The organism is Thermus sp. LT1-2-5 (assembly GCF_040363165.1).
GTDB lineage: Bacteria > Deinococcota > Deinococci > Deinococcales > Thermaceae > Thermus.
In genome coordinates this window covers 1-55482 of record NZ_BSRG01000001.1, presented here as the reverse complement: position 1 = coordinate 55482, position 55482 = coordinate 1, and the positions used below count along the sequence as shown (strand labels likewise).

The 55482-nt window shown below is 66.7% G+C and carries 53 protein-coding genes, 2 tRNA genes and 1 riboswitch (1 of these 56 only partly in view); of the genes, 22 read left to right on the top strand and 33 right to left on the bottom strand.

All coding sequences use genetic code 11. The annotated features are described in order from the left end of the window. Positions 1–885, top strand: the final stretch of a protein-coding gene (gene acnA / locus ABXG85_RS00275) for an aconitate hydratase AcnA (RefSeq protein ID WP_353511738.1). The gene continues 1821 nt to the left of window position 1, outside the view; the window shows 885 of its 2706 coding nt (coding positions 1822–2706); the start codon falls outside the window, past its left edge; the stop codon is at positions 883–885. 45 nt (positions 886–930) lie between these two features. Here acnA and atpD read toward each other — a convergent pair whose 3' ends face one another. From atpD to ABXG85_RS00230, 9 genes are read right to left on the bottom strand one after another with little or no spacing between them, the layout of a single operon-like run. Then, positions 931–1602: a V-type ATP synthase subunit D gene (gene atpD / locus ABXG85_RS00270; protein WP_353511737.1), complete on the bottom strand. Its 672-nt coding sequence runs from the start codon at positions 1600–1602 to the stop codon at positions 931–933. A 9-nt stretch (positions 1603–1611) separates the two neighbouring features. Further along, positions 1612–3048 (bottom strand): V-type ATP synthase subunit B, encoded by a 1437-nt coding sequence (locus ABXG85_RS00265; RefSeq protein WP_039459007.1) that lies wholly within the window; start codon positions 3046–3048, stop codon positions 1612–1614. Positions 3049–3057: 9 nt separating this feature from the next. After that, positions 3058–4794: a V-type ATP synthase subunit A gene (locus ABXG85_RS00260; protein WP_353511736.1), complete on the bottom strand. Its 1737-nt coding sequence runs from the start codon at positions 4792–4794 to the stop codon at positions 3058–3060. Between the two features lie 12 nt (positions 4795–4806). Next, entirely contained in the window at positions 4807–5121 is a 315-nt protein-coding gene (gene atpF, locus ABXG85_RS00255) for a V-type ATP synthase subunit F (protein WP_353512055.1), read from the bottom strand. Positions 5122–5123: 2 nt separating this feature from the next. Continuing rightward, on the bottom strand, positions 5124–6095 hold the full coding sequence (locus ABXG85_RS00250; protein WP_353511735.1) for a V-type ATPase subunit: 972 nt from the start codon (positions 6093–6095) through the stop codon (positions 5124–5126). A 3-nt stretch (positions 6096–6098) separates the two neighbouring features. Continuing rightward, positions 6099–6665, bottom strand: coding sequence for a V-type ATP synthase subunit E (locus tag ABXG85_RS00245; protein WP_353511734.1), 567 nt, complete (start codon positions 6663–6665; stop codon positions 6099–6101). 55 nt (positions 6666–6720) lie between these two features. Next, complete coding sequence (locus tag ABXG85_RS00240; RefSeq protein WP_003046223.1) at positions 6721–7020, bottom strand: F0F1 ATP synthase subunit C; 300 nt, start codon at positions 7018–7020, stop codon at positions 6721–6723. Between the two features lie 14 nt (positions 7021–7034). After that, positions 7035–8993 carry a V-type ATP synthase subunit I gene (locus ABXG85_RS00235; RefSeq protein ID WP_353511733.1) on the bottom strand — a complete coding sequence of 653 codons (1959 nt, stop codon included), beginning with the start codon at positions 8991–8993 and terminating at the stop codon, positions 7035–7037. After that, a complete protein-coding gene (locus tag ABXG85_RS00230) occupies positions 8990–9304 on the bottom strand; it encodes a V-type ATPase subunit subunit G family protein (RefSeq protein WP_353511732.1) in 315 nt (104 codons plus the stop codon). Before ABXG85_RS00230 ends, ABXG85_RS00235 begins: the two co-directional genes overlap by 4 nt. Before the next feature lie 101 nt (positions 9305–9405). Between ABXG85_RS00230 and ABXG85_RS00225 the strand changes: the two genes are divergently transcribed. Next, positions 9406–10551 (top strand): 23S rRNA (cytosine(1962)-C(5))-methyltransferase, encoded by a 1146-nt coding sequence (locus ABXG85_RS00225; protein ID WP_353511731.1) that lies wholly within the window; start codon positions 9406–9408, stop codon positions 10549–10551. Here the strand turns inward: ABXG85_RS00225 and ABXG85_RS00220 are convergent. Further along, on the bottom strand, positions 10499–10918 hold the full coding sequence (locus ABXG85_RS00220) for a hypothetical protein (protein WP_353511730.1): 420 nt from the start codon (positions 10916–10918) through the stop codon (positions 10499–10501). The genes ABXG85_RS00225 and ABXG85_RS00220 overlap by 53 nt on opposite strands. A gap of 3 nt (positions 10919–10921) precedes the next feature. After that, positions 10922–12634 carry an aldehyde ferredoxin oxidoreductase C-terminal domain-containing protein gene (locus ABXG85_RS00215; RefSeq protein ID WP_353511729.1) on the bottom strand — a complete coding sequence of 571 codons (1713 nt, stop codon included), beginning with the start codon at positions 12632–12634 and terminating at the stop codon, positions 10922–10924. Between the two features lie 113 nt (positions 12635–12747). Between ABXG85_RS00215 and ABXG85_RS00210 the strand changes: the two genes are divergently transcribed. Genes ABXG85_RS00210 through ABXG85_RS00190 form a run of 5 tightly spaced genes read left to right on the top strand, consistent with a single transcriptional unit; the run spans position 12748 to position 16736 of the window. Further along, positions 12748–12957 carry a DUF3248 domain-containing protein gene (locus tag ABXG85_RS00210; protein WP_039458978.1) on the top strand — a complete coding sequence of 70 codons (210 nt, stop codon included), beginning with the start codon at positions 12748–12750 and terminating at the stop codon, positions 12955–12957. After that, complete coding sequence (locus ABXG85_RS00205; protein WP_353511728.1) at positions 12954–13325, top strand: DUF3809 family protein; 372 nt, start codon at positions 12954–12956, stop codon at positions 13323–13325. Before ABXG85_RS00210 ends, ABXG85_RS00205 begins: the two co-directional genes overlap by 4 nt. A 21-nt stretch (positions 13326–13346) precedes the next feature. Beyond that, positions 13347–14021: a metal-dependent hydrolase gene (locus ABXG85_RS00200; protein WP_353511727.1), complete on the top strand. Its 675-nt coding sequence runs from the start codon at positions 13347–13349 to the stop codon at positions 14019–14021. Then, positions 14014–14844: a serine/threonine-protein kinase gene (locus ABXG85_RS00195; RefSeq protein ID WP_353511726.1), complete on the top strand. Its 831-nt coding sequence runs from the start codon at positions 14014–14016 to the stop codon at positions 14842–14844. The genes ABXG85_RS00200 and ABXG85_RS00195 overlap by 8 nt, the downstream gene beginning before the upstream one ends. Further along, the gene (locus ABXG85_RS00190) at positions 14844–16736 is read left to right on the top strand and encodes an AMP-binding protein (protein WP_353511725.1); all 1893 of its coding nucleotides are present in this window, start codon (positions 14844–14846) and stop codon (positions 16734–16736) included. The genes ABXG85_RS00195 and ABXG85_RS00190 overlap by 1 nt, the downstream gene beginning before the upstream one ends. On the opposite strand, the gene murJ is transcribed toward ABXG85_RS00190, so the two are convergent. The 9 genes from murJ to ABXG85_RS00145 form a co-directional block, all read right to left on the bottom strand. Next, positions 16733–18202, bottom strand: a complete 1470-nt coding sequence (gene murJ / locus ABXG85_RS00185) for a murein biosynthesis integral membrane protein MurJ (protein WP_353511724.1) — start codon at positions 18200–18202, stop codon at positions 16733–16735. The two genes, ABXG85_RS00190 and murJ, sit on opposite strands and share 4 nt — an antisense overlap. Next, positions 18192–19280 (bottom strand): hypothetical protein, encoded by a 1089-nt coding sequence (locus ABXG85_RS00180; protein WP_353511723.1) that lies wholly within the window; start codon positions 19278–19280, stop codon positions 18192–18194. The genes murJ and ABXG85_RS00180 overlap by 11 nt, the downstream gene beginning before the upstream one ends. 30 nt (positions 19281–19310) lie before the next feature. Beyond that, a tRNA-Leu gene (locus tag ABXG85_RS00175) sits at positions 19311–19398 on the bottom strand. An 18-nt stretch (positions 19399–19416) separates the two neighbouring features. Beyond that, positions 19417–20565 (bottom strand): LCP family protein, encoded by a 1149-nt coding sequence (locus ABXG85_RS00170; protein WP_353511722.1) that lies wholly within the window; start codon positions 20563–20565, stop codon positions 19417–19419. A gap of 35 nt (positions 20566–20600) precedes the next feature. Beyond that, on the bottom strand, positions 20601–21911 hold the full coding sequence (locus ABXG85_RS00165) for a S8 family peptidase (RefSeq protein ID WP_353511721.1): 1311 nt from the start codon (positions 21909–21911) through the stop codon (positions 20601–20603). Between the two features lie 35 nt (positions 21912–21946). Beyond that, the gene (locus ABXG85_RS00160) at positions 21947–22744 is read right to left on the bottom strand and encodes an ABC transporter substrate-binding protein (RefSeq protein WP_353511720.1); all 798 of its coding nucleotides are present in this window, start codon (positions 22742–22744) and stop codon (positions 21947–21949) included. Continuing rightward, a complete protein-coding gene (gene hisD, locus ABXG85_RS00155) occupies positions 22741–23979 on the bottom strand; it encodes a histidinol dehydrogenase (protein ID WP_353511719.1) in 1239 nt (412 codons plus the stop codon). Before hisD ends, ABXG85_RS00160 begins: the two co-directional genes overlap by 4 nt. 7 nt (positions 23980–23986) lie before the next feature. After that, positions 23987–24583, bottom strand: coding sequence for a hypothetical protein (locus ABXG85_RS00150; RefSeq protein ID WP_353511718.1), 597 nt, complete (start codon positions 24581–24583; stop codon positions 23987–23989). Between the two features lie 4 nt (positions 24584–24587). Further along, positions 24588–25655, bottom strand: a complete 1068-nt coding sequence (locus ABXG85_RS00145; protein WP_353511717.1) for a hypothetical protein — start codon at positions 25653–25655, stop codon at positions 24588–24590. 82 nt (positions 25656–25737) lie between these two features. Here ABXG85_RS00145 and ABXG85_RS00140 point away from each other — a divergent pair, with 82 nt between their 5' ends. The 5 genes from ABXG85_RS00140 (at position 25738) to ABXG85_RS00120 (ending at position 29385) form a co-directional block, all read left to right on the top strand. Further along, the gene (locus ABXG85_RS00140) at positions 25738–26106 is read left to right on the top strand and encodes a hypothetical protein (protein ID WP_039458950.1); all 369 of its coding nucleotides are present in this window, start codon (positions 25738–25740) and stop codon (positions 26104–26106) included. Further along, the gene (locus ABXG85_RS00135) at positions 26103–26720 is read left to right on the top strand and encodes a uracil-DNA glycosylase (RefSeq protein ID WP_353511716.1); all 618 of its coding nucleotides are present in this window, start codon (positions 26103–26105) and stop codon (positions 26718–26720) included. The genes ABXG85_RS00140 and ABXG85_RS00135 overlap by 4 nt, the downstream gene beginning before the upstream one ends. Beyond that, a riboswitch (molybdenum cofactor riboswitch) is annotated at positions 26721–26845 on the top strand. It abuts the gene before it with no gap. Then, entirely contained in the window at positions 26837–27712 is an 876-nt protein-coding gene (modA, locus tag ABXG85_RS00130) for a molybdate ABC transporter substrate-binding protein (RefSeq protein WP_353511715.1), read from the top strand. Its footprint overlaps the riboswitch before it by 9 nt. Next, complete coding sequence (gene modB / locus ABXG85_RS00125) at positions 27713–28390, top strand: molybdate ABC transporter permease subunit (protein WP_353511714.1); 678 nt, start codon at positions 27713–27715, stop codon at positions 28388–28390. Further along, the gene (locus ABXG85_RS00120) at positions 28369–29385 is read left to right on the top strand and encodes an ABC transporter ATP-binding protein (RefSeq protein WP_353511713.1); all 1017 of its coding nucleotides are present in this window, start codon (positions 28369–28371) and stop codon (positions 29383–29385) included. The genes modB and ABXG85_RS00120 overlap by 22 nt, the downstream gene beginning before the upstream one ends. 445 nt (positions 29386–29830) lie before the next feature. Here ABXG85_RS00120 and ABXG85_RS00115 read toward each other — a convergent pair whose 3' ends face one another. After that, positions 29831–30160 (bottom strand): hypothetical protein, encoded by a 330-nt coding sequence (locus ABXG85_RS00115; RefSeq protein WP_353511712.1) that lies wholly within the window; start codon positions 30158–30160, stop codon positions 29831–29833. Between the two features lie 47 nt (positions 30161–30207). Here ABXG85_RS00115 and hisS point away from each other — a divergent pair, with 47 nt between their 5' ends. The 5 genes from hisS to asnS are packed head-to-tail and all read left to right on the top strand — an operon-like array spanning position 30208 to position 36261. Next, positions 30208–31464 (top strand): histidine--tRNA ligase, encoded by a 1257-nt coding sequence (gene hisS, locus ABXG85_RS00110; protein ID WP_353511711.1) that lies wholly within the window; start codon positions 30208–30210, stop codon positions 31462–31464. Between the two features lie 24 nt (positions 31465–31488). Continuing rightward, a complete protein-coding gene (gene aspS, locus ABXG85_RS00105; protein ID WP_353511710.1) occupies positions 31489–33234 on the top strand; it encodes an aspartate--tRNA ligase in 1746 nt (581 codons plus the stop codon). Then, positions 33227–34120, top strand: a complete 894-nt coding sequence (locus ABXG85_RS00100; protein WP_353511709.1) for a PhzF family phenazine biosynthesis protein — start codon at positions 33227–33229, stop codon at positions 34118–34120. Before aspS ends, ABXG85_RS00100 begins: the two co-directional genes overlap by 8 nt. After that, a complete protein-coding gene (locus tag ABXG85_RS00095; protein ID WP_353511708.1) occupies positions 34120–34932 on the top strand; it encodes an HAD family hydrolase in 813 nt (270 codons plus the stop codon). The genes ABXG85_RS00100 and ABXG85_RS00095 overlap by 1 nt, the downstream gene beginning before the upstream one ends. 12 nt (positions 34933–34944) lie before the next feature. Next, positions 34945–36261, top strand: coding sequence for an asparagine--tRNA ligase (gene asnS, locus ABXG85_RS00090; RefSeq protein WP_353511707.1), 1317 nt, complete (start codon positions 34945–34947; stop codon positions 36259–36261). Here the strand turns inward: asnS and pdxT are convergent. The 7 genes from pdxT to fsa all read right to left on the bottom strand — a co-directional run bounded on the left by pdxT (position 36258) and on the right by fsa (position 43530). Further along, positions 36258–36836 carry a pyridoxal 5'-phosphate synthase glutaminase subunit PdxT gene (gene pdxT / locus ABXG85_RS00085; RefSeq protein WP_353511706.1) on the bottom strand — a complete coding sequence of 193 codons (579 nt, stop codon included), beginning with the start codon at positions 36834–36836 and terminating at the stop codon, positions 36258–36260. The genes asnS and pdxT overlap by 4 nt on opposite strands. Before the next feature lie 7 nt (positions 36837–36843). Further along, positions 36844–38904: a heavy metal translocating P-type ATPase gene (locus ABXG85_RS00080; protein ID WP_353511705.1), complete on the bottom strand. Its 2061-nt coding sequence runs from the start codon at positions 38902–38904 to the stop codon at positions 36844–36846. 31 nt (positions 38905–38935) lie between these two features. Then, positions 38936–39295: an ArsR/SmtB family transcription factor gene (locus ABXG85_RS00075; protein ID WP_353511704.1), complete on the bottom strand. Its 360-nt coding sequence runs from the start codon at positions 39293–39295 to the stop codon at positions 38936–38938. Between the two features lies 1 nt (position 39296). Continuing rightward, positions 39297–40178 carry a pyridoxal 5'-phosphate synthase lyase subunit PdxS gene (gene pdxS, locus ABXG85_RS00070; RefSeq protein WP_353511703.1) on the bottom strand — a complete coding sequence of 294 codons (882 nt, stop codon included), beginning with the start codon at positions 40176–40178 and terminating at the stop codon, positions 39297–39299. A gap of 94 nt (positions 40179–40272) precedes the next feature. Then, on the bottom strand, positions 40273–41421 hold the full coding sequence (locus ABXG85_RS00065) for a peptidoglycan DD-metalloendopeptidase family protein (RefSeq protein ID WP_353511702.1): 1149 nt from the start codon (positions 41419–41421) through the stop codon (positions 40273–40275). Between the two features lie 160 nt (positions 41422–41581). Further along, positions 41582–42862 (bottom strand): transcription termination factor Rho, encoded by a 1281-nt coding sequence (gene rho, locus ABXG85_RS00060; protein ID WP_353511701.1) that lies wholly within the window; start codon positions 42860–42862, stop codon positions 41582–41584. Further along, a complete protein-coding gene (gene fsa / locus ABXG85_RS00055) occupies positions 42859–43530 on the bottom strand; it encodes a fructose-6-phosphate aldolase (RefSeq protein WP_353511700.1) in 672 nt (223 codons plus the stop codon). Before fsa ends, rho begins: the two co-directional genes overlap by 4 nt. A 410-nt stretch (positions 43531–43940) precedes the next feature. Between fsa and ileS the strand changes: the two genes are divergently transcribed. From ileS to nfo, 4 genes are read left to right on the top strand one after another with little or no spacing between them, the layout of a single operon-like run. After that, positions 43941–47072, top strand: coding sequence for an isoleucine--tRNA ligase (ileS, locus tag ABXG85_RS00050; RefSeq protein ID WP_353511699.1), 3132 nt, complete (start codon positions 43941–43943; stop codon positions 47070–47072). Positions 47073–47113: 41 nt separating this feature from the next. Then, the gene (locus ABXG85_RS00045; protein ID WP_353511698.1) at positions 47114–48151 is read left to right on the top strand and encodes a M24 family metallopeptidase; all 1038 of its coding nucleotides are present in this window, start codon (positions 47114–47116) and stop codon (positions 48149–48151) included. After that, positions 48152–48640 carry a septal ring lytic transglycosylase RlpA family protein gene (locus ABXG85_RS00040; RefSeq protein ID WP_353511697.1) on the top strand — a complete coding sequence of 163 codons (489 nt, stop codon included), beginning with the start codon at positions 48152–48154 and terminating at the stop codon, positions 48638–48640. Next, a complete protein-coding gene (gene nfo, locus ABXG85_RS00035) occupies positions 48637–49464 on the top strand; it encodes an endonuclease IV (RefSeq protein ID WP_353511696.1) in 828 nt (275 codons plus the stop codon). The genes ABXG85_RS00040 and nfo overlap by 4 nt, the downstream gene beginning before the upstream one ends. On the opposite strand, the gene ABXG85_RS00030 is transcribed toward nfo, so the two are convergent. The 4 genes from ABXG85_RS00030 to ABXG85_RS00015 are packed head-to-tail and all read right to left on the bottom strand — an operon-like array spanning position 49432 to position 53379. Then, a complete protein-coding gene (locus tag ABXG85_RS00030; RefSeq protein ID WP_353511695.1) occupies positions 49432–49650 on the bottom strand; it encodes a hypothetical protein in 219 nt (72 codons plus the stop codon). The genes nfo and ABXG85_RS00030 overlap by 33 nt on opposite strands. Before the next feature lie 9 nt (positions 49651–49659). Further along, entirely contained in the window at positions 49660–50319 is a 660-nt protein-coding gene (locus tag ABXG85_RS00025) for a site-2 protease family protein (protein ID WP_353511694.1), read from the bottom strand. Then, a complete protein-coding gene (locus tag ABXG85_RS00020) occupies positions 50316–50921 on the bottom strand; it encodes a zinc metalloprotease (RefSeq protein ID WP_353511693.1) in 606 nt (201 codons plus the stop codon). Before ABXG85_RS00020 ends, ABXG85_RS00025 begins: the two co-directional genes overlap by 4 nt. Beyond that, positions 50899–53379: a CBS domain-containing protein gene (locus tag ABXG85_RS00015; RefSeq protein ID WP_353511692.1), complete on the bottom strand. Its 2481-nt coding sequence runs from the start codon at positions 53377–53379 to the stop codon at positions 50899–50901. The genes ABXG85_RS00020 and ABXG85_RS00015 overlap by 23 nt, the downstream gene beginning before the upstream one ends. 56 nt (positions 53380–53435) lie before the next feature. Here ABXG85_RS00015 and ABXG85_RS00010 point away from each other — a divergent pair. Beyond that, positions 53436–53529: transfer RNA gene (locus tag ABXG85_RS00010), tRNA-Ser, on the top strand. 830 nt (positions 53530–54359) lie between these two features. On the opposite strand, the gene ABXG85_RS00005 is transcribed toward ABXG85_RS00010, so the two are convergent. After that, complete coding sequence (locus tag ABXG85_RS00005) at positions 54360–55322, bottom strand: sugar transferase (RefSeq protein ID WP_353511691.1); 963 nt, start codon at positions 55320–55322, stop codon at positions 54360–54362. Between the last annotated feature and the right edge of the window lie 160 nt (positions 55323–55482).

Sequence of the window (55482 nt, the reverse complement as noted above, 5' to 3'; positions counted from 1 at the left end):
CTGGACCCCGAGCTCTTCAAGAAGGAGTACAGCAGGGTGTTCGAAGGGGACGAGCGCTGGCAAGCCCTCCCCGCCCCCACGGGGGAGCTCTACCGCTGGGACCCCGAGAGCACCTACATCCAAAACCCGCCCTTCTTCGAAGAGCTGGGGAAGGGGCAGGTGGGGGATATCCGGGGGGCCCGGGTCCTCCTGGTCCTGGGCGACTCCGTGACCACGGACCACATCTCCCCCGCCGGGGCCATCCCGGTGAAAAGCCCCGCCGGCCAGTACCTCATCAGCAAAGGGGTGAAGCCCGAGGACTTCAACTCCTACGGCGCCCGCCGCGGCAACCACGAGGTGATGATGCGGGGCACTTTCGCCAACATCCGCATCAAGAACCTCATGCTGGACGGGATCGAGGGGGGCTACGCCAAGAAGCTCCCCGAAGGGGATGTGGACTTCGTGTACAACGTGGCCATGCGCTACAAGGCGGAGGGCACGCCCCTTTTGGTCATCGCCGGGAAGGAGTACGGCACCGGCTCCAGCCGCGACTGGGCCGCCAAGGGCACCTACCTCCTCGGGATCAAGGCGGTGCTGGCGGAAAGCTTTGAGCGGATCCACCGCTCCAACCTGGTGGGGATGGGGGTCCTGCCCTTGGAGTTCCTCCCCGGGCAAAACCGGGAAACCCTGGGCCTCACCGGGTACGAGGTTTACGATATCCTGGGCCTCGAGGACCTCAAGCCCAGGAAGCTGGTGGAGATCGTGGCCCGCAAAGAGGATGGGAGCGAGGTCCGCTTCCAGGCCCTCGCCCGCCTGGACACCCCCGTGGAGGTGGACTACTACAGGAACGGGGGCATCCTGCAGACGGTGCTCCTCCACCTCCTTCAGGAGGCCAAGGCGGAGTAAGAAGCAAAGTACCCCGGGGGAAGCCCCCCCGGGGTTTTGCTTTGCCTAGAGGCCGGCCCCGATCTCCAGCTGAGGGTTAGGTCGGGCGCCCTCGGCCTCCGCCTCCCGGGCTTCGATCTTGCCCTTGATGCGCTTGAGGCGGAAGGTGTCCTCCCGTTCCCGTTGCTCCAGCACCTGCTGGATGAAGCGGATCTGGGAGCGGATGCCGGGGATCACCACCTGCTCCAGGGCGTTCACCCGCCGCGTGGTCTTCTTGATCTCCTCGCCGATCTTCTTCAGACGGGTTTCCGTGTTGGCCACCTGGACCAGGGCCTCGGCGTAGCGGCGGAAGGCGCGGGCGGCCTCGAGGGTGTAGGCGGGGGTGCCCACGGGGGAAAGCACCGCCTTGTCGGGGAAGGTGGCCTTGAGCCTGGGCACCTTGCTCCCCCAGACGTTTTCCACCTCCGCCTCCACCCCCTCCAGGGGTGGAACCCCGAGGCTAGCGGCGGCCACGCTCTCGGGCCCGTCAAAGGCCTGGGCCAGGAGGAGGGCGGAATAGGCCTCCTGGGCCGCCTGGTTCAGGGCCTTCCTGGCCTCCAAGGCCTCCCGCACCAGGCCGAAGAACTCCGCCACCAGGGCGTCCCGCTTCTTCTTCAGAAGGTCCACCCCCTTCTGCGCCAGGCGGAGCTGCCCCCGCCTTTGCAGAAGGTTCATCCGGGTGGGGCTGACCTGGCTCATGCCGCCTCCTTAGTCCAGGGCCTGCGGAGCGCCCCAGATTTCTTCCAGCTTCTGCCCGTAGTACTTGCCGATGTGGTCCTTGGAAATGCGCTTGAGCTCGCCCTGGGGAAGCATGGAGAGGAGAGCCCAGGCGATCTGTAGGCTCTCCTCGATGGAGCGGTTCTGCTGGCCTTGGTTGATGAAGTGCTTCTCAAAGGCGTCGGCGAACTGCAGGTAGCGGCGGTCGTTCTCCGTGAGGGCGTCCTCGCCGATGATGGCCACCAGCTTGCGGATGTCCACGCCGTTGGCGTAGGCGGAGTAGAGCTGGTCGGACACCTGCTTGTGGTCCTCCCGGGTCTTGCCCTTGCCCACCCCGTTGTTCATGAGCCGGGAGAGGGAGGGCAGGGGGTCGATGGGCGGGTAGATGCCCTTGCGGTGGAGTTCCCGGGAGAGCTGGATCTGCCCCTCGGTGATGTAGCCGGTGAGGTCGGGAATGGGGTGGGTCCGGTCGTCGTCGGGCATGGAGAGGATGGGGATCTGGGTCACGCTCCCCTTCTTCCCCACCACCACCCCGGCCCGCTCGTAGATGGTGGCCAGGTCGGTGTACATGTAACCGGGGTAGCCGCGGCGCCCGGGGATCTCCTCCCGGCTCGCCCCGATTTCCCGCAGGGCCTCGCAGTAGTTGGTCATGTCCGTGAGGATGACCAGCACGTGGTAATCGTGCTCGAAGGCCAGGTACTCCGCCACGGTGAGGGCCATGCGGGGGGTGAGGATGCGCTCGATGGTGGGGTCGTCCGCCTTGTTGAGGAAGAGGACGGAGCGGCTCAGGGCCCCGGTGCGCTCGAACTCCTGGATGAAGTAGGAGAGCTCCCGCTGGGTGATGCCCATGGCGGCGAAGACCACGGCGAAGGGTTCCTCCTTCTCCCCTTCCCCGGAGAGGTCGGGGCGCACCGTGGCCTGGCGGGCGATCTGGGCGGCGATCTCGTTGGCGGGAAGGCCCGAGCCGGAGAAGATGGGAAGCTTCTGCCCCCGCACCAGGGTGTTCATCACGTCAATGGTGGAAATCCCCGTTTGGATGAACTCCTCCGGCTTCCTGCGGGCCACGGGGTTCAGGGGAAGGCCCACGATGGGAAGCCGCTTCTCCGGGGTGATGGGGGGCAGGCCGTCGATGGGCTTGCCGATGCCGTTGAAGCGGCGGCCCAGCATCTCCTTGGAAACCCCGAGCCGGGCCACGTCCTCCACCAGGCTCACCGTGGTGGTGGCCAGGTCCAGGCCCGTGGTTTCCTCGAACACCTGGATGACGGCGTACTCCTCGGAAACCTCGATCACCTGCCCGCCCCGCACCCGGCCCGAGCCGTCCTTGATGTCCACGATGGCGCCGTAGGCCAGGTCCTTGGCGTTCTCCACGAAGAGCAAGGGCCCGGAGATATAGGTGACGCCGGTGTACTCCTTTTTCAAGAGGTCCATCTTCCCTCCCTAGGCCAGGGCCTTAAAGGCCCCTTCAATCTCCTTCATGGCTTCCTCAAAGTAGCGGGGGAACTCCTCCTCGCTCACGTAGCGGGCGCGGCCGATGCGCTCGATGACGGGAAGCCCCAGGATCTCGTCGATGCTCACGCCCCGGCGGATGGCCGCCTCGGCCTCCTTGTAGAAGGAGAGGATCATCCTCATGATGCCGTAGGCCTTCCGCATGGAGCAGTAGGCGTCCACCTCGTGGTAGGCATTTTGCTGCAGGAAGTCCTCGCGTATGATGCGCCCCACCTCGATTACCAGGCGCTCGGCGTCCTGGAGGGCATCGGGCCCCACCAGCTGGACGATCTCCTGCAGCCCCGCCTCCCGCTGCAGGAGCTCGGAGATGGCGTCGCGGAGCTCGGGGTAGTCGGGAGCCACGTTCTCCCGGTACCAGGGGTCCAGGGCCCCGGTGAAGAGGGAGTAGGAGCCGTTCCAGTTGATGGCGGGGAAGTGGCGGCGGAAGGCCAAGGAAGCGTCCAACCGCCAGAAGGCCCCCACGATGCGCAGGGTGGACTGGGTCACGGGCTCGGACATATCCCCGCCCGGCGGGGAAACCGCCCCCACGATGGTCACCGCCCCCTCCTCGCCCGCCAGGGTGATCACCTTACCCGAGCGTTCGTAGAAGGCGGCCAAGCGGGCGGCCAGGTAAGGGGGATAGCCCTCTTCCGCAGGCATCTCCTCCAACCGGCTGGAGATCTCCCGCAAGGCCTCCGCCCAGCGGCTGGTGGAGTCGGCCATGAGGGCCACAGAAAAGCCCTGGTCGCGGAAGTACTCGGCGATGGTCACCCCCACGTAAATGCTCGCCTCGCGGGCGGCCACGGGCATGTTGGAGGTGTTGGCGATGAGCACCGTGCGGTGCATGAGGGGACCCCCCGTCTTGGGGTCGGTGAGCTCGGGGAACTCCACCAAAACGTCGGTCATCTCGTTGCCCCGCTCCCCGCACCCCACGTAGACCACCACGTCGGCGTTGGACCACTTGGCTAGGGACTGCTGGGTCACGGTCTTCCCGCTACCGAAGGGCCCGGGGATGGCGGCGGTGCCCCCCATGGCCACGGGGAAGAGGACGTCCAGGATGCGCATCCCCGTGAGGAAGGGGGTGTTGGGGTCTAGCTTCCGCTGCACGGGGCGGGCCCGGCGCACCGGCCAGGTGTGGTACATCTTGAGCTCGGTGCCGTCCTCCAGGACCACCACCGGCTCCTCCACGGTGTACTCCCCGGCGGGCTTCACCTCCTTCACCCGGCCCTTCACGTCCGGGGGCACCAGGATCTTGTGGGTGAAGTTGAACTCGGGCACGGTGCCCAGGACCATGCCCCCCTTCACCTCGTCTCCGGGCTTGACCCTAGGGGTCCAGGCCCACTTCTTTTCCCGGTCCAGGGCGTGGACCACCACGCCCCGGGTGATGTAGATCCCCGTCTTCTCCTGGATGCGCTCCAGGGGGCGCTGAATGCCGTCGTAGATGCCGTTGAGCATCCCGGGGCCCAGCTCCACCGCCAAGGGAAGCCCGGTGGAAACCACGGGCTCCCCCACCTTGAGGCCCGAGGTGTCCTCGTAGACCTGGACGAAGGCGGTGTCCCCGTCCAGGCGGATGATCTCCCCCACCAGACCCTCGTTGCCCACCTTGCAGATATCGTACATGCGGGCCCCGAGCATGCCCTTGGCGATCACCGCCGGACCCGCGATCTTCTCAATCACGCCTTGGATCATCTTCCCTCCATCCTACAACTTGATGTCAAAGCCGATGGTGCGCCGCACCAGCTCCCGCATGTAGCCTTCCACGTCGGGGTTCTGGAACGCCTCCTTCAGGCCCGCCATGGGCAGGAGGACCGGGAGGTCCTTCCCCCGCATGAGGCGCTCCACCGCCTTTTCCGGTTCCGGCAAAAGGCCTTGGTCCACGGCCACCAAGGCGTAGGCCCCCTGTTGCACGAGCCTTTCCAAGAGGGCCCTGGCCTCCTCCGGGCTTTGGGCGGCGTACGCCTCGAGGCCCGCCAGCCGGAAGCCCTGAGCGGCCTCGGGGTCGGCGATCACGGCGATCCTCATGCGCAGGCCACCTCCTCCTCCACCTGGGCCCGGGGCAGGCCGAAGTAGGCCCGCCGGGCCAAGAGCCTAAGCCGCATAGCCTCCCACTCCCGCTCCTTCACGTAGGCCAGAACGAGCCCCGCCCCCAAGGGGTCGGAAGCCCCTTTCTTGGCCTCCTTGAGGAGGACGCACCTCAGGCGCTTCTCCAGCTCCTTCAGGTCCAGCACCCCGGCCAAGGGAGCGAAGGGCGTGCCGGAAAGCTCGTCCAAAACGGCATAATCCCCCTCCAGAAGGCGAGAAAAGCGCACCCGGTCCACGAAGCGCCCGCCCCGGATGAAAAGCCCCTCCGGGGATACCCCCTGCCCCTGAAGCTTGAAGGCGGTGCGCAGGTTCTCGGCGTCCACCTCCAGGGCCAGGTAGTCCCGCAAGAAGGGCGCCTCGAGGGCCTTGGCGGTCTTGGCCACGTCCTCGTAAAAGCGCTTGGCCAACAGGGCCTCCACCCGGGCCAGGTCCTGGGTTTCCCGCAGCACCGCCCGCAGGGCCCGGGCCAAGGGGTGGCCGGGGACGGAGAGGACCTGGGCCATGCCGGGAACATCCTGCGCCTCGTAGGCCTGGCGCCAAAGGGCCTCCTTCAGCGTGCCCGGCAGGAGGAGGACCTCCTCAAAGGGGCGGCCCGTGGCCTTGGCCCGCAGGAGGGCCTGCAGATTGGTGAGGTCGTTGCGCAGGAGGAGGAGGCGCACCGCCTCCCTTGCCTCCCCGGTGACCAGACCCGGCAGGTCCCCCACCAGCCGGGCCAGGGTGCGCCCCACCGCCCGGTCCACCTCGGGCAGGCCCTGCCCGGCAAGCTCCGCCCCGTAGACGCTTTCGGAAAGGAGGCGGAGGAACTCGGGGTAGGCCAGGTCCAAGGCCTCCTGGAAGAAGCTCTCCTTGAGGAGGCTTTGCCGCCTGGCCCGCACCCGGGCGTTTAGGTAGGCGAAGTCGTCCGCCATGGCCTAGCCCCAAAGCACTGCGGCCACCTTGGCGGAAAGGGCGTCCCACGCCCGCTCCAGGCGGCCTTCCAGGGTGTTTTCCACCTGGGTTTTACCCTCTTTCCCCAGGGCCCGCACCCCAAGCCGCAAGGCGGGGTCGGCCCTTAGCTCCAGGCCCCGCTCCCGGGCCAGGGGCTCCAGGTGGGGCAGGTTCTCCGGGTGGGAGGCGAGGGCCACGGGCTCGGGCAGGGCGGATAGCGCCTCCAGGGCAAGTTTCCTGAGCACCTCCGGCCACTCGGGCTTTGTCGGCAGGCCCGCCAAGGCCTCCCGCACCTTGGCCTTCACCGCCTCCAGCACCTCGCCCTTCGCCTCGGTGCGGGCGGTGGCCAACAGGAGCTCCCCGGCGCTTTCCGCTCGGCGCAGGGCGGCTTGGTATTGGGCCTCGAGGGCCCGCTTCCTAGCGGCCAAAAGGGCCTCCGCCTTGGCCTCCGCCTCCTTGCGCAGGCCTTCGGCTTTGGTCCTGGCCTCCTCCAGAAGGGTGCGGATCTCCGCCTCCACCTCCTGGCTCAAAATGGCTTCCAGTTTAGACATCTTCCCTCCTTGGGAAAAAGCCCTGCCCCCTTTGGGGCAGGGCCCAAGAAGCCCCTTAGAGCTTGCCGTTCAGGATGAAGGCGATGAGGAGACCGAAGATCACCAGGGTTTCGGGCAGGAGCAGGAAGATCAGGGCGGTACCGAAGTTGCCCCGGTCCTCGGCGATGGCCCCCACGCCGGCGGCCCCGATGCGGGCCTGGGCCACGCCCGTGCCCAAGGCGGCTAGGCCCACGGCAAGCCCCATGCCCACAGCGATGAGGCCACGGTCCAAGCCCCCGGAGGCCGCCGCCTCCTCCGCCGCCAAAGCCAATGCGCCGAACACCGCCACCAGAACCAGAACAAGAAGCTTCTTCATCTCTTTCCCTCCCTTTACTGCGTCTCGCGGACGCTTTTGAACGGCCGGTAAGGCCTGCCGTTCTCCTCGTAGAAACCGAACTTGGTGAAGAACTCCACCCAAATAAGACGGATGGGCTGGAGCATGTGCCCCAAGGTGGTGAGGAGGAGGATCAAGAGGTGCAACACCCCCGCCACCACGATGCCCAAAAGCGCCCCCACAAGGCCCATCCGCTCCGCCAGGGCAAAGCCCACATCGGTGAGGAGGCCCGCCAGGATGCCCCCCGCGGCCCCCACGGCGTAGATACGGATGTGGGAAAGGATGTGCCCCGCCTGGGTGAAGATCTCCGGGATCATGAGCCAGATGCGGCTCATGAGGACGGCCAAGAGGAAGACGCCAAAGCCCACGTACATGAGGCCCGTAAGCCACCCCGCCTGCAGGTTGCCCAGGTAGGAGGCGGCCAGGGCCAGAATGCCCACAAGCCCACCCAGATACCCCACCCCTTCCCAGAAGTGGGCCATGTGGCGGTGCTTGAAGCCCAGGTAGGCGCGGAGGATGAGCCCCCAGAAGACCATGAGCACGCCAAAGGCCACGGAGAGGAGGATGAGGAGATTGGCGGTCTTGGCGGTATCGATACGGGGGATGAGGATGGGGATGAGGCCGGGGTGCTCCGGGGTGCCGAAGACCCCCAGGTGCTCCAAGAAGGTGCCGAAGAACTCCCCGTAGACCACGCCCCAAAGGACGGTCCAGAAGACCATCCAGTTCAAGATGTAGACCAGCTTGCCGATCACCTGGGGCTTGAGCCGAAGGGCGAAGAGGTCGATGACCAAGGGCTCATTCCGCTTGACGAAGCCGGAAAGCCAGCGCCCAAGAAGGAGGAAGAGGAGGGCGTAGCCGATGTCCCCCACGATCATCCCGAACCAGAAGGGGAAGAAGATGGGGACCACGGGGGTGGGGTCAAGGGAGCCGTACTTGGGCGTGTTGAGGAAGCTCACCAAAAGCTCAAAGGGCTTTACCCAAGGGGGGTTGTCCAGGGTCACGGGAATGCGGTCCGCCTCATGGTGCTCGTCCACCGGTTCGAAGGCGTAGACCACACCCTCCTTGTGGCGGGCCAGGGCCTCCTCCACCTTGGGCTTGGCCTTCACGGGCACGTAGCCCAAGAGGGCGAAGCCAAAGCGACCCGAGGCCAACTCCTCCAGGGCCTTGAGCCGGGCTACCTCGTCCTTGGCCCGGGTCCAGAGGCTTTGCAGGGTGGAGGTGGCCTCCTTAGCCAGCTTGGCCAGGCTCTGGCGCACCTCGGAGAGCTCCCGGGGAGCCGCCTCCGCCCGCTCCTTGAGCCGCCTTGCCGCCTGGGAGAGGGGAAGCTCCCCCAAGGCCCCAGGAAGCCGCAGCTCCGCTACCCCTGCCCGGGACAAGGCCGCCTTGGCCGCCTCGAGGTCCCGGCGGTGCACCACCAAAAGGGCGGCGAGCCCCTTGGCGTAGGGCTCATGGGCCAGGAAGAAGCGGTCTTCCAAGGCCTTCTTCAAGGCCTCCTCCACCAAGGGAAGCTCCTTTTCCGTAAGGAGGAAGGGAACCACCCGGAAGAAGGGGCTTTGGTCCAGGCCCTGGGCCAAACCGGCGAGCCTTTCCAAGGGCTCCAGGTAGGCCTGGGCCAAGGAAAGCTCCTCCTCCAGCTCCTGTTTCTGCCGGGAAAGCCCCTCGGCGTGGCCCTGGATGGGGGCGAGGGCCTTCTCCGCCGCCTCGAGGCCCTCCGGGAAGGGGCGGGAAGGGGCCACCTCTTGGCCTAGGAGGGTGAGGGCGTGCTCGGCCCCCGCCGCCACCCCCTCCCAGCGCCTTAGCTCCTCCCGCTCCTCGGGGGAGAGCTTGTACTCGGCAAGCTCCGCCACCCGCAGGGTTTCCAGGTGCACCACCCCCGCCTGCTGCAGGCTATGGAGAAGCTCCTTGGCCCGGGCCTTAGGTCCGGCTAGGACCAGCTTCTCCATGGGGGCGATCACGGCAAGACCTCCTGGAGCACTAGGGCCACCGCCTCCGGCAGGCGGGCCAGACCCTTTTCCTTCACCGCCTGGGCCTCGGCCTCGGCCTGCTTGCGGTACTGGGCCAGGAGGGCTTCGGTTTCCCGGGCCTCCTTTTCCTTGAATTCCTGCTCCAGGGCCTTGGCCTTGGCCTCCGCCTCCTCCAAAAGGGCCTTGGCCTCGACCTCCGCCCGCTTAAGGAGGTCTTCCGCCTCCTTCTTGGCGGCCTCGAGGCGGGCAAGGAGCTCCCTCTCCTTCTCCGCTAGGGTCTTGATAAGTCCCAGGCCTCCCATCGCCCCTCCTTATGTGAAAACATGCGCAAAGTGCGCCCGCCGGTCATGATACCGGCCGCGGGGGCAAGCGTCAACCAACCCCGCCTAAGTATACTGAAGCGGTGAGGATTCTCGTCAACGAACGCGGGGCCGCCCGACTTCTCGCCCGTCACTTATGGGTCTTCCGCCGCGACGTGCTCGCTGGGCCCGACACGCCGGGCCTTTACCCCGTCTACTGGGGAAAGCGCTTCTTGGCCCTAGCCCTCTATAACCCGCAAAGCGACCTCACGGTGCGGGCCTACCGCTTCCGCCCGGCGGAAGACCCGGCGAAGGCCCTTTTGGACAACCTGGAAACCGCCCTGCGCCGCCGCCTGCCCCATCTGGAAAGGGAGCCTGAAGGCGGCTTCCGCCTGGCCCACGCCGAGGGGGACTTCCTCCCCGGGCTCGTGGTGGACTACTATGCCGGCCACGCCGTGCTTCAGGCCACGGCCCACGCCTGGGAAGGCCTCCTGCCCCAGGTGGCGGAAAGGCTTAGGCCCCTGGTCAAGAGCGTCCTGGCCAAAAACGACGCCAAGAGCCGGGAGCTAGAGGGCCTTCCCCTTTACGTCCGCCCCCTCCTGGGCCAGGTGCCCGAGCGGGTGATGGTGCGGGAAGGGCAGGTGCGCTACCTGGTGGACCTCCTGGAAGGGCAGAAGACCGGGGCCTACCTGGACCAGCGGGAAAACCGCATCCTCATGGAGCGCTTCCAGGGGGAACGGGCTTTGGACGTTTTCAGCTACGCCGGGGGCTTCAGCCTGCACCTGGCCTTGGGCTTCCAGGAGGTGATCAGCGTGGACAGCTCCGCGGAGGCCCTGAAGCGAGCCGAGGAAAACGCCCGCCTCAACGGCCTGAACCTCAAGACGGTGGAGGCCAACGCCTTTGACTACTTGAGAACCTTAGAAAAAGCGGGGGAGCGGTTTGACCTCATCGTCCTGGACCCCCCGGCCTTCGCCAAGGGCAAGAAGGACGTGGAACGGGCCTACCGGGCCTACAAGGAGGTGAACCTGAGGGCCATCAAGCTCCTGAAGGAGGGTGGGGTCTTGGCCACGGCAAGCTGCAGCCATCACCTCACCGAGCCCCTTTTTTACGAAATGCTCCGGGAGGCAGCCCAGGACGCTCACCGCACCCTAAGGGTCTTGGAAAAGCGGGGCCAGGGCTTTGACCACCCCGTCCTCCTCAACCACCCGGAGACCCATTACCTGAAGTTCGCTCTTTTAGAAGTACTCTAAGGTACTCCGCCAGGGGCTCGGGTTCGGGCAGGGGTAAGGGAAGCCTTTCCCCATCGGCCAAGAGGAGGAAAAGGGCCCTTCTTCCCCTTGCCAAAGGCCCAGCAGGCCAAAAGCCCACCTCCACGCCTTCCACCCGCTCCAAGGGCACGGCCCGAGCCAGGCCCAAGGGGGGCTTTAGGACGAGGCGCTCCGGGTAAAGGGAGGCCCGCCACCCCTGGCGAAGCCGCCACCAGGGGTAAAGGAAGAGCCACACCCACCCCGGGGCCTCCCCGAAAGCCCAGGCCCCGAGCAAAAGGCCCACCCCCCCGTAGAAGGCCAGGGGGGAAAGCCCGGCGAAGGCGGCTTCCCAAAGGGGCTTTTCCCCCACGGGCTAACCCTCCCCGTGAAGCCGGGCGTAGAGGGGGGAGAGGTCCTCCGGGCGGAAACGGGCCGTGTACCCCTTGGGGGGCACCGGCTCCTCGTAGAAGAAGGCGGGCAGGCGGTCGTCCTCGTGGGTAAAGCCCGCTTGGTGGTTGAAACGGTGCTCCAGACGCAAGACCCCTTCCCCAAGCACCTGCCAGAAATCCGGGCTCAAGCGGGTGCCCAAGGCGGCGTTGACGCTTTCCACGATAAAGGCCACCTGCTTGTTGGTGACGCTCCCCCCGAAGACGCAAAGCCCCAGGCTATCGTTGGCGGCGGCGTTCACCTGGGCCTGGTAGCTGGCCTCGAGGACCTCCTCGGGCTTCATGGCCCGGGTTTCCAGCCGGGGCGCATTCCCCGCGGTGTGGTCCGCCCCCTGGGCGGTGACCATCATGGTGATGCCCGTGGCCTCCACCACCCTGGGGTCGTAGGCACTGATGGCCTGGCGCTTGATCACCGGCACCCTTTGCACCCCCAAGGCCTCCCCCAGCCGGGCTGTGCCCTGGGCGAGAAGCCGCGCCTCCTCGCTCGGAGCGTAAAGGGCCTTAAGCTTAGCCTCCATGAAGGCGTAGTCCCCAAAGTCCGCCAGGCCCTTCTCCATGTAAAGGGCGAGGCTTGCTCCCGTTTCGATGGTGTCGATTCCCAGGTCGTTGGCCAGGCGGTTAAGCCGGGCGAGCTGATCCGGGTCGGAAAGGCCGCAGTTGGTGCCCAGGAGGCCGATGGTCTCGTACTCCAAGGGGGAAACCACCTCTTCCCCCTTCTCGTCCACGATGACGTTGGAGCACTGGATCACGCACCCCGGCATGCAGGCGTGGGTGTGCTTGCCCCCACGGGACCTATTCAGGGGGGCGATGTACTGCCCGCCCATGCGGAAGACCTCCGGAGGGGCCAGACGACCCTCGCGGAAGTTGCGCACGGGAAGCCCCCCAAAGGCGTTTTGGAAGTCCGCCATGCCCATGGTGCCGATGGCGTTGTAAAACTGCATGACTAAGGGGTCTTCCCGCAGGAGCTGGGCGTAACGGCGTACCCCTTCTAAGACCTTGGGCTTGTCAAACACCTCCACCTTCCCCGGCACCTCCACCACGATGGCCTTCACCCGCTTAGACCCCATCACCGCCCCCACGCCCCCCCGGGCGGCGAGGCGGGAAGGGCGGCCATCGATGTCAGAAAAGGCGATGCCGGAAAGGAGCCCCAGGTACTCCCCCACCGGCCCCAAAAGGGCAAAGGCGATCTTCCGCCCGTAAGCGGCGAAAAGCCGCCTCGCCGCCTCAAAGTTCCCAAGGCCCAAAAGCCCCTCCGCTGGGTCAAAGAAGACCTCCCCTTCCTTGGTGAGGCGCACCACCACCCACTCAGGGCTTTGGCCCTCCAGGACCAGGTGGGCCACCTTCATCTGCCCCAGGGCGTAGCCGAAGGTGCCGCCCCCGTTGGCCTCCTTGATGCCCAGGGTGAGGGGGCTACGGGTGCCCACGCTGGTGCGGTTGGCGTTGGAAAACCCCGTGCCCGCCAGGGGGCCGATGGCGAAGACCAGGGGGTTGTCCGAGGAAAGGGGGTCAACACGGTAAGCCTCCCGCTCCCAAAGAAGGTGGGCTGTGCGGTAGCGTCCGCCCCAGGCCACCTCTTCGGGTGGGATCTCTTCCCAATGGGCCCTTTTCACCGCCAAGTCAAGCCGTACAGACCGCCACATACTTGCCTCCGCCCCTAAGGGAAGTGTACAGGCAAAGCCTTTTTCCCCGCTCAAGCGCCCCCACGTTTCGGCGCCTTACACCCCCGGGCCCAAAAGCGGAGTAGGCTAAAGGGGTGGAGAAGGACCTCCTAGACCTCCTCGGCCAGCACCTGGTGTGGCGCATCGGGCGTGCGGAAGAGGAGGATGTGCTCATCGTGCGGGTGGGCCTGGCCTCGGCCACGCCCCGCTTCCGCGAGCTCCCCAGGCTCCTCAACGTCCCCGACGCCGAGGTTTCCCGCCTCCTCAAGGAAGGCCGGGTGCGGGTGGAATGGGTGGAAGGATGAAGGCCAGGCTCCGGCTTCGCTTAAACGGCGCCTTGTCCCCCGGGCTTCCCCTCGAGGTGGACCTCCAGGGGCCCGAACTCCGAGGGGTGTTGCGCCAGGAAAACCCCGTGCTGGGGGAACTTATCCTTCCCTTCGCCAGCCGGCTTGAAGGCGACCGCCTCCTGTCTCTTCCCCTAGCCCCTCCTTCCTTGCGGGTGGAGGGCCAGGCACGCCGGGCTCAGGAAGGGTGGGAACTGGAGCTAGAGCTTAGCCTAGTTCTGCCCGAGGGAAAAAGCTGGGGCGAACGGGCCTTCGCCAAAATTCTGGAAGCCCTATTCCACCGCTACTTGGAACGTGCCCTTTCCCCCCAAGCCCCCTCTCCGGTATAGTGCCTGCTAAAGGAGGTGCCTATGCTGGAGATCCGGTACCTGGGCCACTCGGCGGTCTGGCTTTCCGACGGCAAGACCAAGGTGGTCATTGACCCCTTCCTCACGGGAAACCCCATGGCGGCAGCCTCCGTGGCCGAGGTCCAAGCCGACCTCATTCTGGTTACCCACGCCCACGGGGACCACTTCGGGGACGCCGTGGCCCTTTCCAAGAAGGGCGGGGTGGTGGTTTCCACCTTCGAGATCGCCACCTACGCCGAGAAGCACGGGGCCAAGAGCGTTCCCATGAACATCGGGGGTACCTACCGCTTCGAAGGAGGCTGGCTCAAATGGACCCCCGCCTGGCACTCCTCCAGCTTCCCCGACGGCACCTATGGGGGCATGCCCATGGGGGTCATTCTGGAGCTCGGGGGCAAGCGCATCTACCACGCTGGCGACACCGCCCTCTTCTCGGACATGCGCCTCATCGGGGAGGCGGGCTTGGACCTCGCCTTTTTGCCCATTGGGGACCACTTCACCATGGGCCCAGAAGACGCCCTGAAGGCCCTGGACCTCCTCAAGCCCAAGAAGGTGGTACCCATCCACTACAACACCTTCCCCCCCATCCAGCAAGACGGGGAGGCTTTTGCCCAAAAGGCCAAAGAGCGGGGCGTGGAGGGGCATGCTCTGAAGCCGGGAGGGGTTTTGCTCCTTGAATAGCCTGAAGCGCAAGGACTTCCGCCTCGTGATGCTCCTGGGCCTTGGGCAGACGGCCCAGGTCTACCTGGCCGAAACCCCGGGTTTGGGGAAGGTGGCCCTGAAGCTCCCCAAGAAGGAGGTGCGCCAAAACCCCAAGCTGGCCGAGCGCTTCGCCCGGGAAGTGACCCTATCCCTCTCCCTCAAGCACCCCCACCTGGTGCGGGGCCTGGCGGGGGTGCCCTTGGGGGAGGAGGCCTTCTTGGCCCTGGAGTACCTGGAGGAGGGCACCTTAGAGGAACGCCTCCACCGGGTTCCCCTGCCCCGGGAAGAGGCGGTAAGGGCCCTTTTGGAGGTGGGGGAAGCCCTTTTGTACCTGCACGAGAAGGGCTTTTTGCACCAGGACGTGAAGCCCTCCAACGTCTTCCTCCAAAACGGCCACTACAAGCTGGGGGACCTGGGGACCCTGCGCCCCTTGGAAGACCCCAGCCCCGAGTACGCTGGAAGCCCGCACTACCTGGCCCCCGAGCTCTTCCTAGGCGCCCGGCCGAGCCCGAAGAGCGAGGCCTACGCCTTCGGGGTCATGGCCTACGAGCTCCTCACGGGCAAGCGCCCTTTCCGGGGAGAAAGCCTGGAAGAGCTCCGCCAAGCCCACCTCCTCCTTCCCCCGCCCCCCACGAGCCTGCCCCCGAGGCTGGATAGGGCCCTAAGGCGCCTCCTCGCCAAGCGCCCAGAGGAACGCCTGGACCTCCAGGGCTTTCTGGAGGTGCTCCGCCACCCCCAAGCTCCCCCCACGGAGCCCGAGGAGCCCAAGAAGCCCAAGCGCTTTCCCTTTTGGAGGAAGTGATGGAAGCGGTCTGGTACCCAAAAGAGGAAGCCCGAAGCACCCGGCTTTTCCGGTTCATGGAAGCCCTGGGCTTCCAGGACTACGAGGCCTTCTACCGCTACAGCGTGGAGGAGGCCGAGGGCTTTTACCGCGAGTTTTTCCGCCACCTGGGCGTCCCCTGGCGCAAGCCCTACACCAAGGTCATCGAAGGGGGCTTCCCCTTCCCCCGCTTCTTCGTAGGGGGGAGGCTCAACCTGGTGGAGGCGGCCCTGCGCCACCCGGAGGACCGCCTAGCCCTCCTCCAGGAGACAGAAAACGGCCATATCCGCACCCTCACCTACGGGGAGCTCAGGAGGGAGGTGGCCCGGGTGGCGGCGGGGCTAAAGGCGCTCGGGGTAGGCCGGGGGGAGCGGGTAGGGATCTGGATGCCCATGGGCCTCGAGGCCGCCACCCTCCTCCTGGCCACCGCCTGGCTCGGGGCCATCGCCATCCCCATCTTCTCCGGCTACGCCGCCGAGGCCGCCGCCATCCGCCTAAAGGACGCCGAGGCCAGGCTCCTCGCTGTCCAGGACGGCTTCCTCCGGCGGGGAAGGAGGGTGGAGCTCTTAGGAGAAGCCCGCAAGGCCCTGGCCCTTTCGGGCACGGAACGCCTTTTGGTGGTGCGGCGCCTCGGCCTTCCCCTGGAGGAAGGGGAGGTGGACTACGCCGCCCTGGGCGGCGCCCCATTTCCCCCGGAGGAGATGGAAAGCATGGACCCCTTCATGCTCATCTACACCTCGGGGACCACGGGGCGCCCCAAGGGCACGGTGCACTACCACGCCGGCTTTCCCCTCAAGGCCGCCTTGGACATGGCCCTCCTCTTCGACCTACGGGAGGAAGACCGCCTCTTCTGGTTCACCGACCTGGGCTGGATGATGGGGCCTTGGACCATTCTGGGCGGCCTCATCCTTGGGGGCACGGTCTTCCTCTACGACGGCGCCCCCGACCACCCCGGCCCCGAACGGCTTTGGCGGATGGTGGAAGCCCACCGCCTCACCCATCTGGGCCTCTCCCCTACCCTGGTGCGGGCCCTTATCCCCTTCGGGGAAGCCCCGGTGCGGGCCCATGACCTCTCCTCCCTCCGGGTCCTGGGCTCCACGGGGGAGCCCTGGAACCTGGAGCCCTACCTCTGGTTCTTCCGGGTGGTGGGGGAGGAGAAGCGCCCCATCGTCAACTACTCCGGGGGGACGGAGATCTCGGGGGGCATCCTGGGCAACGTCCTCCTAAAGCCCATCAAGCCCATGGGGTTCAACACCGCCGTGCCCGGCATAAAGGCGGCGGTCTTGGACGAGGCGGGCAGGCCCGTGCGGGGCCAGGTGGGGGAGCTCGCCGTCCTCGCCCCCTGGCCCGGGATGACCAAGGGCTTCTGGCGGGACGAGGCCCGCTACCTGGACACCTACTTCGCCAAGGTGCCCGGGGTGTGGGTCCACGGGGATTTCGCCATCCAAGACGAGGAGGGGCACTTCTTCATCCTGGGCCGTAGCGACGACACCCTCAAGGTGGCGGGCAAGCGGGTGGGCCCGGCGGAGGTGGAAACGGCGGCCCTGGCCCACCCTGCCTTGAAGGAGGCGGCCGCCATCGGGGTGCCACACCCGGTCAAGGGGGAAGCCATCGTGCTCTTCGCCGTCCTAAAGCCGGGGGTGGCGGCAAGCCCCGCCCTCGCCGAGGCGGTGGCGGAAAAGGTGGCCGAGGCCCTGGGCAAGCCCCTGCGTCCCGAGCGCGTCCTCTTCGTGCCCGACCTCCCCAAAACCCGCAACGCCAAGGTGATGCGCCGGGTGGTGCGGGCCGCCTACCTGGGCCAAGACCCCGGGGACCTCTCCGCCCTGGAAAACCCGGAGGCGGTGGAGGCCATTCGCCAGGCGGCCCAGGGCTAGCCCCGCAAGCGGCCCAGGACCTCCTTGAGGGGAAGGCCCAAAAGCCTTCCCACAAGGGCAAAGACCCCAAGCCCCGCCCCTCCCCCCACCAGAAGAGGCCCCAAGGCAGCCCAGGCGCTCTCCGCGGGCCACCAAACCTCAAGAAGTAGACCCGGCAAAGCGGCTCCAAGGCCCGCCCCATAGGCTCGGGCCAGATAGCCGGGCAAGAAGCGTAGCTCTAAACCCTCCTGGGCGAAGAGGCGGAGGTAAAGGAAAAACCCGAGCCACCCCGCCAAGGCGGTGGCCAGGTTGAGGACAAAAAGCCCCGCGTCCCGCAAGAGCCAATAGCCCAAGGTATTGGCGAGGAACACCAAGGCGCTCGCCCCCACCGCCTGCCGCACCCGCCCTAAGGCGTAAAGGCCCCGGAGCAAAAAGGTGTTCACCCCCCAGGGGAGCACCGCCAGGCCCATGGCGGAGAGGACCTGGGCGCTATAGGCCCGGTTCTCCGGGGTAAGGGGCCCGAAGAGGCCGAAGAGGAGCACCACCACATAGGGCGCCAACCCCAAGAAAAGCCCCCCCGCCAGGGCGAGGAGGAGAGAAAGGCGCTTGAGGGGGACCTCGAGGAAGCGGGCGAGCTCCACCCCCTTTAGAGCGCTCATCCGGGGAAAGTAGGCGATGGCTGGACTGGTGGCCAAAAGGCCCAAGGCCATCTGGAACACCACCTCGGCGTTGTAAAAGCCCGTTACCGCCGCCGGGGGGTAGCGGGTGAGGATGTTGGTGAGGACCAGGTTTAAGAACTGCCGCAAGGAGGTGGTGAAGGCAAAGGGCCCGATGCGGAGAAGCGCCGGGGAAAAGGCGGGGTGCCAGCGCCATTCCAGGCGGAGCCCCTTCAGGAAGGGAAGCTGAACCGCCGCCTGCAAAAGCCCCCCCAAGGACACGGAAAGGCCCAACAGGGTGGGGTCTCCGGGGAAGAGGGCCATGAGACCGATGGCCACCAGGTTGAAGGCGATGGGGCCTAAGGCGTAGGGCAAGAAGCGCTCCTCCGCCTGCAAGAGGGCGGAGAAGAGGGCGGCCATGGAGATGCCGAGGAGGAAGGGCAGGAGGAGCCGGGTGAGGTAGACCACCTGAGCAAAGGCCGCTTCCTGCCGCAGGTGGCTTCCCTCCGCCACCAAAAGCCCTACCACCCAAGGGGCGAGAAGGTAACCGAGGCCCAAAACGAGGAGGTTCACGCCCAAAAGGAAGGCGGCGAAGCGGCGGGCGAAGGTCCTGGCCTCGGCCTCGGGCAAGTTTTTGAGGATGGGGATCAGGGCGTTCTGCACCGCCCCTTCCGCCAAAAGCTCCCTGAGGAGGTTCGGCACCCGGTAGGCCACGTTGAAGGCGTCCTTGAGGGCGTCCGGGTAGAGGGCGTTGAAGACCGCCTGGCGCAGGAGGCCCAAGACCCTCGAGGCCAGGGTCCCCCCCATGACCAGGAGGACTTTACGCAGCATTGCCCTCCAGGACCTCCTGGAACACTTCCACGAAGTTGGCCTGGTTCACCACGGTGAGGCCATGCAGGGCGGAAAGCTCCTTGGCCCTCGCCTTGTCCATACCCAGCAGGACCAAAAAGCTTTCCCGGGCGGAAAGGCCCAGCACCTTCTTGAGCCCAGCGTATTTGGCGATGTGCGCCTGGAAGTCCCCGGTTTTGGCCTCGAACCAAAACACCCGCTCCCCCACCCGCACCAGGACGTCCAGCTCCATGGCGTCGCCGCCCGGCAGGATGACCTGGTAGCCCACCGCCACCTCGTGGGGTAGGTTCTTGGAGCGAAGGAGCTTGCGAAGCCGCTCGGCCACGTAGCGCTCTAGCCAACCCCCGGTGAGGAAATTCTGCACCCAGCCCTCGGTGCTGGCCTTAGCCCGTATCCGCCGCTCCTCGCTTTTGTAGTGGTAGCTGGTGAGGAGGGCGTACTGCTTGAGCATGGTGCAGAACTGGGTGGAGTTGGCGATCTCCTCCTGGCTTGCCTCCGCCAAGGAAAGCTCAAACTGGCGCTTGGTGGAGAGGCTTTGCTTCAAGCGCTCGTAAAGCTTTTCCAGACTGGGGTAGCGGTCACCCAGGAAGAGGGAGAGCCGGGTCAGGACCTTCTCCTTTTCCTCGTCTTCCTGGGGCTTTTTCACCACCTGGATGCCGAGCCCCTTGAGCCACTCCTCCACCGAGGCGATGCGTTTGGCCTTGGGCTCTTGGGGCTTGGGGGGCTCTTGCGGTTTAGGCGGTTCCTGCGGCTTGGCGGTCGCTTGCGGCTCGCGCAAAAGCCGCCACATCTCCCCCGCCAGGGCGAAGAAACGGGCCCGTACGGGGTCTACTTCCTCCTCCAAGCCGGGGGGCGTCAGCCCGGAACGCAAGGCCTGCAAAAGCCAATCTTCTAAGGCTTCTTTAAGGGCCTCCCGCGCGGCCTCGAGGTGGGAGGCCTCCACCTTCAGGCCGAGCTCCGGCAGCTCCGCCAAAAAGCGCCCCGGGCCCAGGAGGTCGTAGCGGGCCTGGGCCATGGTCCTTTCCAAAAAGCGGGTGAGTACGCCCACGGGCCTTAGCATAAAGGAAGGCCCCTAATCCGGGGCCAAAGGTGGTGCCGGGGACGGGACTCGAACCCGTACGGGGGTAACCCCCCAGCGGATTTTAAGTCCGCAGCGTCTACCGTTCCGCCACCCCGGCGGGCGAAGTCCATCCTACTCAAAAAGGGGCGTCGGCGCCAAGCCGCAAGGTGAGGTCAGCGCCCAACACCGCCTCCCCCGAGATGCGGTGGGGCACGCCCAGGGCTTCCCCCAGGGCCTTGGCCAAAAGGCCAGGGCCGTTTTCCAACACCTCGGTGCGCCCCGGCACCAGGTCCACGGGGTGGAGAAGGACCCTCAGGCCCAAGGCGTGGAGCCGCTCCCTGGCCCTTTCCGCCAGAGCCTCCTGCCCCGGGCCATAGACCAGGGCCACGAGCGTACCGCGCAAAGACGCCTCCGCCTCCACCTTCTCCCCGGCAAAGTAAAGGGCGAGAAGCCGCCGCATGGCCCCCTCGTCCACCTCCCACCCGCCCCCAAAGCGCCCGGGGAGAAGGAGGCTAACGAGCTCGGGCCGCTTCATGGCGAAGCCCAGGATGGCCCCCCGCTCCTGTCGGGTGAGGTCAGTGTTCACGTAAGGCTCCACCGCCGCCACCGCCCGGGGCAGGCGGAGGAGGCCTTTGGGGGATAGAAGCTCCTCTTTCAGGGCGTGAAAGAAGGCCTGCTGCCGCTGCACCCGGCCAATATCGCCCAGGGCGTCCTTGCGGAAGCGGAGGTACCCTTCCGCCTGGGCCCCGCTCAGCACCTGGCAGCCCGGCTCCAGGTCAATGGAAAGCCCGGCGGCGGTGTCCCGATAACGCATGGGCTTTTCCACGCACACCCTCACCCCTCCCAGGGCATCCACCCCCCGGCGCAGGGCCTCGGTGCTCACCACCAGGTAACGCTCGGGCCGCACCCCCGTGAGGCGCGCCACCGCCTCCTTCATGAGCTCCGGACCCCCCAAGGGGCTATAGGCGTTGATCTTGTGCCAGCCGTAGCCGGGCAGGTTCACCCAGGTGTCCCGGGGAATGGAAAGGACCACCACCCGGTTGGCCAAGGGGTCTAGCCGCACCAAAAGAACCGTGTCCGCCAGGCCCCGGAAGCGCTCGGGCGCCCGCTTGTGGTAGCCCGAATACTCGGGGCTCGAGCCGTAGACCAAAAGGGTGAGGGGCGCCTTCAGGCCCGCCGGGGAGGGCAAAGCCCCCTGGCGCGCCACCGGGCCCAAAAGGGGATAAACCCAGTAGAAAAGCGCCGCAAGAAGCCCTAGGAGGAGGGCAAGGAGGAAGCGCCGCACAAAGGCCTAGTGTACACCCCACCCGGTGAGGCAGATTAGGGGAAGCAGGAAGCGGTGTCCGTCATCACCCGGTCCGCCCGCACCAGGCCAAAGCCGTACTCATCATCCCGGCCCGAGGGCCCAAGGTCCTCGGCGGTGGCGGTGAGGCACTGGTAGACCTGGTCCGGGGTGGGCCACTCATGGCGTTCGCTGGCGTACTTGCTCATGTAAAGGGCCACCACCCCGGCCACGATGGGGCTGGCGAAGGAGGTGCCGCTTCCCTTTGCGTATTGGGTGGATTGTGACCCTGCCACAAGAATGTCCACCCCGGGGGCCACCAGGTCCAGCTCGGGACCAACGGCGGAGAAGGCGGGCCGTTGCCTAAACCCATCCACCGCCCCGACGGCAAGGGTGGAGGCGCTGCTGGCTGGGAACATCACAGGCCCCCCGTTGCCGTTGGGATAGTTCCCGGCCGCCGCCACCAGAACCCGGCCCTCGTTGCGGGCCTGGGCCAGCTCGGCGTCAAGAAGGGCATCGTAGGCATCCCCCCCCACGGAGAGGTTGAGGATCCGAGCACCGAGGGAGCGGGCCAGCCGGACTCCCTTGTTTACGGTTTCCGTCGTGGCCCCTCCGTTCCTGTAGAAGACCTTGATGGGCACCACATACCCTCCCCACGTGGTCCCGGCCATGCCCTTGCCGTTGTTGGTCTCGGCACCCAAAACGGAGGCTACCTGTAGACCATGCCCCCTGTAATCCGGGGCCGAATCATCCGTGGGGTCGGCGTCGCCATCGGCCACGTCCAGCTGAACCCCAGGGGGAAGATACTTGCTGGCCTGGAAGTCCGCATGGGGAAGAATCCCCGTGTCCAAAACTGCGACCAGGGGCGGGCATCCCCTTCCCGTGCTCACCTCCCAGGCGGCCTCCAGGCGCACCAGGCCATCTAGGTAAGCCTTTTGGAAGGTAGGGTAGTAGGGGTCATTGGGCGCCCGCAAAGGACGATAGACATAGTTGGGCTGGGCGTACTGAATTCCGGCACGAAGAAGCGCTTCCGCCCGCGCCTTCTCCTGGCCCCGGGGGACCTTGACCTTGAGGAGCCCCCGCGGCAACTCCTGCTCGGGTTCCACGCCATGGGTCCTCAGGCTTTGCACCGAGAGGCCAGCCTTGGGGAGCACGAGGAGTTCCCCAGGAACATACTCCCCTTCGAACCGCCCCAGGCCTTGGAGCCTAAGAGGCTCGTCCACGCCCTGGACCTCCAGGGGCCCCACGGGGCACTCCGCCGGGTTGACGGGGGGCGGCGGCGTCTGGGGGCAGGCGGTGAGGAGCAGGCTCAACCCAAGGGTGAGGGGCAGAAAGGCTAAGCGCCGCATCGGCCCCACTATACCGCCCGCCCCGGGCTAAAGCCTTAAGCCTCCGCTAAGGTTTCCGCTACCCGCGCCGCCAGCTTCTCCAGGAAGCCGAAGAACATGGGCCCGTAGTGGGCGAGCTCATCCCCGTCCGTGGCCACCACAGGGAGGTCCCACCCCCGCTCCCGCGCCAGGGCCCGGGCCTTTTCCAGGGGGTTCCTGCCCCAGGGCTTGGGCTCGTAGAGAAAGAGGTCGGGCTTGCGCCGCCAAACCTCCTCCAGGTCGGGGGCGAAGTAGGCCTGGGGGACGTCCAGGAAGATGGGCTCCAAGCCCAGGTGCAAAAGCGCTTGGGCGATGTAGCTCCCCCGCCCCACGGTGATGGGCCCGCCCAGGTCCATCTCAAAGTAGACCCTAAGGCGAAACCGCCCCTTGAGGGCGGCGTAGCGGCCCGCCAGCTCGTGGGCCAGGGCCACCGCCTTCTCCTCCAGGTCCAAGAGGTGGCCCAAGGTGGAAAGGTTCTCCAGGATGCCGTACGGGCTTGTGGGCAAGGGCACGGCGTAGACGGGAAATCCCGCTTCCTTGAGCTTTAGGGCCTGCTCCCGCTGCACCCCGGTGGAGAGGAGGACCAGGTCGGGGTTTAGGCTGCGGAGAAGCTCAAGCCGGGTCTTGGTGTAGGAGGCCACCACGGGCAGGGAGAGGACCTGGGCCGGGCGGTGGCAGAAAGCGCTTCGGCCCACCAGCCTCTCCCCCACCCCTAGGGCGAAGAGGGCGTCCGTGAGGTTCGGGGCCAGGCTAACGATGCGCCCGAAGTGGTCCGGCAGCTCTAGGGGGCCTAAGAGCTCGTGAAACAGCCTCATCGCCTTAGGTCCAAGGAGCGGGCGTGGCCCTCGAGGCCCTCCGCCCGGGCCAGGGCTGCCCCCTTGGCGGCAAGCTCCCTCACCACCTTCTCCCCTAACCCAATCACCGGGATCACCTTGAGGAAATCCCGCACGCTAAGCCCCCCCTGGAAGCGGGCGGTGCCCGAGGTGGGCATCACGTGGCTGGGCCCAGCGATGTAGTCCCCTAGGGCTTCGGGGCTTCCCTCCCCCAGGAAGACCCCGCCGGCGTTCTGCACCCTGCCAAGCCAGGGAAGGGGGTCGGCCAGGGCCAGGCAGAGGTGCTCGGGGGCGTAGAGGTTGGCCAGGGCAAAGGCCTCCTCCAGGTCCCGGGTGAGGACGAGCCCCCCCCGCTCCAGGGCCTTCCGGGCGATCTCCGCCCGGGGCAGGTCGGAAAGTTGCCGATAAAGCTCCGCCTCCACCCGCTCCAAAAGGGCCTGGTCTGGGGAAAGGAGCCAGGGCTCGGAATCGGGCCCGTGCTCCGCCTGGGCCAGCAGGTCGGCGGCGAGAAGCCGGGGGGAGGCGGAGCCGTCCGCCACGATCATGGTTTCCGTGGGGCCGGCCAGGCCGTCCAGCCCCACCACGCCATAGACCTGGCGCTTGGCCGCCACCACGTAGGCGTTTCCGGGCCCCACGATCTTGTCCACCCGGGGTATGCGGGCGGTGCCGTAGGCCAAGGCGGCGATGGCTTGGGCCCCGCCCACGGCAAAAAGCCGGTCCGCCCCCGCCACCCAGGCGGCGGCCAGCACGCCGGGGTGGACCTTGGGAGGGCTCGCCACGATCACCTCCGCCACCCCCGCCACCTTTGCGGGCACCACGGCCATGAGGAGGCTAGAGAGGAGGGGAGCGCTCCCCCCGGGAACATAGACCCCCACCCGGGAAAGCGGCCGCACCAGCTGGCCCAAGACCCCGGCCTCCTCCGCCCGCAAAAACCCTCCCCGGGCCTCCTCGCGGTAGAAAGCCTCTATGCGCTCCTTAGCGGTTTCCAAGGCGTCCCTGAGCTCGGCGTCCAGGTCGTCGTAGGCCTCGCGCCAGGCCCTCTTGGGGATCTCCTCCACGGGGTGGCCATCCAGGTCCAGGCTCAGGCGGTCCAAGGCGGCGTCCCCCTCTTCCCGGACCGCCTGGAGGATGCCCCGGACGATCTCCTCCACCGTGGGGTCAAAGGAAAGCCCCCGGCGGGCAAAGCGCTCCTTTACCTCCTCGGCGCGGTAGATCATGGCTCCACTATACCCAGCGGCGGCGCCGCCTTACCTCCTCCACCCCTTCCAACACCGCCTCAAACACGTGCTCCCCCACCTGCTGGGCCAGGCGCACGGGCAGACCCTCCTCCAGCTGGACCAGGCTCAGGCCCGGGCGCAGGCGGAAGTGCTGGCGAAGCCGCCCCTCCGCCTCGAGGTCCGCCAACCGCTCCACGTAGGCCCGCCCCCCCGGCAGGGGAAACCGGGCTACCTCCCCCGGCAAAAGGCTTAGCCGAGGAAGGTAAAGGAGTAGGGAAAGGGGGTCATGGTAGGGCGTCAGATAGGGTAGGGCCAGGCTTTCCTTGCCTTGGCTCACCAAGACCAATCCTTCCTCCTCTAGGCGCTCCACGGTGAAGACCCTAGCCTCCCGCCCCTCCACCCGCTCAGCGAAGTAGCGGGAAAAGCCCTCTGGGTCGGTTTCCGTCTGCCAGCGAAGGCGGGTTTTGGGTAGAGGAAGGGCTAGCTCGGCGGTCAAAACTGCCCGCGTTCCCTCCTCCCCCGGGCGCACCTCCAGGCGCCCTTCCCCCGCAGGTTCCCCAGCGAAGAAGTAATGGTAACGAAAAAGGGCTGGGCGCTCGGTCATGGCCTTAGCGTACCTTGATGGTGAGGGGCGGACCCGGGACCTCCAGGAGGTAGTCCACGGGGTCGCGCCCCGGCACCCGGATGCGCAGGCGGTAGACGCCTTTTTGGTCGAACTCCACCCGCCCCGGGGCCACCAACAGGAGTTGCCCCGGAGCAAGCTGGGAACCCGGGGGGGCCTCCAGGAGAAAGACCTCCGCCTTTTCCGTGGCGGGCTCGGTGCGAAACTCCATCACGTAGGCCTCCTCCGCTCCCCCACGGGGACGAAAGAGAAGAAGCCCAACCCCCGCGGCCAGCAAAAGAAGGGCGATAAGCAAAAACCACCGCCGGGAAGAAGGCCTTTTTGGCTCCACCACGGGGAAGGAAGGCTCCTCCCGCTCCTCTATGCGGATCACCTTGGGGCGGCTCGGGGGAGGCTCTTGTATCGTTTCCTCCGCACCCCCAGCCATGGGGACGGCCTCTTCCCTGCCCTCCTCCCTTTCGGGTTCCACGGGAAGGCGCTTGCGCCCCTGGAGGTCTAGCTCGGGCGGGGGCTCCGGGGGCGGGGTAGGCCCCGGTTCTGCTAGAAGCGCCCCCAACCCCACCTCTTTCCGCTCCAGCCGCTCCAGGGTGTCCCGCAAGGGAAACTCGGCGTAGCGCTCGCCCAAAAGCCCCTGGGCCAGGGCCACCAGGGCCCCTTCCGGCGCTCCCGCCAAACCCTCCATCCCCGCCCCACCAAGCCAGATGCGCTTGCCCTTCACCAAGAAGAGCTCCGGGGGCGGGGCCAGGGGAACCCCTTTTTCCTCGAGGGCGAGGAGGAGCCGCGCCACCTCCTTGACCCAGTGGGCGGCCCGCTCCGGGTCCGCCACCCCAAGGTACTGGGAAAGGGGCACCGCCCCCAAGGGCCACTCCAAAACCCACGCTTCGGGAAGAACCTCTAGAAGCGGCAAAAGCCCTTCTCCTTGCAGGGGGTTTCCCTTCGCCCCTTGGATGACCATCACCGGCATGCCGGTGCGGGTGTCCTGTCCCTCGTAAACGGTAAGGGAACCAATACGGGCGAGAATACGCCGCAACCAATACGCGCCCAAAACCTCCATCCCCCCAAGTATACGCACCCTCCCGTGAGTAGGCTTATAATCTGCCAAAGAAGGTCGGGCCTTTGGCCGGAAAGGAGCGGGGATGGAGTTCAAGATCACGCTGACCACGGAGGAGATCGTTCGGGGCTTGAAGCACTACCGCCGCATCGCCAAGCAGGACGTCCTCCGGGCGCCGGAAACGCCCAACCCGGAGGTCTTCCGCCGCCACGCCGAGGCGCGCCGCGAGGTCTACGCCAAGCTGGCGGAGGTGGCGGAGGCCGAAGGGCCGGAAGCGGTGGTCCAGTACGCCCTGGAGCTTTACAAGTCCCTGCCCTTCGTCACCGGCACCCCAGAGGACGCTTACCCCGAGATCAAGGGCCAGGAAAATGCCCTGGAAAACTTCTTCCTCATGATCGGCCTGGACCCCAAGATCCGGCGCGAGGCGCGCAAGGCCCGTAAGTCCCTGCAATGACTCTGGAACTCCTCCGGGCCCAAGCCCAGGCCTGCGCCGCCTGCCGTCTGGCGGAGGGCCGCACCCAGGTGGTTTTCGGCGAGGGCAACCCCGATGCCCAGCTCATGATCGTGGGGGAAGGCCCCGGGGAAGAAGAGGACAAGACGGGCCGTCCCTTTGTGGGCAAGGCGGGGCAGCTCCTAAACCGCATCCTCGAGGCCGCCGGCATCCGCCGGGAGGAGATCTACATCACCAACATCGTCAAGTGCCGCCCCCCGGGAAACCGCGCCCCCCTTCCGGACGAGGCCAAAATTTGCACGGATAAGTGGCTTCTCAAGCAGATCGAGCTCGTCGCCCCCCAGATCCTCGTACCCCTGGGAGCGGTGGCGGCGGAGTTTTTCCTTGGGGAAAAGGTATCGATCACTAAGGTGCGGGGAAAGTGGTACGAGTGGCACGGCATCAAGGTCTTCCCCATGTTCCACCCCGCCTACCTCCTCAGAAACCCCAGCCGCGCCCCGGGAAGCCCCAAGCACCTCACCTGGCTGGATATCCAGGAGGTGAAGCGGGCCCTGGACGCCCTGCCCCCCAAGGAACGCCGCCAGATCAAGGCGGTGAGCCAGGAGCCCTTGCTATAGAATGTTCCCCGCCTCCGAGCCCGGGTAGACCCCCTGGGCCTCCCGGGCCGGGCCTTTGGGCCCCGGGGTGGTGGGGGCAACCCTACCGCCTGCCGCGGTGGCAAAGGAGGTACACCGTGCGTCTAAGCATCTGGCTCTTTTTAGGTTTCCTTGGGAGCACCGCTGCCCTGGCCCAAGAGGTGAAGGTGGTGGCGGCCAGCGACCTGACCTATGCTCTGACCGAGCTAGCCCGCGCCTTCGAGTCCAAACACCCCGGTACCAAGGTTGTCCTTTCCTTCGGCTCCTCGGGCAAGTTTTACACCCAGCTCACCCAAGGCCTCGAGGCTGATCTCTACTTCTCTGCGGAAAGCCTTTACCCCAAGCTTCTAGAGGAACGGGGCCTAGTAGAGCCAGGTACCCGCCGCCTCTACGCCATAGGCCGCATGGCCATCTGGCTGCACCGGAGGCTCGGCCTGGAACCTAAACCCGAGGCCCTTAAGGATCCCCGCATCACCCAGCTTGCCGTGGCCAACCCTGTCCACGCCCCCTACGGCCGAGCCGCCCTCACCCTTTTGGAACGCTACGGCCTCATCCGGCGTAAAGACCTCGTCCTGCCCGGTGGCTCCAAGCCCTTTAGGGCCCTCAGCTGGGCGGAAATCCCCTTTGAGCAACTCACTCAGGGGGTGGAAGCCTACTGGGATACCACTCCTTTGGCCCGGGGCAAGCCCAGCTTCCGATTCGTGTACGGGGAAAACATCTCCCAAACAGCCCAACTGGCCCTCTCCGCCACCGGGGCCGGGATCCTGGCCCTCCCCCTGGTGGTTCACGAGAGCCTTTCCGGGCCCGGGGTCTACTGGGTGGCCCCCTGGGGTAGCCACCTGAACTTGGAACAAACCTTCGTGATTCTCAAAGGGCGCGCCCGGCCCGAGGTCCTGGCCTTCCACCGCTTTGTGGGAAGCCCGGAGGGGAGGGCCATCCTGAAGCGGTATGGCTTCCTGTTACCCGGAGAGTAGATGCTCGAGGCCGAGTTCTTCACCGCCTTGCGCCTTTCCCTGCTGGTGGCCTCCCTGACCGCGGGCCTCCTCCTCCTCCTGGGAACCCCCCTGGCCTGGCTCCTGGCCTTCCACAACTTTCCCGGCAAAGCCCTCCTGGAGGCCGTCTTCCTCCTTCCCCTCGTCCTTCCCCCCACGGTCCTCGGGTTTTACCTCCTCCTCTTCTTGGGGCCGGAAGGCCTCTGGACGAGGCTCATCGGGGTTTCCTGGGCCTTTCGCCTGGAGGGGCTTCTTTTCGCCAGCGTCCTCTTCAGCCTTCCCTTCGCCCTCACCGCCTACCGGGAAGCCTTCTTAAGCCTGGACCGGAGCCTCCTGGAGGTGGCTCGCACCCTGGGGGTGCCCCGGACCAAGGTCCTCGCCCGAATCGTCCTGCCCTTGGTCTGGCCCGGCCTCCTTTCCGGTACCCTTTTGGCCTTCGCCCACACCCTAGGGGAGTTTGGGGTGGTGCTCATGGTGGGGGGGTCCATCCCCGGCAAGACCCAGATGGTGAGCATCTACCTCTACGACCTGGTCCAGGCCCTGCGCTTTGCCGAGGCTGCCAAGGCTTCCACCTTCCTCCTCCTCCTTAGCCTCTTTCTCCTCCTCCTGGTACGGCTTCTGGAAAGGAGGTGGCGGGCATGGAAATCCACTACCGCATAAGGCGGCCCGTGGCCCTAGAAGCCCGCATTCGGATCCAAGGCTTCACCGTGCTCCTCGGGGAAAGCGGCATTGGCAAAACCACCCTCCTCAAGGCCCTGGCCGGCCTCCTCCCCGCAGAAGGCACCCCCTACGGGGGCCTTCCCCCAGAAAGGCGGCCCGTCGGCTACCTGCCCCAAGACCTGGCCCTCTTCCCCCACATGACCGCCTGGGAGAACGTAGCCTTTTCCCTAAAGGGAAAGGACGCCAAGGACAAGGCCCTGGCCCTCTTGGAGCGGGTGGGGCTTTTGGAACACGCCCACAAGCGCCCAGCCGCCCTCTCCGGCGGGCAGAAGCAACGGGTGGCCCTGGCCCGGGCCTTAGCCCGCGGTCCCGAGCTCCTCCTCCTGGACGAGCCCACAAGCGCCCTGGACCCCCTCACCAAGGACCAGGTATTGGCGGAGCTCATCGCCCTCATCCGCCAAGAGGGCATCCCCGCCCTGGCGGTGAGCCACGACCCGGCCTTGGCGGGGATGGCGGACTGGCTGGTGGTGCTGGGGCGAGGGCGGGTGCTCCAGGAAGGCCCCCCGGAAAGGGTCTTGGCCGCCCCGGCCAGCGTGGAGGTGGCGCGGCTCCTTGGCTACCAAAACCTTTTCCCCGCACGGGTGGTGGCGGAAGGGGTGGTGGTGGAGGGGGTCTTCCTAAGGCTTCCCCTCCCCCCCTGGGCCAGGCCGGGAACCGAGGCTTGGCTCGGGGTGCGGGCGGAGGAGGTGATGGTGGTGCGGGAGGACCGCCCCCCTCCCGCAGAAAACGTGCTGGAAGGCGTCCTAGAAAGCCTGCACCCCCAGGGCCTGGCCTACCGGGGGCGCTTCCTCGGGCCCCTTCCCCTGGTGCTCCTCCTGCCCCGGCACGTGCAGGAAAGGCTCCGCCTCAAGCCAGGCGGGCGACTGCGGGTGGCCTTGAAGCCCCGTTACCTGCACCTGATGCCGGGCAAGGCGGAGGAGGTCCGGGAGGTCTAAGCCGAACTTGTTAAAAAGCCCCTTAAGGTAAAACCGCGTCCGGTGCCGGGGCACCCCTAAGGCCTGCGCCAAGGTCCCCACCTCGGGGGGCACCCCCTGGCCCAAGGCCCAAAGCGTTGCCCTTTCCCCGGGGAGAAGGGCCAAACCCACCCGGCCCAAAAGGCCCTCGGCCAAGGTCTTGGGCCTATCCTGGCGGGTTAAGAACACCTGGCGCCTAGGCTCGTAGGCCCGAAGGCCCCAAGGGGTTAGCCAGAGAATCACCTCCCCCTGCACCCCTTGGGCCAGGTCCACCAAGACCAAGCCGCTTCCCTTGTTCCAAGTCACCTGCCAACCCGCTTGCTTAAGCGCTCCTGCTACCAAAGTGTACAGCGACAGGTTTTGCGTGCGCACCACCACCTGCATGCATCCCCCCTTTCTGACCGAGGTCCTAAGGACGTAAGTGCGCCTAGGCCCGGCAGAAAGGGGGTGCCCGCGGGATGAGGACCGGAAAGAGGGGGGCGGGGTAGCCGGGAAGCGGCACGGACCGCGCCTGACCCACCCCCAGGGGACGGGGGGAAGCGGGCTCCTCCACCACCGGGCTTCCCGGGGCCACCTGGAGGCCGCACAAGGGGGAGTGCTCCACCTCCACCTTTTCCCCGGGAGCTTGGCAGAGATCGGCCCTAAGCCCCGGGTTTTGCACCCGCATGAGGTAAAGCTGCAGGGCTATCCCGGTGGAGGCGGTGAGGGTAAGGAGGAGGTAGAGAAGGACCAAAACCCCCTTCCCCTTCCCGGTCATGGGAACAGGATAGCACCCGAAAGCCCTAGCCCGTAAAGTGGAAGGGTATGGCCGTCCGGGGCACCAAGGACCTCTTCGGCAAGGAGCTACGGCTCCACCAACACATCGTGGCCACCGCCCGGCGGGTCCTCGAGGCGGCGGGGGCCTTAGAACTCATCACCCCCGTCTTCGAGGAAACCCAGGTGTTTGAAAAGGGGGTGGGAGCCGCCACGGATATCGTGCGCAAGGAGATGTTCACCTTTCAGGACCGGGGGGGGCGTTCGCTGACCCTGCGCCCCGAGGGCACCGCCGCCATGGTGCGGGCCTACCTGGAGCACGGGATGAAGGTATGGCCCCAGCCCGTGCGGCTTTGGATGGCGGGCCCCATGTTCCGGGCAGAAAGGCCCCAGAAGGGGCGCTACCGCCAGTTCCACCAGGTGAACTACGAGGCTTTGGGCTCGGAAAGCCCCATTTTGGACGCCGAGGCCATCGTGCTCCTCTACGAAAGCCTCAAGGAGCTGGGCCTAAGGCGCCTCTCCGTAAAGCTCTCCTCCGTGGGGGACCCGGAGGACCGGGCCCGGTACAACGCTTACCTGCGGGAGGTCTTAGGCCCTCACCAAAAAGCCCTCTCCGAGGACTCCCAAGAGCGGCTGGAGCTTAACCCCATGCGCATCCTGGACTCCAAGAGCGAGAAGGACCAGGCCCTACTGCGGGAGCTCAAGGTGAAGCCCATGCTGGACTTCCTGGGGGAAGCGGCCCTGGCCCACCTGAAGGCGGTGGAGCGCCACCTTAGCCGGCTTGGCGTGCCCTACGAGCTGGAGCCCGCTTTGGTGCGGGGCCTGGACTACTACGTGCGCACCGCCTTTGAGGTGCACCATGCCGAGATCGGGGCCCAGTCCGCCTTGGGGGGCGGGGGACGGTACGACGGGCTTTCCGAGCTCCTGGGGGGCCCCAGGGTGCCGGGGGTGGGCTTCGCCTTCGGCGTGGAACGGGTGGCCTTGGCCCTCGAGGCCGAAGGCTACGGCCTCCCCGAGGAAAAGGGCCCCGACCTCTACCTCATCCCCCTCACGGAGGAGGCGGTGGCGGAAGCCTTCTACCTGGCCGAGCGCCTAAGGCCCAGGCTCAAGGTGGAGTACGCCCTAAGCCCCAAAAAGCCGGGCAAGGGCGTGGAGGAAGCCCTGAAGCGGGGGGCCCTCTTCGCAGGCTTTTTGGGCGAGGACGAGCTAAGGGCCGAGGAGGTGACCCTGAAGCGCCTCGCCACCGGGGAACAGGTGCGGCTTCCCCAAAGGGAGGCCCTGGGCTTTCTCCTCGCCGCCTTGGCATGAGAACTTGGTAAGCTTTGGGGGATTATGCGCCGCACCCACTACGCCGGAAACCTTAGGGAAGAGCACGCGGGGCAGGAGGTGGTCCTGGAGGGCTGGGTCAACCGCCGCCGGGACCTGGGGGGCCTCATCTTCTTGGACCTCCGGGACCGGGAGGGCCTGGTGCAGCTGGTGGCCCACCCGGATAGCCCCGCTTACGCCGTAGCCGAACGGGTGCGCTCGGAGTGGGTGGTGCGGGCCCGGGGCCGGGTGCGCCTCCGCCCCGAGCCCAACCCCCGCCTGCCCACGGGCAAGGTGGAGGTGGAGCTAGAAGCCCTCGAGGTCCTGGCGGAGGCCAAAACCCCACCCTTTCCCGTGGACGCCGGCTGGCGGGGAGAAGAGGAGAAAGAAGCCTCCGAGGAGCTCCGCCTCAAGTACCGCTACCTGGACCTAAGGCGCAAGCGGATGCAGGACAACCTGCGCCTGCGCCACCGGGTCATCAAGGCCATCTGGGACTTCCTGGACCGGGAAGGCTTCGTCCAGGTGGAAACCCCCTTCCTCACCAAAAGCACCCCGGAAGGGGCCCGGGACTTCCTCGTCCCCTACCGCCACCAGCCCGGCCTCTTCTACGCCCTGCCCCAGTCCCCCCAGCTCTTCAAGCAGATGCTCATGGTGGCGGGGTTGGACCGCTACTTCCAGATCGCCCGCTGCTTCCGCGACGAAGACCTCCGGGCGGACCGCCAGCCTGACTTCACCCAGCTGGACCTGGAGATGAGCTTCGTGGAGGTGGAGGACATCCTCGCCCTGAACGAGCGCCTCATGGCCCACGTCTTCCGCGAGGCCTTGGGCGTGGAGCTTTCCCTCCCCTTCCCCCGCCTCACCTACCAGGAGGCCATGGAGCGCTACGGCTCGGACAAGCCCGACCTGCGCTTCGGCCTGGAGCTTAAGGAGGTGGGTCCCCTTTTCCGGGAAAGCGCCTTCCAGGTCTTCCAGCAAGCGGAAAGCGTGAAGGCCCTCTCCGCCCCCACGGGCCTTTCCCGCAAGGAGATCGCCGAGCTGGAGGACCTGGCCAAGCGCCACGGGGCGGGGGGCCTCGCCTTCACCCGGGTAGAGGAGGGGGGGTTTTCCGGGGGCGTGGCCAAGTTCCTGGAACCCGTGCGGGATGCCCTGCTCCAGGCCACGGAGGCCAAGCCGGGGGACACCCTCCTCTTCGTGGCCGCAAGCCGCAAGGTGGCGGCGGAGGCCCTGGGCCAGGTGCGCTTGGCCTTGGCCGACCGCCTGAACCTGCCCCGGGAAGGCTTTCGCTTCCTCTGGGTGGTGGACTTCCCCCTCCTGGAGTGGGACGAGGAGCGGGGGGCTTGGACCTACATGCACCACCCCTTCACCAGCCCCAACCCCGAGGACCTGCCCCTGTTGGACACGGAGCCGGGCCGGGTCCGGGCCCTGGCCTACGACCTGGTCCTGAACGGGGTGGAGGTGGGGGGCGGGTCCATCCGCATCCACGACCCCGCCCTGCAGGCCAAGATCTTCGCCATCCTGGGCATCGGCGAGGAGGAGCAGAAGGAGAAGTTCGGGTTTTTCCTCGAGGCCCTCACCTACGGGGCCCCGCCCCACGGGGGCATCGCCTGGGGCCTGGACCGCCTCCTGGCCCTCATGACGGGAAGCCCCTCCATCCGCGAGGTCATCGCCTTCCCCAAGAACAAGGAGGGCAAAGACCCCTTGACCGGGGCCCCAAGCCCCGTTTCCGAGGAACAACTCCGCGAACTCGGCCTTATGGTGATCCGCCATGGCTAGGATCCCCTACGTTCTCGTGGACGCCTTCGCTCCCGCCCCGGGGGCGGGGAACCGGGTGGCCATCGTCTTAGACGCTCGAGGCATGGGCCCGGAGGAGATGCGAAGGGTGGCGGGCAGGTTCTCCGAGGCGGAAACCGCCTTCCTCACCGAGGCCCAGGGAAACGTCTTCGCCGTGCGCTTCTTCACCCCGGGGGGCGAGGTGGAGTTTTCCGGCCATGCGGCGGTGGCCTTGGGCCTGGCCCTGGTCCGCTTGGGCCTCGCCCCGGAAGGGACCGAGCGCCTCATCCTCCACACGCCGGCCGAGGCGCTCCCGGTGGAAATCGTCTACGAGGCAGGGGAGCCCAAGAAGGCCTGGGTGCGAGGGCCAAGCCCCCGCTTCCGCGACCTGCCCCCCTTCCAGGCCCTCAAGGAGGTCCTGGAGGCCCTTGGCTCCGACGAGCGCTACCTCCACCGGGGCCTGCCCTACGGGGTGGCCTACACCGGGCTATGGAGCCTCTTCGTCCCCCTGGTGGCCCCGGGGGTGGTGGACGCCTTGGAGCCGGATATGGCTCTTTTGGCCGAGGTTTCCCGCCGCCTGGAGGTGGCCACGGTCCACGCCTACGCCCCTATGGGGCCGAGGAGCTTCTACGCCCGGGACTTCGCCCCCCTTTTGGGCATCCCCGAGGACCCGGTCACGGGCTCGGCCAACGCCGCCATGGGGGCGCTTCTGGCCCGGGCCGGGGTGGTGCCCAAGCGGGAGGGGAGGGTACACCTTTCCATCTACCAGGGCCACCGCCTGGGCAACCCCGGGGTGGTGGAGGTGGAGGTGGCGTATAGCCCCACGGGCGTGCCCCTCTCGGTGCGCATCGGGGGAGAGGCGGCCCTGGTGGCCTCGGGCGAACTCTGATGGTGCGCCTCGTCTTCCTGGACGTGGACGGCACCCTGGTGGGGAAGGAAGGGGTGCCGGAGTGCGTCTGGCCGGCGGTGGAGGCGGCCAAGGCTAGGGGTTTGCGCCTCGCCCTCCTCACGGGGCGGCCGGGGCGGGGGGAGACGCTTCGCCTCGCCCGGCGGCTTGATCCGGAAGGTCTCCACGTCTTTGAGTCGGGGGCGGTGGTCCTCTCCCTCACACAAGACCCGCACGAGCCTGGGGCGCAGCCTTTTTTCGTGGCCCCTCTTCCCGAGGAAGCGGCCCAGGAGGTGGTGCGCCTCGCCCGCAGGCTAGGCCTGCCCTTGGAGGGCTACACCGCCGATGGGGGCTTTTTCGTGGAGGGGGATAGCCCCCTGCTACAGGACCACCAAAGGCTCTTGGGCTTGGAGGCGGAAGGGGCGGACCTCCTGAGGCTACAAAGCCCCTTGGTGCGCCTCCAGGTGCTGGCGGACGCCAACGCCCCCCTAGGCGCCCTCTTGGACGCCCTACCCCAGGAGCTTTCCGCCCACATTGCCGAAAGCCCCAAGATGCCGGGGGTGCGCTTCGTTTCCCTCACCCGCAAAGGGGTAGGCAAACGCCTGGGGGCCCAGCTGGTGGCGGAAGCCCACGGGCTAGACCTGAAGGCGTGCGCCATGGTGGGGGATGGGGAAAACGACCTGGAGGTGATCCAGGCGGTGGGCCTCGGCATCGCCATGGGGAACGCCCCCCTAAGGGTGAAGCGGGTGGCCAAGAAGGTGGTGGCCCCGGTGGAGGCCTGCGGCCTGGCAGAGGCCCTGGCCTCCCTCGGGTAAACTCCAGGGCGTATGCGGGTCTTCATTGACGAAATCGCCCAGCATAGCGGCCAGGAAGTGGAGCTACGGGGCTGGCTCTACCAGAAGCGTTCCAAGGGTAAGATTCACTTCCTCGTCCTCCGGGACGGTACCGGCTTCCTCCAGGCCACGGTGGTCAAAGGGGAGGTGCCGGAGGAGGTCTTCGCCCAAGCGGACCGCCTGCCCCAGGAAACCGCCCTAAAGGTCTATGGCCTGGTGCGGGAAGACCCCAGGGCGCCCGGGGGCTACGAGCTTGCGGTGAGGGGCATAGAGGTGGTGAGCCTACCCCAAGGGGAGTACCCCATCGGCCCTAAGGAGCACGGCATCGATTTCCTCATGGACCACCGCCACCTCTGGCTTCGCCACCGCCGCCCCTTCGCCGTGATGCGCATCCGGGACGAGCTGGAGCGGGCCATCCACGACTTCTTTGGCCAACGGGGGTTCCTGCGCTTCGACGCCCCCATCCTCACCCCAAGCGCCGTGGAGGGCACCACGGAGCTCTTTGAGGTGGAGCTCTTTGACGGGGAAAAAGCGTACCTCTCCCAATCTGGCCAGCTCTACGCCGAGGCCGGGGCCTTGGCCTACGCCAAGGTCTACACCTTCGGCCCCACCTTCCGCGCCGAGCGCTCCAAGACCCGGCGCCACCTTTTGGAGTTCTGGATGGTGGAGCCCGAGGTGGCCTTCATGACCCACGAGGAGAACATGGCCCTGCAGGAGGAGCTGGTGAGCTACCTGGTGGCCCGGGTGCTGGACCGCCGCGCCCGGGAGCTCGAAATGCTCGGCCGCGACCCCAAGGCCCTAGAGCCCGCCGCCCAAGGGAACTATCCCCGCCTCAGCTACAAGGAGGCGGTGGCCCTGGTGAACCGCTTGCACCAGGAGGACCCGGAGGTGCCCCCCCTGCCCTACGGCGAGGACTTCGGCGCCCCTCACGAGACCGCCCTCAGCCGCCAGTTTGACCGCCCCGTCTTCGTGGAGCGCTATCCCGCCCGCATCAAGGCCTTTTATATGCAACCGGACCCCGAGGACCCCGAGCTCGTCCTGAACGACGACCTCCTAGCCCCCGAGGGCTATGGGGAGATCATCGGGGGAAGCCAAAGGATCCACGACCTGGAACTCCTGAGGCGGAAGATCCAGGAGTTCGGCCTCCCCGAGGAGGTCTACGGGTGGTACCTGGACCTCCGCCGCTTCGGCAGCGTGCCCCATGCGGGCTTTGGGCTTGGCCTGGAGCGCACCGTGGCCTGGATTTGCGGCCTGGCCCATGTGCGGGAAGCCATTCCCTTCCCCCGCATGTACACCCGCATGTGGCCTTAAAGGCCAGCGAGCTCCAGGAAGTAACGGTGAACCCGTAGGTCCTGGGTGAGTTCGGGGTGGAAGGCGCTGGCCAGGATTTTCCCCTGGCGTACCAAGACCGGGAGGCCGTTGAGCTCCGCCAGCACCTCCACCCCTTCCCCTAGCCGGCGGAACACGGGGGCGCGGATGAAGACCCCGCGAAAGGGCTCGGTAAAGCCCTTGACCTGAAGGTCTTCCTCAAAGCTCTCCACCTGGCGGCCAAAGGCGTTGCGCTCCACCGCCACGTGGAGCACCCCCAGGCGGGGCTGCTCTGGGTAGCCCAGGATCTCCTTGGCCAGCCAGATGGCCCCGGCGCAGGTGCCAAAAAGGGCCAAGGAGCCCTCCTCTACCCGCTTACGTACCGCCTCTTCTATCCCGTACTCCCGGGCCAGCTTACCGATGGTGGTGGACTCCCCCCCAGGGACGATGAGGCCCTTTAAGCCCTGAAGGTGCTCGGGCTTCCGCACCTCCTTGGCCTCGAGGCCAAGCGGTTTTAGGGCCTCCTTGTGCTCGCGAAAATCCCCTTGTAGCGCCAGTACGCCAACCACGCCCCTCATCCTCGTCCTAAGGCAGGGGCCTGTCAAGGCGGTCCGCCAGGAGGCGGAGGCTATTCAGGGTCACTAGGAGCAGGGCCCCGCTATCCGCCAGCACCGCAGGCCAGAGCCCAGTTAGGCCCAAGGTGGAGGTAAGGAGGAAAAGGCCCTTAAGCCCCAGGGCCAAAAAGACGTTCTGCCGCACCACAGCCAGCGTCCGGCGGCTGAGGCGGAAGGCCAGGGGCAAGGCGGAGAGGGAAAGAAGCCCCACGTCGGCCGCCTTCATGGCCGCCTCCGTCCCCTCCGCCACCGCCAGGCCCACGGTGGCCCGGGCCAGGGCGGGAGCATCGTTCACCCCATCCCCCCCCATGGCCACGCCCCCCTCCTGGGCTAGCGCCTCCACCGCTCGGAGCTTTTCTAAGGGGGAAAGCCCCGGACGGATCTCCTCGGGCCTTAGCCCCAGGGCCTTTCCCAGGGCCAAGGCCGCCTCCGCCCGGTCCCCGGTGAGGAGGTGGAGCCTAAGCCCCAAGGCGCGCAATGCCGCCAAGGCCGCTTGCGCCTCCTCCCTAGGGGTGTCTTGGAAGGCGAGAAGGGCAAGGGGCCTAGCCCCCTCCACCAGGAGGGAAAGGCTATAGCCTTCTTGGGAAAGGGCCCGCACCGCCCCCTCCACCTCCGGGGAAAGGGCCACGGCCTCCGGCCGCACCAGGCCTACCTCCCTTCCCTCCACCCAGGCGAAGGCCCCCAGGCCCGGCTCGGCCCGGTGGCCTTGGGCCGGGAGCGCCTTCGGCCCTTCTGCCTCCCGCACCGCCTTGGCCAAGGGATGCCCCGAGCCCTCGGCCACCGCCTTGGCCAAAGCCAAGGCCTCCTCCTCCCCCACCCCAAAGGCCACCACCCGAACCAGGCGTGGCCTGCCCCAGGTGAGGGTTCCGGTCTTGTCCAGGGCCAGGTGCCGTACCCGCGCAAGCGCCTCCAAAGCCGCCCCACTTTTAAAAAGCACTCCCCTCCTGGCTCCCCGGGCCACCCCAGCGGCGATGGCCGCCGGCACGGACACCACCAAGGCGCAGGGGCAGGCAATGAGGAGGAGGGCCAGGGCCCGGTAGAGGTGGCCCAGGAAGTCCCCTTGGAAAAGGGGTAGGACAAGCCCCACAAAAAGGGCGAGGGTGAGGACCAAGGGGGTATAGCGGCGGGCGAAGGCGTCCATGAAGCGCTCCACCTGGCTTTTCCGGAGGAGAGCCTCCTCCGCCAGGCGCTCCATCTCCTTCAAGAAGCCCTCCCCGGGGGAGCGGAGCACCTCCACCACCAGGCTCCCCTCCCGCACTAGGCTTCCCCCGTAGACCAGGTCCCCAGAAGCCGCCTCCCGGGGCAAGGGCTCCCCGGTGAAGGCCGCCTCCTCGAGGAAGGCCCGCCCTTCCCGGACTACCCCGTCCGCGGGCACCCGCTCCCCAGGGGGCACCCGCACCCGGTCCCCCACCTTAAGGGCCTCCAGGGGCACCTCCTCCAAGCCCCCCTGGGCCAGGCGCAGAGCCCGTTTGGGCAAGAGGCTTCCCAGGGTGAAAAGGGCCCGTCGCGCCTGGCCCAGGGCCTGGGCCTCGAGGACCTCCCCCACCAAAAAGAGGAAGACCACCGCCGCCGCTTCCGCCTCCGCCCCTATGGCCAAGGCCCCCAGGGTGGCCAGGCTCACCAAGGCCTGGATGCTAAAGGGGTTCTGGCGGAAGGAGGCGAGGGCCCGCCGCAAAAGGGGCCCCAGGCCCACCAAGGCGCTTAGGGTGTAAGGCCAAGAACCCCAGACCGGGGCAAGAAGGAAGGCGAGGAGCAAAAGCCCCCCCGAGGCCAAGGCCCAAGGCCAGGGCCCCGGTAGGCGGGAAAGCGCCTCTCCCTGTGGGCGCAGGCGGTAGCCCAAGGCCTCCACCCGCCTTCTAGCCACTTCCGCCGCCTCGGGCGTCGCCAGGTGCAGGTAGGCCTTGCCGCTGGCAAAGCTCACCTGGGCCTGGACCACCCCGGGCACCTCCCGTAAGGCGCCTTCCACCTTGCGGGCGCAGTCAGCGCAGTCCATACCCTCCACGCGGAAAATGTGTACCCTGGGAGCCTCCATGCCCCCAGGGTACCATCACTTGAATGTTTGCTCAAGTGTTTTCTACTGCGTGGGCCAAGGCCTCCTCCAAAAGGCCCGCCACGTGCTCGTCCTGGAGGCGGTAGTAGACCTGCTTCCCCTCACGGCGGAAGGCCACCAGGCGGGCCTGGCGCAAAAGCCTAAGCTGGTGGCTCACCGCCGAAACCGACACCCCCGCCAAAAGGGCCAGGTCGCACACGCAAAGCTCCCCCGCCGCCTTCAAGGCGAGGAGAAGGCGCATGCGGGTGGGGTCGGAAAGGGCCTTGAGGAGGAGGGAAGCCTCCCGCAACACCTCCTCCCCGGGCAGGGCGGCGCGGGCCAGCTCCACCCGTTCCGGGTGGATCTCATAGACCCCGCACACCGCCTCCGCCACTTTACCACCCCCTCTTAGCCAGGCGCTCCTCTTCTTTGAGCTGGTCCAGGTTGATGCCCACCATGGGCTCGCCCAGGTCCTCACTCACCTCCGCCAGGACCTCGGGGTCGTTGTAGTGGGTCACCGCCCGCACGATGGCCCGGGCCCGCTTCTTGGGGTCTCCGGACTTGAAGATGCCGCTCCCCACGAAGACCCCGTCCATCCCTAGGTGCATCATGAGCGCGGCGTCGGCGGGGGTGGCGATGCCGCCTGCGGCGAAGTTCACCACGGGCAGCCGGCCGTGCTCGTGCACCCAACGCACGAGCTCCAAAGGCGCCCCGATCTCCTTGGCGTAGGCCATGAGCTCGTCCTCCCGCAGGGACTGGACGTAACGGATCTGCTTCCACATGGTGCGGGCGTGGCGCACCGCCTCCACCACGTTGCCCGTGCCCGCCTCCCCCTTGGTGCGGATCATGGCCGCTCCTTCGGCGATGCGGCGAAGCGCCTCCCCCAAATCCCGGGCCCCGTTCACGAAGGGCACCTTGAACTTCCACTTGTCGATGTGGTGTTCCTCGTCCGCAGGGGTGAGGACCTCGGACTCGTCGATGAAGTCCACCCCAATGGCCTCGAGGATCATGGCCTCCACGAAGTGGCCGATGCGCACCTTGGCCATCACGGGGATGGACACCGCAGCCATGATCTCCTTGATGACCTTGGGGTCGGACATGCGGGCCACGCCCCCCTGGGCGCGGATGTCGGCAGGGACCCGCTCTAGGGCCATCACCGCCACCGCCCCCGCTTCCTCGGCGATCACCGCCTGCTCCGGAGTGGTCACGTCCATGATCACCCCGCCCTTGAACATCTCGGCGAAGCCCGTCTTGATCTGGAAGGTTCCCTTCTCCATCCCGCCCTCCATCCTCTAGCTTACCCCCTGCGGGGTCAAGCTACCTTCGCCACAAAGCCGGGGGCCCCACGCCCCCGGCCGGTAAAGCCCTGCCCTAAGGCAGGTAGCTCAAGGGGTTACGCGCCACCCCGCCCACCCGCACCTCAAAGTGCAGGTGGGGCCCGGTGGACCAGCCCGTGGAGCCCACGTAGCCGATCACCTCCCCCGCCTCCACCCACGCTCCGGGCCGCACGGCGATGCGGGACATGTGGGCGTAGAGGGTTTCCACCCCGCCCCCGTGGTCCAAGACCACGTGGAAGCCGTAGCCCACGGAGCTCCAACCCGCCACCTCCACCTGGCCGCTCTTGGCGGCCAAGATAGGGGTGCCGTAAGGGGCTGCCAGATCTATGCCGGTGTGGTAGCGCTGGAAGACCCCCCGCTGGCCGAAGTAGGTGGTAATGCGGAACCCCCCGGCCAAAGGCCATCGCATTCCCCCCTCCTGGTAGCTCACCCGGCGCACCTGGGGCCTGGCCGCTTGGGCCTGCTGCCGCCGTGCCTGGGCCTGGGCCAAAGCCTGCTGCCTCCTGCGCTCCTCCGCCAGGCGCCTGAGCTCTTCTTGGCGGCGCCGTTCCGCCTCGAGGCGAGCCTTCCGCTCCGCTTCCTGCTTGGCCAGGAGGGTCTGATAAGTGGTCTTAGCCTGAATTCCGGGCAGGAGGACCAGGTCCCCCGGCTTTAGCTCCGCTGGGTTGTCCACCCCGTTGGCCTTAGCCACCCGCACCGGGGAAAGGCCAAATCGGCTCGCCAGATCCACCAAGGTCTGCCCTTCCTCCAAGGTCAGGAGAAGTCCCTTGGTACCCTTGGGGATATACAGGGTGCTCCCCGCCACCAGGCGGTCCAAGCTTTCCAAGGAGGGGTTGGCGGAAACCAGGTCCAAGACGCTCACGCCATAGCGGCTGGCGATGGCCGCCAAGGTGTCCCCCGGGCGCACCCGGTACACCTCCACCCCCGGAGGCACCCTGGGCGGCCTCTCCTCCTCTCCCACCAGAGGTATGAGGAGCCGCTCTCCCACCTGGAGCCTGTGATCCTTAAGACCGCTAGACCACATGATGTGCCGGGGGTCCACGCCATAGCGGCTGGCGAGGCCCACCAAGGTGTCCCCAGGGCGCACCGTATACACCACCCATCCCTTCCGCACCGAAGGGCCCACCTCCACCTGGGCCTCGGGCAGGGGAATGGGGCTAAGGGGCTTGAAGGAAAGAGCCAAGGCGGGAACCGCAAGAAAACACCAAACTACCCATACCCGCAATGTTCACCTCCCAAAGGAACCCCAACCTCGGCCGGGATTATACCAACCCCCATCCCCCATGGCGCAAGGGGCAAAAGCCTTTGGGGCGGGAAAACCCGCCCCCCAAGGGAAAAACCGCTTAACGGGCCGCCAGGGAAGCCAAGAACTCCTTGTTGCTCTTGGTGCGCCCCAAGCGGGCGAGGAGCATCTCCATGGCCTCGGCGGGGTCCATGTCCGCCAGGACCTTGCGCAAAAGCCACATCTTGTGCACCACCTCCTCGCCCAGAAGGAGCTCCTCCCGCCTCGTCCCCGACTTCAGGATGTCTATGGCCGGGAAGATGCGGCGCTCCTCCAGGCGGCGGGAGAGGTGGAGCTCCATGTTGCCGGTGCCCTTGAACTCCTCAAAGATCACGTCGTCCATCCGGCTTCCCGTCTCCACCAAGGCGGTGGCCAAAATCGTGAGGCTTCCCCCACCCCGGATGTTCCGCGCCGCCCCCAAGAAGCGCTTGGGGAAGTAAAGGGCGGCGGAGTCCAAGCCGCCCGAAAGCGTCCGCCCCGTGGGCGGGGTCACCAGGTTGTTGGCCCGGGCCAGGCGGGTGATGGAGTCCAGGAGGATCATCACATGCCCCCCCTCCTCCACGATGCGCTTGGCCCGCTCGTGGACGAACTCCGCCACGCGGATGTGGTTCTGGGGCGGCTCGTCAAAGGTGCTGGCGATGACCTCGGCCCCCTGGACGCTTTCCCGGAAGTCCGTGACCTCCTCCGGGCGCTCGTCAATGAGGAGGACGATGACCTTGATGTCGGGCTCGTTCTTGAGAACGGCGTTGGCGATCTTCTTGAGGAGGGTGGTCTTCCCCGCCTTGGGGGGGGCCACGATGAGACCCCTTTGGCCCCGGCCGATGGGGGCGAGGAGATCGATCACCCGGGTGGAAAGCTCATCCGGGGTGGTTTCCAGCCGGATCTGCCGGTCGGGGAACTGGGGGATGAGCTCGTCAAAGCGGGGGCGGTTCTTGGCGGCCTCGGGGTCCAGGTCGTTCACCGCCTCCACCTTGAGCAGGGTGCCGTAGCGCTCGTTCTCCCGCGGCGGCCGCACCCGGCCCACGATGTAGTCCCCGCTCCTCAGGGCGTACTGGCGGATGAGCCCGGCGGAGACGATGGCCACCCGGGACTCGAGGTTGTAGAGGTTTTCCGTCAAGAAGCCGTAGCCATCGGGGCTGATCTCCAGATAGCCCTTGACCAACTGCAGGCCCTCCCCTTGGGTCTGCCGCTCCAGGAGGGCCATGATCAGCTGGTCCTTCTTCATCCGCTTGTAGTTCTCAATCCCCGCTTCCTGGGCCAGGAGGTGCAACTCGGGCAGGATCTTGGTGGCCAGCTCCTGGTAGGTAAGGGGGGTTTCGGGGACTTCAGCTTTTCTCCTCATGGCTTAACCTTCTCCCAGTCCTCCATAAAGCGCTTGAGGCCGATTTCCGTGAGGGGGTGCTTCAAAAGCTGCTTGAAGACGGCGTGGGGCATGGTGGCGATATCCGCCCCCAAAAGGGCGGCCTCCGTCACGTGGCGGGGGTGGCGGATAGAGGCGGCGATGACCTTGACGGGGAGGTCCTGCACCTGGATCATCTCCACGATCTCCCGCAAAAGCTCCCCCCCGTCCCAGGAGATGTCGTCTACCCGACCCAGAAAAGGGCTCACGTAAGCCGCCCCGGCCCTCGCCGCCAAAAGGGCCTGGTTGGCGGAGAAGATGAGGGTCATGTTCACCCGGATACCCTCGGCAGACAAGCGCTTGCAGGCCTTAAGGCCCTCCTCGGTGGTGGGGAGCTTCACCACGATGTTGGGGTGGATGGCGGCCAGGCGCCTGCCCTCGGCCACCATGGCCTCAGCCTCCAAGGCCGTCACCTCGGCGGAAACCGGGCCCCCTGCCGCCTCGGCCACGGCGCGTAGGTGGTGCCTTAGGCCCTCCTCGCTCAGGCGCTCTCCCCGGGCAGCAAACTCCTTGGCCACCAGGGTGGGGTTGGTGGTGACCCCCGAGAGAACCCCCCAAGCGGCAATCTCCCGTATTTCCTCCAGATTGGCGGTGTCCAGGTAAAGTTCCATAACCTGCTCCTTGTGTGCGGGAAAGGAACCGGCTTAGCCTGAGTCTAGCAGACCTCTTCGGGGCGTTGTCAAGGGAGGGGAAAGGCTGCTAGCATGGCCTTAGCCGCCAACGGGGGATTTTACCCCAGGGGGCACAGGTTGTAAAGGCGAGGATGGGGAGAGTACCCCTTCCCAATAGCCCACAGCGAGCCGGGGAGGGTGGGAGCCCGGCGGTGCGGGAAGGCGGGAAGATCACCCCGGAGCCGCGGGAGGAAAGGGGGTGTTCCCCGAGTAATGCCCGCCGGGTGGCGCCCGTAATCGCGCCCCAACGAGGGCCTGGGAGGCTTCTTCCAGGAAGCGCGGTGGTACCGCGGAAGCCTGAGCGCTTTCGTCCGCGCCTTTGGGCGCGGGCGTTTTGTTAGGAGGTGGGCATGTTCAAGGAAGTGGGCGAACCAAACTTTCCGGCGCTGGAAGAGGAAATTTTGGCCTTCTGGAAGCGGGAAAACATCTTTGAAAAGAGCGTGGAAAACCGCAAGGGCGGGCCCCGCTTTACCGTCTACGAAGGCCCTCCCACCGCCAACGGCATGCCCCACGTGGGCCACGCCCAAGCCCGGAGCTACAAGGACCTCTTCCCCCGCTACAAGACCATGCGGGGCTACTACGTGCCCCGCCGGGCCGGCTGGGACACCCACGGCCTTCCCGTGGAGCTGGAGGTGGAGAAGAAGCTGGGCCTCAAGAGCAAACGGGAGATCGAAGCGTACGGCATCGAACGCTTCAACCAAGCTTGCCGAGAGTCCGTCTTCGCCTACGAAAAGGAGTGGGAGGCCTTCACCGAGCGCATCGCCTACTGGGTGGACCTGAAGAACGCCTACGCCACCCTCCACCCCACCTACATCGAGAGCATCTGGTGGAGCCTGAAGCGCCTCTTTGACCAAGGCCTCCTCTACCGGGACCACAAGGTGGTGCCCTACTGCCCCCGTTGCGGCACCCCCCTCTCCTCCCATGAGGTTGCCCTGGGCTACAAGGAGATCCAAGACCCCTCGGTCTACGTGCGCCTGCCCCTCAAAGAGCCCGAACGGCTCGGCCTTTCCCGGGCGAGCCTCCTCATCTGGACCACCACACCCTGGACCCTGCCCGGGAACGTGGCGGCGGCGGTCCACCCCGAGTACACCTACGCCGCCTTCCAGGTGGGGGAAGAGGCCCTAATCCTGGAGGAAAGCCTGGGGCGGCGCCTTCTCGGGGAGGAGGCCCCCATCACCAAGACCTTCTCCGGCAGGGAGCTGGAAGGCCTCGCCTACATCCCCCCTTACCCCCACCCCCTGGAGAAGGGCTACTTCGTGGTCCTGGCGGGATACGTGAGCCGGGAAGACGGGACGGGCATCGTGCACCAGGCCCCCGCCTTCGGCGCCGAGGACCTGGAGACGGCCAGGGCCTATGGGCTCCCCCTTCTAAAGACCGTGGACGAGGAGGGAAAGCTCCTGGTGGAGCCCTTCCAGGGCCTCTTTTTCCGCGAAGCCAACCGGGCCATCCTCAAGGACCTGAGGTCCCGGGGGCTTCTGTTCAAGGAGGAGCCCTACCTGCACAACTACCCCCACTGCTGGCGCTGCTCCACCCCCCTCATGTACTACGCCACGGAAACCTGGTTCATCCAAAACACCCGCTTCAAGGAGGAGCTCCTCCAGAAGAACCAGGAGATCCACTGGGTGCCCCCCCACATCAAGGAAGGCCGCTACGGGGAGTGGCTCAGGAACCTGGTGGACTGGGCCCTAAGCCGCAACCGCTACTGGGGCACCCCCTTGCCCATCTGGGTGTGCCAGTCCTGCGGCAAGGAGGAGGCCATCGGGAGCCTGGCCGAGCTGCGCCAACGGGCCACCGCCCCCCTCCCCGAGCCCTTTGACCCGCACCGGCCGTACGTGGACCGGGTGGAGCTCGCTTGCGCCTGCGGGGGTACCATGCGGCGGGTGCCCTACGTAATCGACGTCTGGTACGACTCCGGGGCCATGCCCTTCGCCTCCTTGCACTACCCCTTTGAGGGAGAGGAGGAGTTCAAGGAAAGCTTCCCCGCCGACTTCATCTCCGAGGGCATCGACCAGACCCGGGGCTGGTTCAACTCCCTGCACCAACTGGGGGTGATGCTCTTCGGCTCCATCGCCTTCAAAAACGTGATCTGCCACGGCCTCATCCTGGACGAGAAGGGGCAGAAGATGTCCAAGTCCAAGGGGAACGTGGTGGACCCGTGGGACATCCTGCGGGAGTTCGGGGCCGACGCCCTGAGGTGGTACATCTACGTTTCCGCGCCGCCCGAAGCGGACCGCCGCTTTGGGCCTAACCTGGTGCGGGAGACGGTGCGGGACTACTTCCTCACGCTTTGGAACGTGTATAGCTTCTTCGTCACCTACGCCAACCTGGACCGCCCGAACCTCAAAACCCCGCCCCCGCCCGAGGCCCGTCCCGAGATGGACCGCTGGCTTTTGGCCCGGCTCCAGGAGCTCAAGCACAAGGTGACGGAGGCCCTCGAGGCCTACGATCCCACCACCTCTAGCCGCGCCATCCGGGATTTCGTGGTGGAGGATCTCTCCCAGTGGTACGTGCGCCGGAACCGCCGCCGCTTCTGGAAAAACGAGGACGCCCTGGACCGGGAAGCGGCCTACGCCACCTTGTATGAGGCCCTCCTCACCGTGGCCCAGCTCACCGCCCCCTTCACCCCCTACCTGGCCGAGGTGCTCTGGCAGAACCTGGCGCGGAGCGTGGACCCTAAGGCGCAAGAAAGCGTCCACCTCACGGACTGGCCCGAGGTGGAGGAGGCCCTTTGGGACAAGGAGCTGGTGGCCAAGATGCGGGCGGTCCTGAAGGTGGTGGAGCTCGCCCGCTCGGCCCGGGCAAAGAGCGGGGTGAAGACCCGCACCCCCCTGCCCCTCCTCCTGGTCACCGCTCCCACCGCTTTGGAGCGGGAAGGCCTTAGGCACTTCGCCAAGGAGATGGCGGAGGAGCTCAACGTCAAGGAGGTGCGGGTCCTGGAGCCGGGGGAGGAGGTGCTCACCTACCGGGTCCTGCCCAACCTCAAGGCCCTGGGCCCCAAGTACGGCAAGCTACTCCCCAAGATCCGCACCGCCCTGGAGCGGGAAGGAAAGCGGGTGGCGGAGCTGGCCCTCAAGGGGGAGGCCATTCCGCTAGAGGTAGAGGGGGAAACCCTCCTTTTGGCCCCGGAGGAGGTTCTCCTCGAGGCCCAGGCCCCCGAAGGGTACGAGGCCCTGGAAAAGGAAGGGTACGTGGCCGCCCTCAAAGTGGAGGTCACGGAGGCCCTTCGCCTGGAAGGCCTCGCCCGCGACCTCATCCGCCACCTGCAGCAGGCGCGCAAGGAGATGGGCCTCAAGGTTTCCGACCGCATCCGCGTGGGCTACGAGGCGGAAGGCCCCTACCGCAAGGCCCTGGAAGAGCACGGGGCCTGGATCGCCGAGGAGGTTCTGGCCCGGGAGTTTGGGGAGGGGCCTTTCCCTGGGTACACCACCGAGCTGGCGGACGAGGAGGGCCGGGTGCGCTTCAGCCTGGCGCGCCTGGGTTGAGGGAGCCCCACCTCCTGGGGCGGGAATGGTATAGTACCCCCGTGCAGGACCTAAGAAACCTCCTTGCGCCCTTGGGGCTTGACGCCCTCTACATCACCCGTCCGGAGAACGTCCGTTACCTTTCGGGCTTCCCCCACCCGGAGGACGCCCAGGTCCTTATCGCCGAGGAGGGGGCCTTCCTCCTCACCGACCCCCGCTACCCCGAGGCGGAGCGGGAAAGCCGCATCCCCGCCAAGGTCCTTAGGCGGGAGGAGAAGGAGGCCCTCTTCCAGGGCCTCCGGGGCCGGGTGGGCTTCGAGGCGGAACACCTCCCCTACGCCGCCCTAGAGCGCCTCCGGGAGCTCTCCCCGGCGGAGTGGGTGCCCACCAAGGGGGTGGTGGAGCGGCTTAGGCTCAAGAAAACCCCGGAAGAGGTGGCCGCCATCCGCAAAGCCCAGGCCTTGGCGGAGGAGGCCCTGGCCCACGCCCTCTCCCTGCTGAAGCCGGGAGTGGAGGAGCGGGAGGTGGCCTTGGATCTGGAGTATTTCCTAAGGCGGCGGGGGGCGGAGGGGGTGGCCTTCCCCCCCATCGTGGCCTCGGGGGTGCGGGGGGCGCTCCCCCACGCCGGGGCCTCGGAGAAGCGCCTCGAGGCGGGGGAGCTCATCACCCTGGACCTGGGGGCCAAGGTGGCGGGGTACCACTCGGACATGACCCGCACCATCGCCCTGGGCAAGGTGGAGGGCGAGCTCAAGACCGCCTTCCAGGCGGTGCTTTCCGCCTTGGAACGGGCCTTAGAGGCCTTGGGCCCAGGCCGGAGCGGCAAGGAGATAGACGCCCTAGCCCGGGAGGAGCTTAGCCGCTATGGCCTGGACCGCTACTTCGTCCACTCCCTGGGCCACGGGGTGGGCCTGGCGGTGCACGAGGGCCCTAGCCTTTCCCCGTACACCGAAGAGGTCCTGGAGCCCGGCATGGTGGTCACGGTGGAGCCCGGGCTCTACCTCCCGGGCGTGGGAGGGGTGCGGATCGAGGAGCTGGTCCTCATCACCGAGGACGGGATGGAACTCCTTTCCCGCTACCCTCGAGGCTGGCAGGAGGTCTAGGTGCGCCTTCTCCCCTTGGCATTCCTCCTCCTCCCCGCCTTGGCCCAGAGCTACACCGTGCAAAAGGGGGACACCCTCTTCCGCATCGCCCAACGCCACGGCCTCAGCGTGGCGGAACTCAAGCGGCTCAACGGCCTTTCCTCCGACCTCATCCGCCCCGGGCAGGTGCTCCGCCTAAGCGCCAAAGAAGCCTCTGCCGGCGGCTTCCAGCAAGAGGGCCTCGCCGTCTGGTACGGCCCTGGCTTCCACGGCAAGCGCACGGCCAGCGGCGAGATCTACAACATGCACGCCCTCACCGCCGCCCATCCCACCCTCCCCTTCGGCACCCGGGTGCGGGTGACCAACCTCAAAAACGGGCGGAGCGTGGTGGTGCGCATCAACGACCGCGGTCCCTTCGGCGGCCGCTACCTCATCGACCTCTCCTACGCCGCCGCCAAGGCCATCGGGGCCCTCTCCGCCACCCGGGTCCGGCTGGAGGTGCTCCCGTGAGGCGCTACGGGTTTCACCTCTCCATCGCCGGGAAAAAGGGCGTGGCCAGCGCGGTGGAGGAGGCCATGGCCTTAGGCCTCACCGCCTTCCAGATCTTCGCCAAAAGCCCCAGGAGCTGGAAAACCCGCACCCTATCCCCGGGGGAGGTGGAGGCCTTCCGAGCCCTCAAGGAGATGGCGGACCTGCCTGGGGTGATCCACGCCTCCTACCTGGTCAACCTGGGGGCCGAGGGGGAACTTTGGGAAAAGAGCGTGATGAGCCTGGCGGACGACCTGGAAAAGGCCCGCCTCCTGGGGATCGAATACGTGGTGGTCCACCCCGGCTCCGGGGACCCCAAGCGGGTGCGGGAAGGGGCCCTCAAGGCCCTCCGCCTGGCCGGGGTGAAGGACCGTCCCACCCTCCTCTTGGAGAACGCCGCCGGAGGCGGGGAGAAGGTAGGGGCGGAGTTTACGGAGCTCGCCTGGCTCATCGCCGACACCCCCTTAGGGGTCTGCCTGGACACCTGCCACGCCTTCGCCGCCGGGTACGACGTGCGGGAGGACCCCGCTGGCGTCCTCACCGCCTTGGACCGGGCCGTGGGCCTAGACCGGGTACCCGTGGTCCACCTAAACGACTCCGTGGGGGGGCTGGGCCGCCATGTAGACCACCACGCCCACCTCCTCCGGGGAGAAATCGGCCAAGGGCTTAAGGGCATCTTCCTGGACCCCCGGCTGGAGGACCGCCTCTTCCTCCTGGAAACCCCGAGGGGCCCGGAGGAAGACGCCTGGAACCTCAAGGTCCTGCGCGCCTGGCTAGAGGAAGCCTCCGCCCAAAAGGAGGCGTAGGGCGGAAACCGCCAGCACCAAAAGGCCTAGCCTAAAGGCTCGCTCCTCCCCGCTCAAAACCCCGAGCCCCGTCCCCAAAAGGGCTAAGGGAAGGACGAGCCAGTTGAGCCAGCCCAAAAGGGGCAAGAGGGCGGGAACGAGGAGAAGCAAGGCCAAGACCACCAAGACCAGGCTCAGGGTCCGCATAGGAGGAGTCTAGCCGAAGAAAAACCCGAAAAACACCCGCCGTGCCCAACGCAGAACCTCCTGCACCGGCTCCCGAAGCACGGTGAAAAGGAGGATAAAGGAAAGCCAGGCGTACTGCTCCAGTCGCCAAAGCAGGGGGTGCCAGGAAAGGGGCAGGAGGCTTTGCAGGATCTTGGACCCGTCCAAGGGCGGGATGGGCAAGAGGTTGAAGACCGCCAAGACCAGGTTGATGGAGCTGGCGTAGAAGAAAGCCAGGGCTAAAACCCCCACCCCACCACCCCCTTCCCCCCGGAAGGCCAAGGCCACCGCCCCCGGGTCCAGGGCGAAAAGCCCCCGCACCAAGAGGGCAAAAAAGACGGCCAGGAGGAGGTTTAGGACAATCCCCGCCACCGAGACCACAAAAAGGCCAAGCCGGTACGCACGAAAGGCCAGGGGATGGATGGGCACCGGTTTGGCCCACCCAAAGCCCACCAGGAGGAGAAGCAGGGTGCCCCAGGGGTCCAGGTGCTTTAGGGGGTTTAGGGTGAGCCGGCCCAGGCGCTTGGCCGTGGAGTCCCCAAAGCGGAAAGCGGCGTAGGCGTGCCCCCACTCATGTAGGGCAAGGCTTAGGAGGAGGACGAGAAGGGCCAGAAGAAAGACCAGGGGGTCTTGCTGGAGCAGGGCGATCATAGGCCAAGCGCCCGGTACAGGGTGCCGAGGAGGCCGCCAAGCCCCTGGACCACCGCCCCCGTCACCCCGGTGTAGGAAAGGACCAGGAAGATGAGGATAAACCCCAAGGGCCCGTAGGCGGCGAGTTGGTCCAGAAACCGCCGCGCCTCCGGCCCGCCCACAGCGTAAAGGGCCTTGGCCCCGTCCAAGGGAGGCACGGGGAAGAGGTAGATGGCGGCGTGGAGGAGCATGAGCTGCTGCCCTGCGGAGAGCCCCTCGCCAAAGGGATAGGGCAGGAAGCGGGCCAAGAGCCCATAGAGGAAAGCGGCCGCAAAGAAGCCCAAGGGCCCCATGAGGGCCACCCAGGCCCCCTTCCGCCCGGGAAGCTGCGTGGGCACGAAGCGGGGCCAGCCGAAGCCCAAGAGGACCAAAAGGACCAGGCCTAAGGGCTCGAGGTGGACCCGGGGGTCCAGGGAAAGGAAGCCGTAGCGCTTGGGGGCCACCTCCCCGTAGCGGTGGGCAAGCCAGGCCTGGAAGAGGTTGTGGAGCATAAGGCCCAAGGCCCCCAAGAGAAAGGCCAAGAGAAACACCGGCGGGTCGTTAAGGAGCGGAAAGAGTCCCATCCCCCACCAGTTTACGGGCCAAGGCCAGTTCTTCCTCAAAGGTCTTGACCTCACCCCGGGCCCGGGCCTCCGCCACCCGGCGGAGGATCTCCCCCACCTTGGGCCCTGGCTTCAAGCCCAGCTCTAAAAGGTCCCGGCCCCGAAGGGTCCTGGGCCTTTGCAACAGCCAGGGGGCCCGCTCGGGAAAGAGGGCGAGGAAGGCGCTTTTTAGGGGTTCCTTGGCCAAAGCCTCCCGCTCCCCCTCTTCCCCCCGCCCGGCCCGCAACAAGAGGGAAAGCCCCTCCTGGATCCGCTTGGGGAGGCCCAAGGCCTCCGCCCGGGCCAGGGGCTCTTCCTGGAAGTGGAGGAGGACGAGAAGCCTCGCCTCTACCAGGTGGCGCTCCTCCTCCTCCGGCGCGAGGCGAAGCCTCTGAAAAGGCTCCTTGGGGGGAAGGGCAAGCCCATAGAGGGGCTTCAGGGCGCCGAGCTCTTCCAAAAGGGCTAGGGCTTGGTAGAAGGTTTCCTCCTTTAGGGTGAGGAGGAGCTCGTCCTTTAAGCGGCTTCGGCTTGCCGTCTTCAGCACCTCCGGCAACAGGGCCGGGGGCAAGGCTTTTAGGGCTTCCTCGGCGAAGCGGAAAGAAAGCCTCGCCGCAAGCCGTGCCCCCCGCACGATGCGGCTTGGGTCTTCTACAAAGGAAAGGGGGTGAAGGGGGCGAAGGAGGCGGGCCTTTAGGTCCTCTAACCCCCCATACGGGTCCAAAAACTCCCCGGTGCCCAGGGAGAGGGCCATGGCGTTCACCGTGTAGTCCCGCCGCTCCAGGTCCTTGGCGACGGGGGCTGGGCGCACTTGGGGAAGCGCCCCGGGATAGGGGTAGACCTCCTCCCGGCTTTCCGCCAGGTCCACCACCAAGCCAAAAGGAAGCCGTACCCGCCCCGTCCCAAAAGCGTAGTGGAGGGCAAAGCTCCCCCCGAACCGCTCCACCAAGAAGCGGGCCACCGCCTCCACCCGGACCCCCGGCTCCAGGACCAGGTCTATATCTGGCCCCGAGCGCAGCAACAGCGCATCCCGCACCGCCCCTCCCACCAGGTAAAGGCCTTGGGGAAAGGCTTCCTTGAGGGCCATCAGGACCCGCCTGACCCCCTCGGGCAGGGCCTCCAGGATCCTCTCCCCGAGGGGCTTTTCCTCCCCACCCCCGAGGGGCCGCTTGCGGTAAAGGTCCGTGCGGGTGAAGATGCCGAGAAGCCGCCACCCCTCCCCCACCCGCTCGCCCACCAGCACCCGCCCACCCCCTTCCTTCAGGTGAGGCAGCACCTGGGAAAGGGGCGTCTCAGGGGAGAGGACCACGGCCCGGGCCAAAAACCCTTCCACGGGGTGGTCCCCCAGGCCCAGCCGCTCCGCCTTTCTCAGGTCCCTTCTACGGGCCAGGCCCAGGATCTCCACCCCGCCCCCCGCCCTGGGCACCACCACGGGCATGGCCCCGTAGCCCCGCTCCTCCAGGAGGCGCAGGGCCTCCCGCACCGAGGTGGGGGCGAGGGTTTCCACCGGCGCCGTCATGGCCTCCCCCAGGGTGGGCTCGGGCTCCAGGTACCGGGGAAGATGCGCCAAAAGGCGCCGCACCGCCCCCTTAGCCCCCCGCACCCGGGCGAAGGCCGCCCGGGGATGCCCCCCACCCCCCACCTCCCCCAGCCAGCGGGCCACGTCAAGGCGGGCCTTGCTCCGAGCGATCAGAAGGGTTTCCTTCCCCAAGCGGAGAACCAGGAGCACCCCCTCCGCCTCGTGGAGGTCCAAAAGGGTATGGGCCAGGGGGGCCAGGGCCGGCACGTACCCCTCCTCCTTGGCCTCGGCGAGGAGGAGGCGGAAGCCCTCCCGTTCCACCACCCGGGCGTTTGCAAGAAGCGCTTTCAGAACGCTTCGGGCCTCCTCGGAGAGGTGGGGCCGCACCCACTCCCGGACCCGCCAGGCCTCTGCCCCCATCTCCAGAAGAAGCCGCCCCGCCTCCAGGTCCAGGGCCGTGGTGGAGGGGAAGCTGAACCCCCCCGTGTCCTCCCATACCCCGGCGTAGGCCAAGGTGGCCTCCAAGGGGGTGAGGCCAAGCCCCCGCTCGCGAAGGAGGGGCAGGAGCAAGCTCACCGTGGCCCCCACCGCCTGCACCCTGCCCCCCACGGCGGGCACGTCCCCGGGGGCTTTGGGGTGGTGGTCGAAGACCAGGAAGGGAACCTTCCCCACCAAGGCCTTAAAGGGCCCAATGCGTTCGGGGCGGGCGTTGTCCACCAGGACCACCTCGGTCACCTTGTCCAAGGGGATCTCGGCGGCGGGCACCAGGTCCAAGCGGTCCTCCAGCAGGGGCGCCAGGTCCTTTAGGGGGCCCTCGAGGCCCCCCACCAGGGCAAGGACGCTCCCCGGGAACAACTTCCCCGCCAAAACCATGGAGCCCAGGGCATCAAAGTCCAGGTTTTCGTGGGCCACCACCACCCGCACGCCCTAAGATTACTTGACGCTAGGAATGGGCCTTGCTAGACTCAAGGTCGGCGCTTGGAGAGGTGCCCGAGCGGCTGAAGGGACACGACTGGAAATCGTGTAGGCGGGCTTAAACCTGCCTCGCGGGTTCGAATCCCGCCCTCTCCGCCACAAACCCCGGCCCTAAAGGGCCGGGGCCTTTTCGCTACGGAAAAGTTCTCTGAGAAACACCAAAAGGCTTGCGAACAACCAAAAGGTTAGGGTGGCTACCGCCCCATACCGCAGAGGCTGCCGCTGCAAAGGCTCCCTAGGTGTTTGCGCGGGCTGCAGGAGGGAGAGGTACGAGCCCAAGGTTTCCTCCGCCAACTGGTCCAGTGGCTCGTCTTCTTGGTAGGCCCTGAGCTGCCGAACCCGAAGTTCCATAAGCGAAACCGCCGCACGGAAACGCTGGCGTATGGAGGGATCGGGGTTCTCCTGCGCAAGCATCCGAAGGGCTTGCTCTAAATCCTGTACCCCCCGGTAGAGCGTCATTTCCTCACCACGAAGATAAGAACGCCAAAAGGTCTTCACCCTTTCCTTTAAGTTCTCCTTGACAAGCTTATAGGTCTCGAGGGCTCTCCCCTGCGCCTCCTCAGGTGTCCTCCCATAACCGGATATTCGCAATTGCCCATCCTGCAATACCGCATCAAATTCCGCGCCACTAACTAGGGAAGCCCTTAGCCAATCAGACCAGGGCAACTGATCCGGCCGGGGAAGAAGCCAACCTCCCACTTCGGGCCAAAGAATTCTAGTTTCTAGATAAAGGGCCTTCTCCGCGTTCTCACTTCCAGGGCCAACCTGGAGCACAACCTCACTGACATAGCGGGGCGGCAAAAAGGTACTAGTCCATCCCACCAACACTCCCAACACCAGACCACCTCCAAGGAGCCAGCGCCAACTCCGCCGCAAGGCCCTTAGGAGATCCAATAGGGTCACCTCAGTTTCACCATCCATACCCCACCTCAACGCGCACCAAAACCGGTCCCGATGACCCAAAGAGTCTTCACCAGTATCCGAAGATCCAACCAGAAGGAAAGATGCTTGATGTAGTAAAGATCGTAGCTCAACTTCACCTGGGTCCCCTCCACCCCCTCCGTATACCCCTGCTGCACCTGCGCCCACCCCGTGAGCCCAGGACGCACCGTATGGCGCAAGGGGTAAAGGGGAATCTCCTTGGCGTACACCTCCGCCAACACCCGTTGCTCCGGCCTCGGACCAATCAAACTCATCTCGCCCTTCAATACGTTCCAAAACTGGGGCAACTCGTCCAAACGGTAACGGCGCAAAAACCGCCCTAAAGAAGTTATACGGGCCTCCTCCGCCCCAGCGTACATCCCCTCCCGCGGCGCTCCCCGCATGGTGCGAAACTTGTAGGCCTTAAAAGGGCGTCCACCCAACCCCACCCGCTCCTGAGCAAAAATCACAGGCCGCCCAAGGTCCATGTACACCAAAAGGGCTACCAAAAGCCCCAAGATAAGCAAAATAGGGGAAAAAACCAAGACCAAACCCACCTCCCACACCCGCTTGAACCAAGGGTAAAAACCCCGGTCCGTCTCCGCTAGGGCCATAAGCCCCTCGTTGAAGTCGGGCCCCAAGGGCACCCTGCCCGTGTACCCCTCGTACACGCTGGCCGCATGGAGGATGGGTATACCCCTCAAGGAAGCCTGCGCCAAGAGGGGCAACGCCTTCGGGTCTAAATGGTGGAGGTCCGCCACCACCCCTTCTACCTCATCCAAATAAGCCATGGGCAACAGCCCCTCCTTAAGATGCACCCGCAGCCAGTCCGCCACCCCGCCCGGAATCAAGGCAAGCCGCACCGGAGGCATGCGGTTTAGGTAGAGCACCAGGAGGGGAAAAGCAACAAGGGTCGCCCCAAGAAGATAAACCCTGGAGTAGTAAAGCCTACCCAGGGCCAAAACCGCCACCAACAGAAGGGTAAAGAGCAACAGGTTAAACGCAGCAAGGCCCCACGACTCCCTCCCCGGATACCGGGCCATTCGGTCCGTGGAAAGAAAAGCAAGCAGGTGGGCTAAAGCAGTAAGGAGCACCAACGCGCTCGCCTCTACCCCCCATGGGGGGAAGCCA

Bases quoted from the DNA above. Each gene is read 5' to 3' on its own strand.
- ABXG85_RS00200 (WP_353511727.1), top strand. From the start codon at position 13,347: ATGCTGGAGATCCGGTACCTGGGCCACTCGGCGGTCTGGCTTTCCGAC.
- pdxT (WP_353511706.1), bottom strand. From the start codon at position 36,836: ATGAGGGGCGTGGTTGGCGTACTGGCGCTACAAGGGGATTTTCGCGAG.
- ABXG85_RS00250 (WP_353511735.1), bottom strand. From the start codon at position 6,095: ATGGCGGACGACTTCGCCTACCTAAACGCCCGGGTGCGGGCCAGGCGG.
- ABXG85_RS00020 (WP_353511693.1), bottom strand. From the start codon at position 50,921: ATGGGACTCTTTCCGCTCCTTAACGACCCGCCGGTGTTTCTCTTGGCC.
- ABXG85_RS00215 (WP_353511729.1), bottom strand. From the start codon at position 12,634: ATGTGGCGGTCTGTACGGCTTGACTTGGCGGTGAAAAGGGCCCATTGG.
- ABXG85_RS00180 (WP_353511723.1), bottom strand. From the start codon at position 19,280: ATGCTAAGGCCCGTGGGCGTACTCACCCGCTTTTTGGAAAGGACCATG.
- murJ (WP_353511724.1), bottom strand. From the start codon at position 18,202: ATGCTGCGTAAAGTCCTCCTGGTCATGGGGGGGACCCTGGCCTCGAGG.
- ABXG85_RS00025 (WP_353511694.1), bottom strand. From the start codon at position 50,319: ATGATCGCCCTGCTCCAGCAAGACCCCCTGGTCTTTCTTCTGGCCCTT.
- hisD (WP_353511719.1), bottom strand. From the start codon at position 23,979: ATGATCTACCGCGCCGAGGAGGTAAAGGAGCGCTTTGCCCGCCGGGGG.
- ABXG85_RS00095 (WP_353511708.1), top strand. From the start codon at position 34,120: ATGGTGCGCCTCGTCTTCCTGGACGTGGACGGCACCCTGGTGGGGAAG.
- ABXG85_RS00135 (WP_353511716.1), top strand. From the start codon at position 26,103: ATGACTCTGGAACTCCTCCGGGCCCAAGCCCAGGCCTGCGCCGCCTGC.
- ABXG85_RS00245 (WP_353511734.1), bottom strand. From the start codon at position 6,665: ATGTCTAAACTGGAAGCCATTTTGAGCCAGGAGGTGGAGGCGGAGATC.
- aspS (WP_353511710.1), top strand. From the start codon at position 31,489: ATGCGCCGCACCCACTACGCCGGAAACCTTAGGGAAGAGCACGCGGGG.
- ABXG85_RS00145 (WP_353511717.1), bottom strand. From the start codon at position 25,655: ATGGAGGTTTTGGGCGCGTATTGGTTGCGGCGTATTCTCGCCCGTATT.
- ABXG85_RS00100 (WP_353511709.1), top strand. From the start codon at position 33,227: ATGGCTAGGATCCCCTACGTTCTCGTGGACGCCTTCGCTCCCGCCCCG.
- asnS (WP_353511707.1), top strand. From the start codon at position 34,945: ATGCGGGTCTTCATTGACGAAATCGCCCAGCATAGCGGCCAGGAAGTG.
- ABXG85_RS00140 (WP_039458950.1), top strand. From the start codon at position 25,738: ATGGAGTTCAAGATCACGCTGACCACGGAGGAGATCGTTCGGGGCTTG.
- modB (WP_353511714.1), top strand. From the start codon at position 27,713: ATGCTCGAGGCCGAGTTCTTCACCGCCTTGCGCCTTTCCCTGCTGGTG.
- ABXG85_RS00080 (WP_353511705.1), bottom strand. From the start codon at position 38,904: ATGGAGGCTCCCAGGGTACACATTTTCCGCGTGGAGGGTATGGACTGC.
- hisS (WP_353511711.1), top strand. From the start codon at position 30,208: ATGGCCGTCCGGGGCACCAAGGACCTCTTCGGCAAGGAGCTACGGCTC.
- ABXG85_RS00160 (WP_353511720.1), bottom strand. From the start codon at position 22,744: ATGAGGCTGTTTCACGAGCTCTTAGGCCCCCTAGAGCTGCCGGACCAC.
- ABXG85_RS00030 (WP_353511695.1), bottom strand. From the start codon at position 49,650: ATGCGGACCCTGAGCCTGGTCTTGGTGGTCTTGGCCTTGCTTCTCCTC.
- ileS (WP_353511699.1), top strand. From the start codon at position 43,941: ATGTTCAAGGAAGTGGGCGAACCAAACTTTCCGGCGCTGGAAGAGGAA.
- ABXG85_RS00115 (WP_353511712.1), bottom strand. From the start codon at position 30,160: ATGACCGGGAAGGGGAAGGGGGTTTTGGTCCTTCTCTACCTCCTCCTT.
- ABXG85_RS00240 (WP_003046223.1), bottom strand. From the start codon at position 7,020: ATGAAGAAGCTTCTTGTTCTGGTTCTGGTGGCGGTGTTCGGCGCATTG.
- ABXG85_RS00205 (WP_353511728.1), top strand. From the start codon at position 12,954: ATGAAGGCCAGGCTCCGGCTTCGCTTAAACGGCGCCTTGTCCCCCGGG.
- fsa (WP_353511700.1), bottom strand. From the start codon at position 43,530: ATGGAACTTTACCTGGACACCGCCAATCTGGAGGAAATACGGGAGATT.
- pdxS (WP_353511703.1), bottom strand. From the start codon at position 40,178: ATGGAGAAGGGAACCTTCCAGATCAAGACGGGCTTCGCCGAGATGTTC.
- ABXG85_RS00120 (WP_353511713.1), top strand. From the start codon at position 28,369: ATGGAAATCCACTACCGCATAAGGCGGCCCGTGGCCCTAGAAGCCCGC.
- ABXG85_RS00260 (WP_353511736.1), bottom strand. From the start codon at position 4,794: ATGATCCAAGGCGTGATTGAGAAGATCGCGGGTCCGGCGGTGATCGCC.
- ABXG85_RS00230 (WP_353511732.1), bottom strand. From the start codon at position 9,304: ATGGGAGGCCTGGGACTTATCAAGACCCTAGCGGAGAAGGAGAGGGAG.
- rho (WP_353511701.1), bottom strand. From the start codon at position 42,862: ATGAGGAGAAAAGCTGAAGTCCCCGAAACCCCCCTTACCTACCAGGAG.
- ABXG85_RS00150 (WP_353511718.1), bottom strand. From the start codon at position 24,583: ATGACCGAGCGCCCAGCCCTTTTTCGTTACCATTACTTCTTCGCTGGG.
- atpD (WP_353511737.1), bottom strand. From the start codon at position 1,602: ATGAGCCAGGTCAGCCCCACCCGGATGAACCTTCTGCAAAGGCGGGGG.
- ABXG85_RS00265 (WP_039459007.1), bottom strand. From the start codon at position 3,048: ATGGACCTCTTGAAAAAGGAGTACACCGGCGTCACCTATATCTCCGGG.
- ABXG85_RS00190 (WP_353511725.1), top strand. From the start codon at position 14,844: ATGGAAGCGGTCTGGTACCCAAAAGAGGAAGCCCGAAGCACCCGGCTT.
- ABXG85_RS00165 (WP_353511721.1), bottom strand. From the start codon at position 21,911: ATGCGGCGCTTAGCCTTTCTGCCCCTCACCCTTGGGTTGAGCCTGCTC.